Below are 54389 nucleotides of genomic sequence, written 5' to 3' on the forward strand. Positions count from 1 at the left end.
CCGTTAGCTTAGCGTTAGGTTTTTATGGAGCATTCATTTTGAATCAAAGTTACATATCTAAAGTGACTGAAGCATTGTTCCTATTCCAAATGATAGAGGAAGGTTTAAAACAATGTATTGGGCTTTCTCATGAAATTATCGCAGCCACAACGCCTAAACCTGTCACATACAAAATAAATAAGGATTCAATTAAAAACAGTGCTCTAGGCGGATTGGTTAAAATGTATTCTTTAGTGTCATCAAATGATGATTTGATAAAAAAATTGAGAGAGGTTGAGCGATGGCGAAATTTTTGTGCGCATAATGCCTATTTACATGAATATTTTTCTCGTAAAAACAGTAGTCCTTATTCAACGCATACTGAAGATGATATTGATAAAGTTTTACTGCATACGAAAGAACTTTTAGCGTTTTTAAATGAAGATGTTAAGAAACTAACATCTTTGCATAGCGAAAATGTTAGCCATCCATTTTCAATATAAAAACCTAACAAACAAATTAAGTTCGCCCGCTGGCGCGGGCTGGGACGCAAACATGTGGGCGGCTTCGCCATTTTCGCCCACATGTCCGCGCCCCTTATTTGGAAGTTATAAGACGTCAGCCTAAACTTCGTTTCGCTTAATAAAAAATCAGTACAACTGCCCTCACCTTTTCTAATTAGCATCGCTCTAGCTTGTGGTAGGTTTAAATCCGCCGCGTTCAACTCAAAGGTGGTGTAATAGGCGCTTTATCGCCAAATTCGTATTTTAAGTCAGCAAGCGCCATTACACTCGATAGCTCAAATGGCGACTAGCTTCTGCAAATCAAAAACATCACTGCACGGTCGTTTTGCTTGTTTGTGTTAACAATCAATCGTATGCTGGCTTCAATAGTTTTAAATAAGACCAACGGAACAGGCTCTGCTTCTAACAAAACGCTCAAGTCGTTCCCTTCGGTCACTGGGATGCTAACGCGCGGCGGCTTCGCCTATTATGCCGCACGTCAGCGCCCCTTATTTGGAAGTTATATGCAAAAGGAATTTGTACAATGAATATAAATGCAACACTCTTCGGCCAAGTTGTTATTGTTCTGGCAGTTATAATGGCTGTACTTGGTTACTATTTGGGTAAAAGAAAAACTCAAACACCTATTCTTACAGCGGTCATCGCGTTCTTCACTGCACTATTGCCGCCTGTAGCACTCATATTTTTAATTGTTCTAGTGGTAAAAAACGATGTCCAATCTACTACTAGTAATTGACTGTATTTTTGCATATAACAAACAAATCAAGTTCGCCCACTATCGTGGGCTGGGACGCAAACACGTGGGCGGCTTCGCCATTTTCGCCCACATGTCCGCGCCCCTTATTTGGAAGTTATAAGGCGTCAGCCTAAACTGCGTTTGGCTCTATAAAAACCTCAGTGCAATTACCCTCACCTATTTTCATTAGCATCGCTCTAGCTTGTGGTAGGTTTAAATCCGCCGCTTTCAATTCAAAGGTAGTGTAATAGGCGCTTTATCGACAAGTTCTTATTTTAAGTCAGCAAGCGCCATTACACTCGGTAGCTCAGCTGGCGGCTAGCTTCAGTCAAATCAAAACCATCACTGCACGGTCGTTTTGCTTGTTTGTGTTAACAATCAATCGTATGCTGGCTTCAACAGTTTTTAAACAGACCAAAGGAACTGGCTCTTCTTCTAACAAAGCGCTTAAGACCACTCCCTTCGGTCGCTCGGACGCATTTACGCGGGGCGGCTTCGCCATGATGCCCCACGCAACTGCGCCGCTTAGCTTAATGTTATATTTCACGCAGAGTATGGAGACTCAATTGGACTATTTAGTATACGGAGATGAAAGTGGTACAACAGGAAGTGACCGTTGTTACTCGATAGGTCTGCTCTGCGTCACCAAAACTAAAGTAAATGAATTCAATCAATACGTTCTAGATTTAAAGAAAAAACGTGGGATTGTAGGCGAATTAAAATGGTCGAAGATAAAAAATAGTGCAGGACAAGCTAATATTTGTATAGATCTACTTTCTATGGTGCTAAGAAGTTCATGCTGTTTTCACTCTATCATTGTCGAAAAATCAATTTACAATAATTGGACAACGGATAAAACAGATAGAGAAAAAGCATTTTATCAAACTTATACATACCTTTTAAAAAATACAGCTAAACAACTAAAATCAAAACTGATCGTTTTGATTGACCAAAAATGTGATAAATACAAAAAGAACGATGAAGTTATGGGTATTGTAGCTAACAATATGTTGGCAAAACTTGGCTCTGATAGAACTATCCAAGAAGTAACTATGAATGATTCAAAAGAGCATTTAGGTTTGCAGGTTGTAGATATTTTAACGGGTGCTGTAAATTCAGGATATATGAAATTCTTAAAACCAGAATTGACTTTATCTGTAGCTAAAGAGGCTGCATTTATTAAAATGGCAGCGATGCTGGGTTGGGATAAACTTGTTTACGATACCTATCCAAATAAAGACTTTAATATATGGCACTTCCCATCAGAGAATAGGTCAAGGCCAGCAACAAAAGCTATTGTTCCCAATTTTAATATCAAAGCAGTGCATCAAAGTGAAATATAACAAGTTACTCAAACGGACGCTAAACAGTTGGCTAGCGCTCGTTCCTCGCAATTTTAGCCAACAATTTATCGCCGCTTAGTAAAGCGTTATGTGCCAAATTGAAAAAGGATAGTTTGCTATGAATACCATACGGATATTAGGGGGTATTTTAGGCCTAGTCTTTATGTCCATATATGGCTATGTCTTTCTAACAGAGCATTTAGCTGCACTAGGAAGTGTATTAGGCTTTTTGGTCGGTGTTTTGTTTATTCGTTTCAGCGTTACAGGTAAAGATTCAGTTCAGTCGCTGTTTAAAAAGATAACTGGTCGTAGTTTTAGCAATGGCACATAACAAAAAAATCAAGCTCGCCCGCTTCGCGGGCTGGGACGCAAACATGTGGGCGGCTTCGCCATTTTCGCCCACATGTCCGCGCCCCTTATTTGGAAGTTAGATGTTCTCCTAGGATTTTTTAAAATAAGGAAGATGGATGCGCCAAAAGATTTTTTGTTTATTGTTTTTTATAGTATCAAGTGACCTCTGCGCCGCAGACCTTGTTGTTGAAGTTCCTGCCAACCCAGAAAAAGGTTTTTCCTATCCTTTCTTTTTGAAAGTACCCGAAGCGACCGAAACGAATTACTTGATTGTTGAGACGAACAATACTGGAAAAGTCTCGGACGATTTCAACGTCCATCGCAATAGTGCCCGTAAAGCAGTTCTCGGAAACGCCTTGGGTCCGTGGGTTTCTAAAAAACTAAAAGCACCGATTCTTGTTCCTGCTTTTCCTAGGCCAGAGAAAGATTGGGAAACGTACACGCATGCGTTGGATAGAGATACAATGTTAGTGGAGTCTGGAAAATTAAAAAGGATTGACCTCCAATTACTAGCTATGATCAACGAAGCAAAATCTGTATTGGAAACCCATTCTATTACTGTAAATGAAAAGGTTATTATGACGGGATTTTCTGCATCAGGTACTTTTGCGAATAGATTTTCACTTCTGCACCCCGAATCCCTTCAAGTTGTTGTCGCAGGCGGCTTAAACGGTATTCTTATGGTACCTTCAAACTCATTGAACGAAGAAGAACTTAACTATCCATTAGGACTGAATGACTTTAAGGAAATAACTGGTAAAACTTTTGAAAAAGAGCAATGGACGGCCCTACCTCAACTTCTTTTTATGGGCGAAAATGACACAAACGATTCAGCGAAATTCGACGATGCCTACTCGGACTCAGAAAAGGCGACTATTTACTCAGCATTAGGTAGAATTATGCAGCCAAATCGCTGGAAAAGTTGTCAAAACGAATATTTAAAGCAAAACGCAAATGTTACATTTAGAACCTATGAAAATATAGGCCACGGTACAGACTTAAGAATACATAATGATGTTTTGGCATTTATAAGTGAGAACATCTAACAAGCACATTAAGTCGTTCGCAAGCTCCCTGGGACAGTAACACGTGGGCTCTGTCGCTTCGCTCGGATTTTAGCCCACGTATTACTGCCCCTTATGTGGGTGTTATGTGTTTCTGGGAGGTTGTGCGTTGAAAAAAGTTGCAGTGTTCTTTCTGGTACTTGTTGTATTAGCAGTAAGTCTTTGGAGTGTTAGTCGAGCCAGAAGTTTTCAGTTTTTTGGCGAAATCATTTCAAGAGTCGAAACAGCCGATAAAGTTGTCGCCTTAACATTTGATGATGGGCCATGGAATCCTAAGTACACTCAGAGCGTAATAAATACTCTTGGCTCACTAAATGTGAAAGCAACCTTCTTCCTAAACGGTCGCGGAATTGAAAGTAACACTGACTCAGCTCAAGCTCTGGTATCAGCAGGACATCAGATTGGAAATCATACATATTCTCATAATCGGATGATGTTTAAAGGCTTGAGTGAGGTTAAGAGGGAAATTGATAGTACAAACGAGCTAATTCGTTCCATCGGTTTTGAGGGTGATATTTACTTTCGGCCACCATATGGCAAAAAGCTGGTTGTGTTACCGTACTACTTGGAGCAACAAGGTATTGTAAGTGTGACATGGGATGTTGAGCCTGAGTCATATGATGGTATAAACGAAAGTAGCTCTGCTATTGCAGAGTATGTCATAGGCAATACTAAACCCGGCTCAATAGTGCTGCTGCATGTTTTGGGAGGTAACAACAAGAAGGCCAGGGATTCTTTGCCACTTATTATCAACGGGTTACGTTCTAAAGGCTTTAAGTTTGTTACGGTTGCTGAGCTTCTGAGTGGAAACACATAACAAACGCTCAAGCCACTCCCTTCGGTCGCTGGGACGCTAACACGCGGGCTGACTCACTTCGTTCGGATTTTAGCCCACATGCTAGCGGCCCTTAGCTTAAAGTTAGGTGACTCACTTTTTCATTTCGCAATAAACCGTATAGAATAGGACATATGCCGCGTAAAGGAGTCAAACAATCAATGCCCGTAATCAGCCGGTTCTATGGAATTATTATCGCAATGTACTTTAACGATCATAATCCTCCTCATTTTCATGCTAAATATTCTGGTTACGAAGCACTCTTTGCCTTTGACGGCTCAATACTTGAAGGAGAGCTTCCCAACAGAGCTACGAAATTCGTTCAAGAATGGCTTTCAGAGCATCGAGCCGAACTAGAAGAAAACTGGCATAAGGCTCAAAATGGCGAACCGCTAAATTACATTGCACCATTGGAGTAAAACTATGCTTCACGTTAGAAACGCAAAATATCTGGACGGCTTTAAATTGTGGGTAACATTTGACGATGGTACAGCTGGAGAAGTCAACTTAGAAAACAAGCTATCTGGCAGCGTCTTTGAACCTCTTAAAGACTCTTCGTTTTTTTCTAAAGTTGCAGTAGACCCAGAATTGGAGACAGTGGTTTGGCCGAATGGTGTCGATCTAGCACCTGAGTTCTTAAAACGTCACATAACAAGGCGCTAAAGTTCACTCCCTTCGGTCGTTCGGACGCATTTACGCGGGGCGGCTTCGCCATTATGCCTCACGCAACTGCGCCGCTTAGCTTAATGTTATGTACTTGTAGGAAAATTAAGTTAAAAGGATGTTTAATGTCTAGATTTCGTTGCTTAAAAAAGTCACAAAACAATCTCTTAGCAGGGGTTGCAGCAGGAATGGGAGAATTTGTTGGATGGTCACCCACTAGAGCTAGAGCTGGTTGGGTAATATTTGGTATTTTCTCTTTTGGGTTCGCTATAGTTATTTACACGATTTTAGCTTTTCTATTTCCGCCTCCAAACCATTTTGATTTGAATGAGTTTAGACGGTAGTTTTGTGTCGTACATAACAACCCAATAAACTCACTCACTTCGTTCGTTGGGACGTGGACAGACGCATACACGTGGGGCGGCTTCGCCATTATGCCCTACGTGCCTGCGCCCCTTATTTAAAAGTTATCTTCTCGTTGGCATTCCCGCACTTTTCATATAACCTTTTATCATGCCAACAGTACTAAAAATTGGGCCATATCGCTTTTTCTTCTATAGCAACTAAAATGGTGAACCTGCCCACATTCATATTCAACGCGAAAGAATGCTAGCTAAGTTCTGGCTTCGTCCTGTCGCGTTAGCAAGTTCAACTCGCTTTACTCCCAAAGAACTCAGAACTTTGGAAAAGCTTGTTGTCGAAAATAGAGATGCTTTTTTGGAGGCTTGGAATGGCTACTTTAGCAGTTGAACATCACCCACAAGCTCTGTCGGTGTCTTTCGATGAAAGTTCTTTAATTGTCGAATTAATCGACGGCAGAACTATTTCTGTCCCCTTATCCTGGTTTCCTAGTCTTTCTCAAGCTAGCACATCTCAATTACAGGATTGGGAGCTGTTAGGGGATGGTGAAGGTATTCATTGGCCGCAACTGGATGAGGATTTAAGTGTAGCTGGTTTATTTATCGGCAATCGCAGCAAAAGATAACAATCAAATGTTGGGGCGTTTAACCCCTATTCAGCATCAAGTCTCTTTAATGCTTTTTTGTAAGCCTCATTTCTTTCGCGTTTTCCAACTGCAAGCACTGTAACTACAACTACGTCATCAAGTACCTGATACACCAACCTATATCCCGATTGACGTAATTTTATTTTATAAACATTATCAGCACCTAACACTCTATCTGGGACTATGTGCGGTGTTTTTAACCTCTCTGCTAACTTCTTTTTCAATTGCTGCCGCAAAGTACTACCAAGCTTATTCCATTCTTTTAGGGCGCTTCTTTTAAACTCTAATTTATAGGTCATCCAAATTCACCGAAACGCTTTCTTCACCTTGCCTTTCCTTAACAAGCTGTAGTAGTTCCAGATCCTCCAAACGATCCATCATTTTTTCGTAAATCTCAGCCGGGACACAATAGAATACGGGTTCATTCCTATTCAATATGGCGACAGGATCGCCATATGCACTGCTCGCAACTTTCATAGGGTTTGCTTTTAGTTCTGTAATACTTGCAGCAACTTCAGCCAAAACTCTCGCCGCCATAACGGTCTCCTAAAAGGACTTTAATTAGGTCATTTTAGGCTATCATTGTTTGTTTAACAAGCGCATAAACTCGCTCGCGAGCTCGCTGGGACAATAACACGTAGGCTCAGTCGCTTCGCTCCAATTTTAGCCTACGTGTTATTGCCCGTTATGCGGGTGTTAGGCGTCAAGTTGCACCGCGTTGCGCAATACGCTACACTCATCCCATGATTAAGTCATTTAAACACAAAGGTCTGAAGCTCTTTTTCGAAAAAGGGAAAACCTCAGGCATACAGACTAAGCATGCGAAAAAACTTCGTATGCAATTAGCCGCTATTCATACCGCACAATGTATTGATGACATTAATCTACCTGGTTTTTCTCTCCATCAGCTTAAGGGAGAAAGGTCTAACATTTGGTCAATATCAGTAAACGGTAATTGGAGAGTAACTTTCGAGTTCACGGATGGTAATGCTTACATCTTAAATTACGAGGATTATCACTAATGAATATGCACAACCCACCACATCCCGGTGAATTTATTGAATCAATTTACATGGAACCGCATGGATTAAGTTGCAGAACACTCGCTACACATCTTGGCGTTGCCGCTTCAACGCTTAACCGGGTTGTCAAAGGCAAGAGTGCTGTAACACCAGAAATGGCATTGAGACTTTCTAAAGTCTTAGGCCGAAGCCCAGAAAGTTGGCTTGGCATGCAAGACAACTATGAACTTTGGCGAGCGAAACAAAACATTAACTTGGATAACGTGCAGCCAATAGATCTGCATACCGCCTAACAAAAAAATTAAGCTCGCCCGCTGCGCGGGCTGGGACGCAAACATGTGGGCGGCTTCGTCATTATGCCCCACATGCCTGCGCCCGTTATTGAAAAGTTAGCTACCAAAATGTGAATCAAGCTTTTCTAGAAGTTCTAAACCTTTCTTTTTGTCTCCAGTAGCAGCAATCGCCTTAAATCTTACCTCAGTATCAAACTCAGCTATCGCTTGTGTAGTCAACTCTTCTATTAATTTGTTTAAGCTCAACTTTTTATGCGCAGCCAAAGCCTTTAATCGATTATGCTTATCGTCTGGTAAACGTACTGTTAAAGTAGACATATTAAACTCCTCTCAAATAATCTTCTGGCGCTAACACTTTCAAACCGTCAAATTGTAATTCCGCTTTTCGCAGATCTTTCAGGTTGTTCGTAATAATGCTCTCGGCATTTCCTGCTACTGCAAGTTCAATGAGAAAATTATCGCCTTCGTCTTTTAAATTTGGCCGCCACAAATAATGTATTTGCACCCATTCGCACACACTAAAAAATGCTGCTAATAAATTATTTACTTCGTCCTCGGTAAGCGGGCACAACTCTTTGATTTTGTCTTGCTTACTTACTGCTTCGTATTTCAAAAATAAGGTCGTGCTAATCAGCGGCTTTAACCGACCTAACAAGCATTGCCGTACCACTTCTCGGGCTGGCCCTGTTTTACCAATCAGGGCGCTAATAAGTACACTGGTGTCAATAACTACTTTGTTCATAATTTACATGCTAGCGTATATGCTATCACTTTTCAATTTAACAATGGCAGCTAACAACTCAATCAACACACTCACTGTGTTCGCTGGGACGCATACATGCGGAGCGGCTGCGCCCCTTATTTAAAAGTTAGCTGCTACTTGTAAATCCAGCCTTTCACTTCTCTTTTTTAGTGGTAATATCAAATCATACTCAATGGGAGTTACTTTATGTCTGATGCATTAAAAATGATGCTTGAAAATATCAAGCAACTCAGCACTAAAGAGAAAGCACTTGCTGCCCACTGTCTTTTAACGGCTATGGATACTAAGATTGATAGCGATGTGGAATCTGAGTGGGTAAAACTTGCAGAAGCTCGCAGCGCAGAGCTAGAGTCTGGTGCGGTAAAAAGCATTAGTTGGGAAGAGATAGAAAAGGATCTTAATTAAAAGATACTGCCTGTTTCCTTTCACCCAGAGGTTAAAAGGGAAATAAAAGAGTCGTTTGATTGGTATCAAGAGCAGTCATTGGGCTTGGGGTACGAATTTACCCAAGAACTCAAGGAAGCCATCGACTCAGTTAGGTCTTTGCCATCGGCATGGACAAAAATGGGGCAAACTCACCGACGCTTTGTCTTAAGCAGGTTCCCATACTCTATTATTTATAAAATTATCGAAAACAGGGAAATTAGTGTGGTAGCTATTATGCACAACCACCGAAAACCAGGGTATTGGCACGAACGCGGCTAACAAAACGCTCAAGCCACTCCCTCTGGTCGTTCGGACGCATACATGCGGGGCGGCTTCGCCATTATGCCCCACATGCCTGCGCCCCTTATTTAAAAGTTATATTCACTGGACATATCGAATGCCCCATTGCGTTATTGAATATTCATCAGATATTTCACCAGAATCATTAATGTCTTCTGTTTTTAAAGGCGCAATCGCCTCGGATTTGTTTGACAAATCGGGAACAGATGTAAAAGTCAGGGCAATTGCCTACGACCATCATATTAGTGGTGCTTCTCTCGGTTCATTTATTCACGTGTCACTGAAAATTCTATCCGGAAGAAGCAAAGAACAAAAAGAATCACTTTCAAACTCAGTACTACAGAAGATCAAAGAAAACGAATATGTTAATTGTTCAATCACTGTGGAAGTAATAGACATTGATCGTTCTAGTTATGCGAAGTCGTTGGTGTGAATATAACAAGGCGCTTAACACGTGTGCCACTACGTGCCACACTGGGACAGTAACGCAGCGGCGCTCCGCGATTATGCCGCTACGTTACTGCCCGTTAGCTTCGTTATGTGCTTAAAGGATAGACCATGATCAAGTGGGAAGATTTAAACTGGTATCAAAAAGCTGCATTCTGGTGCGTAATCGGAATAGTGGGTTGGTTCGCTCCAGAAATAGCATTGCTGTTTCATTTTGGTGGTGTAGAAGTAGTATTTGCCTTTGTCGCTTATTATTACTTCCCTATTCTTCGGCAAATTCAGGCTTACATCGTAAAAGCAAAGGAAGCAGCCGCTCTAGCCTATTTGACTTATCATACTAGTGCTTCAGCAAAGCCCAAGGTGTTTTTTGTACAGGCAGCGTTTTGTTCTTTGGCGTTTGTACTAACAGGTTCAGTTGCTTTTGCAGGCATGTTCTTTATGCCAAGCATGGTATTAAACGGAGTTTTAACGTGAACGCACATAACAAGCCAATCAACACGCTCACTGCGTTTGCTGGGACGCAAACACTCAGGCGGCTTCGCCATTTTCGCCTGCGCGTCCGCGCCCCATATTTGGGTGTTATACGCAATTGGTCAGAATAACTTTTTAACATCGCGGTAAAAGTTTTCATGAGAACCAAGAGCTATTAATTCAAGTATTACAGTGCCGTCCTCGTAGCTGTAACCTAGTAAGGTTAACTGCTTAACCATCTTGAACTTGTACACGCGAAGAAAAGCCAGGTCGCCTTTTTTCTGTTCACCTAGAAGAGGATCGTCCATCAATTCCTTTACAGCTTGATCCAAGTCTTTTTTCTGATTCTTATGTAACTTCTTTACTGCTCTCTTAAAATTAGCTGTCTGTAAAACACTCGTACTCTTAGCCAAAATCGTAAGGCTCCAATTTGCCTGCCTCTTTTTCAGCTTTGGAAATAATTGCCTGTTTCACGAATTCGTATGGCAAATCAGGATTATCTTCCATCATTTCACCTATTTTTGCCCAATGCTCAATCTGTTTTGGCATAGTTCGGTTTAGTGCTTTGCCCATAATGGTAGCTTTCTCAACTAGATCTTGGTCTAGTCTTACGCTCGCGGTTGCCATAATATGTCTCCTAATAGTTCATCACCACATTGTAGCAATGCGCTACAAGTGTGGCAAGTTGCGCATGACAAATGCATTAACACTCTCTGCGCTCGGTAGGGACAAAAACACGTAGGCTCCCTGCGCTTCGCTCGGTATTATAGCCTACGTATTTTTGCCCATTATGCGGGTGTTATGCGCCAAAGCGTACAGGATTTACATCCATACTTTTATGAAGGATTCTTATGATCAGAATTTCCTGACTGCCCGTTTGTTTGTAGAAAATAACATGGCTACCTTGAGGAAATTTTCTGTATCCATCTCTTATTTCGTCGCAGCCTTTACCAATATCAGGATTTTCAGACAACATCCAAAATGAATCATCGAATTGTTTAAGATATACATTACGCTGTTCTCGGCCCCATTTCCGTTGCGTAAACAATGCAATATCTTTTAGATCTGATTTTGCTAGTACGGTTAACTTAAACGGTTTCACTCTTTTAATTCACCGTCTAGTTCTGATATCAGATGCTCAAGGTCGTATTCAACTTCGCCGCTTTCTTCACCTGCTACAAGTAATTGACGCAGAGTGTTTAATTTGGTTTCCTGTGTTTCTAGCAAGCGAAGAGCTGAACGAATCACCTCGCTTGCTGAACTATACCGACCAGTTTGAATTTGGCTAGCAATAAAGCCATCAAAATGGTCTCCAAGGGTAATGCTGGTGTTTTTAGCCATCTGGTTTCTCCAAGTACCAATATATACCTAATTATGGTACTTGCGCATTGTAAGTCAATAGCCCATAACAATCACATTAAGCCGCTCGCAGGCTCGCTGGGACAGTAACACGTGGGCTCTGTCGCTTCGCTCGGATTTTAGCCCACGTGTTACTGCCCCTTATGTGGGTGTTATATTCCAGTGATAGCGAAGTCTATTGCATCTATCAGCAGTTCTCTGGATTGCTCCAACGAACCAATGCGATCCTTGAGCACGTCTTCGGGTATAGAACTAAGTTGTTGTGCTAGAAATAAGTATGTTGTGCCCTCGAATTCTATCTCTGGCGTCAGCTTCTTCATGTAAAAACTGTTTTCAGTATTGCTAGTTGTTAACGGTACAACCAGCCTTGTTGCCAATTGGTCAATTACAGAGTTTTGAACATCAACAAGAAATGGGTAAGCTTTACTAGTTTTCTTGCTTGGGTTTCTGTAAACATCAAATTGCGCCATTAAAAGTTCCTGTACTCATCACCTATACAACCGTTCTCAGCGACAAACTCATTGTATGCAGCTATGGCAGCTTTGTTTTCTTTTTTCCATTTCTCTGCTTCAATACTTTTCAGCTTGTCTCTAAGTGCTTGCTCTAAGGTCGCAGACAGGTTAACTTTTAAACTTCGAGCTTTTTGCAATAAGTCGCTGTTTAAGCTTAGATTTGTCGCTTTCTTGGGGGCATGGACGTCATATAAATCTTGCATTTTATCACTCCGACTAATTTTACCACCAAGTATACGCATACAGATGCGCATTGCAAAGCATGGTTGGAATATACAAAACGCTCAAGCCACTCCCTTCGGTCGCTGGGACGCTAACACGTGGGCTGCTTCGCATTGTAACCCACGCAGCTGCGCCCCTTAGCTTAAAGCTATACACGCCGAAAATTCCTCTGGCAACTTGTAACCCATGAGGTTACAATAATTGCACGATTAAGAGTTTTATGCATAAAGGCCTTCAGAAGTTTTACGCTAAAGGAACCACATCAGGAATTCAGAAGATGCATAAAAATAAGCTTCGCCTGATCCTGTCTAATCTCGATCAAGCTGAAACGCCTGATGACATGGATTTGCCCGGTCTTTATATGCATAAACTCAAAGGTCACAGAAATGATATTTGGTCTGTCAGAGTGAGTGGTAACTGGAGAGTTACATATCGCTTTGTAGGACGAGATGTTGAAATCGTTAACTACGAGGATTATCACTAATGAATATGCATAACCCAGCGCATCCCGGTGAGATACTCAAAGAACTTGTTATTGATGCTCTAGAACTCACTATCACTGATGTCGCTCAGCATTTAGGTGTCAGCCGCAAAACACTGTCAAAAGTTCTTAATGGCAAAGGAGCCATCACGCCAGAAATGGCACTTCGTCTGGAGCTCGTCTTTGGTAAGCCTTCAGCTGACCATTGGCTACGTTTACAAAATGCTTTTGATTTATGGCAAACGCGGCAATATCAAAGTTCTTTGCATGTCTCACCTTATAATCTGGCGGCGGTATAAAGGCGTGTATAACAAACACTTTAAGTCGCTTCGCTGGGTGTTAGAATTTCACAAGAGGAAACGAAGTTGTCTGAAGCTGGGAAGCTATTCGAATACTCGATAAAAGATGCGGAAAAGTTATTAGCGCGATTTGATTTAGATAAACAGGATCCCACGAATGGGTCAGAGGCCTTAAAACGGGCTGGTATGGTTATCGCGCTGGCCGCTTGGGAAACTTATGTCAAAGATCGGTTTCGTGAAGAAATTGATGTTTGGCTCTGCTCTTTAAAGGGAAGCCAAATATCGAATTTTGTGTTAAAGAAAGTCGATGAAGAACTGAAGCGCTTCTTCAACCCAAATCACGATCGCACCAAAAATCTTTTCAAAACCTATTTCGACATTGATATCACTGACCATTGGAAGTGGGATAATTATCAGCCGCCGCAAGCAAAGAAGGCTCTAAATGAGCTAATTTCAAAGCGAGGAGATGCCGCACACAAAGCTACCACTAACGCCAACTCAGCACATATTGTGAAGCGAGATGATTTAGAAAAGGCCATCAGATTTTTGAAAGGCTTGGTGAATGCAACTGAGAACGTAAAAATTGCCAAATAATTCTAACAAGTCACGGAAGGCGGTTGCGTGAGACGCGCCGCTTCGTTCAGCGCTATGCCTTTTATCGAAAATTTACATGGAGGTTAATCGTTTTGGGTCAGCAATTTTCAGAGTTATCCGATAAACACATTGAATTTATCGGACAGCAAAAAATCTATTTTGTAGCCACTGCCGCAGAGAGTGGTAGTGTGAATATTTCCCCTAAAGGGGGAGACTCCTTGCGGGTTATTAACCCGAAGCAAATAGCTTGGTTAAACCTAACAGGAAGTGGCAATGAGTCAGCATCACATGTCATTCAAAACCCAAGAATGACCGTTATGTTTTGTGCTTTTGAGGGCCCTCCTATAATCCTTCGAGCCTATGGTAAGGCTACTGTTTTGCACTCTCAAGACGATAGTTGGGGTAAGTATGCACCGATATTTCCGGAAACTGTTGCTGCCAGACAAATCTTTGTCCTAGACGTCGATTTGGTACAGTCTTCCTGCGGAATGTCAGTTCCTTACTTTACCTATGAGGGAGACCGTGAAGACCTAGCGAATTGGTCAGAAAAACAAGGTACATCAGGTATAGAAAAATACTGGCTTAAAAAGAACCAAAAAAGTATTGATGGTTTTGAAACAGAAATAGCTAAAAGGTCTGGCTTGGACGTAGAATAAACAAACAAAATAGCTCTAATCGCCACATGCATAACAACTCAATAAACACTCTCACTGCGTTCGCTGGGAAGTGGACACTTCGTCTGCAGTTAGCAGCTATTCATACCGCACAAGATATTGATGACATTAATCTACCTGGTTTTTCTCTCCACCAACTCAAGGGAGAAAGGTCAAACATTTGGACAATATTAGTAAACGGTAACCGGAGAGTAACTTTTGAGTTCACGGATGGTCATGCTTACATCTTAAATTACGAGGATTATCACTAATGAATATGCATGACCCACCACATCCCGGTGAATTTATTGAGTCCATTTACATGGAGCCGCACGGTATAAGTTGCAGAGCTCTAGCTACCCATCTTGGTGTTGCAGCTTCAACACTAAATCGTGTTGTAAAGGGCAAAAGTGCAGTAACGCCAGAAATGGCCTTAAGGCTATCAAAAGTATTGGGACGCTAACACGTGGGCGGCTTCATCATTATGCCCCACGCATCTGTGCCATTTATTTAAAAGTTAATTGCCTACAGGAAATTTTTGCTTTTGGTGTAAAACTCGAAGAATGTGAATGATCTCGTCTTTTGTGAAATATGAAACAATCATTGAGACCTCAGGAATTATTAACAATCTTCCCGGTATACCCTCTCTCTCTACTCCCACTAGAGGTTGCTGGTTCAAGTTTTCGACTTTTTTCTCAATTATTGCATCAGTTTTTTCTGCTGCTAATGGGTTAAATTCGTATAAAAATTCGAAAATAGCCTCACGATCGTCCAGCGAACTTTTTTCCCACACGATCATTTTTTGGCTTTATTCCTAATTTTCATTTTTCGAGCTTCCATGTCCTGGTTCGCCTCTTCATGACTGACAAACTTACTCTGCCCACTTTCTAATTTATTAAACGCAGCATTAACCTCTTCGGTAAGCCACTGATCATGGGCAATTATTTTGCGTTGCTGTTCAGCAAGTTCTTCCGTAAGCTCTCTACAAGCGTCACTTAAAGTGCGCCCTTGGCTTTCGGCCATTATCTGAGCCAGCCGCTTAGTTTCTTCATTTACTCTAAATTGTATGCGAGTATCCATGGTAAACTCCGTATGCAATGTACACACAAATGTTAGCACGCCTATTAAATTTACGGCAACTTACAAACGCATTAACGCAGTCGCTCCTTGGGACAAAAACACGTAGGCTGCAGCGGAACTTAGGTGCGGGAGAAGCGAACACTACATTGGCAAGTGGAATGTTTGTTTTTATGGCCGGCTTCGTTATTCTTGGGGTAGTAGAGTATTTTCGCGGCTCAGTGGGTGCCGGTATATTTCTTCCGGTTTCTATTGAGCTTGTCATGGCATTGCTTTTTCTAAAACATATCAACAGTGAAAGTGGCCAGATACTTATCGTCCTTTCCGCGCCTAACAAGGGCAAGCAGTTCGCTTCCTTTGGCAGCAGGGACGCCTAAAATGCTACGCTTATTTGCGCGCCACTGCTGTTGCCAGCGTTATGTTGATAATCAATGATTGAATGGCTTGAAGAAAATGAATTTGAGGGCTTATTCCTCAAACAATGGGGATCAGATTCGATAATATTCGAAGAAGTTGCTTGGATAGAATGTCGCCTTGGTGAAATTCAATCGTTTGCAAAAACAAAACCAAGGAATATTACAGAATATGAGGATCTTTTCATAAACACATCATCAGATTCAGGTACGGCATGGAGGTGGTATGTTGCAATCGATAATAAGTTAGGTTTAATTACATATTATGATGAAGGTGCAGATTCCTATGTGGCTATTGAGTTACCACGCGGAACCGTTTTGGACTCTATTGAATCTTACATACGAACATTTAAACAATTAGGTTTAGATGTCAAATCAACATAGCAAGGCGCTGCTGTCGGACAAATTCTCCGCTGTGCTCCAAATTTGCCGCAGAGCACGCCGTTAGCCGCAGAAGAATGAACAAGATATTATTTAAAGTTGAGAACCGTAAAAAATACGATTCTGGCTATCAGGAATCTAAAGTTAATATCCTTATTGACGGTAGACCTTTGGCAGAAATTATGAAAGATTATGAGATGCCAATGGCTACAAAGGAGGGAAGCCCGGGCCTTGCCGGGGACTACCATGCTATTGCAGTTTCATCTTCTTCACTCAAACAATACTACCTTGGAAAAGTCGAAGCAGATTGGGGGGATGAAAAAAACAAAACTGCAGTACTAGGTTGTAGTTGCGGTACTTTAGGTTGTTGGCCATTGCTCTGCAAAATTAACGTGCAAGGAGCCAGGGTCGTTTGGTCGGATTTCGAACAGCCTCATAGAGATGAGGATTGGGATTATTCGATTTTTGAAGGCTTTGTGTTTGATAAACAACAGTATCTCAACGCAATAGATGCACTGGCTAATGCCTAACAAAGCATAGCAATTCGCAACCTTCGATAGCGCTCACTGTGTGAGCTGGACGCTTTAAAGCTAAAGGAAACAGGTTTGAAAAACCTCAAAGTGACTTTTTTTTTGTTAATCGCTCTTTATTCCAGTACCTGCATAGCTGTGGTCAACGTTGGGATCAAAAAACTGGATCTAAAGGACGAGCTAAGGATGGCTTGGGATGGAAAACACCAACGTCCGATCACAGTGCATGTTTTCTATCCTACTCATGATAGCCCCTCTGCCCCCTCTACGTTAAACAAACCAACAGAAGAACTTTTTGTGCCGGGAAATGCGATCTGGTATGCCACGCCCGCAGAGGCAAAGAAGCTACCCTTAGTCCTGATGTCACATGGGACTGGAGGATCAGCGCTACAAATGTCTTGGCTTGCGGAAAAGCTTGTTAAAAACGGTTATCTGGTAGTCGGGGTAAACCACCATGGCAACACGGCAATAGAAACCCAAAAGTACGCAGAAGGCTTTGTCCTCTGGTGGGAGCGAAGCAGGGATATCGCCGTTGCATTGGACAAAATCAGCAGCGATAAAAACTGGTTTCCCTATATCAACCCGGCGAAAATTGGCATGCTAGGGTTTTCACTGGGCGGATACACGACTATCGCATCGATCGGCGGTATCACAGATAAAGCCCTCTTTGCGGAATTTTGCGACAGTGATAAAAGAGACTTCACGTGTGACGCTCAAACAGAGTTTTCTAATATTAATGAAGAGTTTAACAAGGTTAAAGACTCCGAGATTGTCAAGGAATCACTTAAACGGCAGCATGCCTCCTATAAAATTGCTCAAATAAAGGCGGTATTCGTATTGTCACCCGCGGTGGTTCAGTCAATTACCGAAGACAGCTTGCACGGAATAAAGATTCCAGTCTCTGTGGTGGTCGGAACAAACGATACCGTGGCGCCAGCTGCATCAAATGCCAAAAGAGTGGCTTCTCATATTAGCGGTGCCGAATATGCTGAAATTGAAGGTGCTGGACACTACACTTTTTTATCCGAGTGCACTGATTCGGGTAAGATCTATGCGAAAATTTTGTGTACAGATCCGCCAACTGTCGACCGAGCCAAAGTGCATGACAGGGTTAGTGATCAAGTATTAAATTTTTTCAATCGAACTTTTTCTATAACGCGGTATTAAACCAAACAAAGCTGTCTTATGAGGACACCTGCATCCCAACTAACTCTCTCCTTGGCTCGCAAGGACAAAAACACGACACTTGAGCCTTTTCCTTCGACTTGTCGCTACCGTACTTGTACTTACACGGGGTGTTAAAAACACAAAATGTAAGTTAATACGCCGACCACTTCATTAAACATGCAATATAGTAGTTAGTTTGATTATTGCTTTGCCAAATGCTGCGTTTAAGTTTCTCCCTCAAATTCGACAACGGCGTTACCTTATAGAAATGGCCCGACTACACCATACAAGGCGCGGAAATAAATCAGCTTCCTGTGTAGGAAAAACTGGAGTGAAAGTGAAATATTGTGTTTTTGAAGGGAAAGCCTGACTCTGAGAGCCTATTGGAACAGTTAACCCCTAAATGGATAATTAAATTATGATGGTTTTAGGTAAAGAAATAATTGATACAGCTCTGCCAAAGGTTGAAGAAGGACTTAGAAAATACTTATCAAAAATAAATCGTTAAGGCTTGTTGACACAAATCAATAAAGAAAGGTAAATGCGAACCATTTGCATTTACCTTTCTTTTTGTGTACTTTGTTGCCGCAAAACTCAACTTGCAAAATTCATACACCGTAAATAATGAAGGGATTTATTTCATGAAAAAAATGAACGCGAGAAATAGTGCGTTGGCGTTAACGGTTACTGCGGCTATACCAATTGGAACTGCGCTGGCGCAACAGGAAGAAACACCAATGACCGAACTAGCCACTACGACAGTTCAAACGACAGAAGATGCTGGCTATAAGGTCGATAAAACGTCTTCTGTAAAGCTCACCCAACCCATTGCAAACACTCCCAGATCAATCAATGTTATCTCACAGCGACTACTTGAAGATCAAGGTATTACTAATCTTAACGACGCACTCCGCAATGTTGCGGGCGTGTCTACTTTCGGTGGTGGCGAAGGAGGCGGCGGTATCGTTTCTGCCAGTGACAAGGTAACCATTCGCGGCTTCGATGCGCGTTCAAATATATACGTAGACAGCATTAGAGATATCGCTGGCTACAGCCGTGATACATTTAATTACGAAGCAGTTGAAGTCATTAAAGGTGGCAGTGGCTCTATAGACGGTCGCTCAACAGGAGGCGGCAGTGTGAACCTGTCAACCAAGAGGGCGCGACTTGAAGACTTCGGCTCAGTCTCAGCGCGGTATGACACCTTTGAAAATACACGTATCACACTTGACTATAACAAAGTACTTACCGGTAACCTGGCAGGTCGCGTAAATCTGCTTTATAGCAATGGCGGTGACTTTTTTGATAACGGTGTCGAGGAGTATCAAACAACTGGCGTTGCTGGTTCTCTTCTGTATAAGCCAGGCCAGGCCACCGATATCAACTTCGATATATTCGTTATGGAACAGGATAATGTTCCCGTACTGGGCCTTCCCTTCCTTACATCTGCAGCCGCAGAAGCAACTAACCAACCAGAAGGTCCTGTTAACGCTAATCTGTGGGATCAATATTACAGTGTTCCCGGACGTGATTTTGAAGAAGTATCTACACAGATGTATACCTTTGTGATTAATCACATCGTCAATGATTCCGTCACCATACGCAGTCAGACACGAGTTGGCAGCAACGAAAAGGAGTCCGTTTTAGGGCGGCCATGGTGGAATTCAGGTGACGAAGCCGGATTGTTAAATGCCGAGCGCCTGCAAGCCTTGGACGAAGCTACTGATTTATTTGTTACTCAGCTCGATGCTATTATTTCGCTACAGTCTGGAGGTCTGGATCACCGCATTGTCATCGGTGGTGAAGTCGCTGAGGAAGAAAAAACGAGTTATGGTATCTCGACTGACTACACTTATGTTGATGGACAAGGAAACATACTGGAAAATCCGACGATTGATCCTTTCAATATACAGAATAATGTATTTGCAACAGGTGGTACATCGCGTTCAGGAGACAATACTTCCGGAGACGCAAGTACAGTTGCACTATACTTGTTCGACACAATTAAAATGGGTGAGCATCTGCAGTTTGATCTCAACGCCCGTTACGATAACTTCGATATTTCCGGCTCTGCATGTGGGCGAAGAAGTGGTTGTGTTGACGGTTTAGATGCTCAAGATAGCTTCATTAGTTATGGCGCTGCCGTCAGCTATATGCCTACAGAAAACGGTAATATTTACGTTAGCTATAGCAATTCAAAACAACCCCCCGGCGTTGCTTTAGCACTCTCTACGACGCCTGCGCAAAACGAAGTTAAACCAGAAGATGCAGTGACCACTGAACTCGGCGCGAAGTGGCAATTTTTCAATAATCAGTTGCTAGTGAGCGGCGCTGTTTTCCAAACGACAAAAGACGTAGTCGACTCGGAAAATGTCGAAGATGGCGTTACAATATACTCATTAGCTGGAGAACAAGAATCCAAAGGTTTTGAAGTCAGTGTAACGGGTATGCTTACCGACTCACTGTCCATTTCGGCAAATTATGCAAATCTAGATACGGAAGTATCACAAGATACTAATGAAGCATCTATTGGAAACGGCCTTCAATCTTCTCCGGACGATACTGCCAATATTTGGGTTAATTACACTGCAATGGACAGCAAACTAAACGTTGGAGGAGGTATCTACTATAATTCGGGCGAAACTTACTGGCGTCAAAATCGAGCTTATTTCACGGTTGACTCATACACAACGGTGTTTTTAATGGCGTCTTATCAGGTGAATGAAGCACTCAAATTTCAGTTGAATATCGATAACTTAACCGATGAAGAGTACGTAGTTGATTATAGCGCTAAAGGGCATTTCCGACCGGGTAACCCCAGAAGTGTCGCTCTCTTTGTGAACTACGCTTTCTAGTAACATTACTACGATAATGAAGCCAGCCTGCTGCACAGTCGGCTGGTTTTTTTATTCCCTTACTTTACTGCTTTAGGAGTGCATATGCTGGTTAGAATCGAGAATTTTCTCACAAAACAGGAAGTCTCTAATGCTGTTGAATTACTGGAGCAATCTGATTGGATAGATGGCGCTACCACAGCAGGTCACTTAGCGCTTCACGCCAAAAAAAACCTACAGCTTCCCGAAAATTCACCGTCAGCCCGCAAACTAGGTGATTTTATTTTGAGTTTGATCGGTCAATCTCAACAAATACTTGCCGCCGGGTTACCGAACAAAATTTATCCTCCCATGTTTAACTGTTATCAGGAAAACGGGGAATTTGGTAGTCATATCGATAATACCATTAGACGGGTTTCAGGAACCGCTGTAAAAGTGCGTACTGATATATCAATGACTGTCTTTTTTTCCGAGCCGGAAGAGTACGAAGGAGGAGAGTTGATCATTCAAGACACCTATGGTGAACAGCGCATAAAATTTGCTGCAGGTGATATTGTCATGTATCCATCGACCAGTTTGCACAGGGTATCGCCGGTAACAAAAGGCCGGCGTTTAGCGTCATTTTTCTGGATGCAAAGTTTAGTTAGAAGTGCTGAACAACGGCGTATTTTGTATGATTTGGATTTGAGTATTCAAACGCTCACAGCTGAAAATCCTCACAACCCTGAAATAGTCAGGCTATCCGGGGTCTATCACAATTTACTCAGGCAATGGAGCGAGACGTAAACAGCTAAGGCGCGTTCCACAAGCAACTTTCATCAATTTGTGTGACTGATTCAAACCCACAAAGGGCCATGGTCATTTCAAGTTCATCTCGCAATAAACGAATACAGTGTGCTACGCCCAAGGCCCCAGCTGTAGCTAGAGCATACATAATTGGCCGGCCAACTAACACGGCGTCAGCACCAAGGGCAATGAGCTTAACAATGTCTGCACCTCGCCTTACGCCGCTGTCGGCTAGCACTAACATATCCTCCCCCACTATGTTGCGAATTGTAGGCAGCATTTCTACAGGCGACGGAACGCCATCTAATGCACGTCCACCGTGATTTGAAACTACAATTCCAGCCACCCCCGCTCTCGCAGCTTTTTCAGCATCACGCGGATTCAAAATACCCTTCAATATGATGGGAAGAGCGGTGTGCTGCCTGATATATGCAATATCACTCCAACAAGGAGCTTGTGCCATAACTCCCTGAAATACTAAACTCCTTCCTTCTCCCGGATGGGTGATAGCCTGCGGCTTGTCTATATTAACAGCGCGAACGCCAGGAGGTAACACAAACTCTGCTCGCTGCTCGCGATTTCGCAGCCCATTAATTGGCGAGTCAATGGTAATAACAAGTGCAGAAAACAGGTTGCGCTCTGCTTGTTGAATTAGTTTAAGAGTTTGCGCTCGCGTAGGTTGAATATATAACTGAAACCATCGTGGACTTTCTACCTGACCTGCCACATCTTCAAATAAACAACTTGCCAAGGTACTCATTATAAATAACCCGCCTTGTGCCTCTGTTGCCATGGCTGTTGCCACTTCACCCTCGGGGTGAGCCAACTTTTGGTAGGCTATTGGAGCAGAAATAATCGGGTGTTCAAATTGCTGCCCCAGCAATGTTGTCTTGGTATTGCCATCGGTGACTTTACTTAAACTACTGGGCAACAAACACAGCCCATCCAATTTCTCTCTGTTTCTTTTGAGCGTTAACTCATCTCCAGAACCTCCTGAAATATAAGCCCAAGCCTGAGGAGTCATACGCTCTTGAGCCAGTCTTTCATAATCAAATACCGAAGCTAACGTGGGCGGTATGGCGTTAAGTGGTTGTTTATGCATTTTCGTCACTGTCGTGTAATTAAAATAAAGAAACTCTAAACATTTATTGAATTGCAAATGATAATGGTTTTCATTAAGATAATCACCTGTATGAGCAAAGATATTTATTTTTTTTCAAACTGTTCATGGAAAGTTAGATAGCGTTTCGTTTTTATCGGTTCTTAGCAATAGCTACATAGCCCTAGATACCTATAACAAAAGTGATAAATCGCGACGACAGAACCCTGAAAAGTGTCTTTCCCCCCTGTAAGGCATTAACACGTTTATACACCGGCTTTGTTTTTTGCTGGTTTAGGTACAATTGAGTAAGGATCTTTTAATGCCTGCAAATAGTAAGCGTATTGCTTTATTGAGTGCACTCTTTCCCATCGCCTCAATGGGTTCACTGGCACAGAATAGTGAAGTAGAAACACTTGAAACAACGGTTGTACAGGCCGCCTCTGAAGAACTCAAACAAGCGCAGGGGGTATCAAATATCACAAAAGAAGCTTTTTGTTGTCTGCAACTTATCATTTTAAAAGTAATTCGCAGACAAATATGTAACTAAGGGCCGGCCTCAATGAATATTTCGATGTGCCGGTACACTCGATAATAAACTACAGAACGTTAAGGGATCTGGATGTTAGTTCAAAAATGTGCAGTGTATTCTATTCCTCTAATTACGCTTTCGCTTGCTATATCGGTCACAAGCCGTGTTTCAGCTGAAACGCGAGCCAAAGACATAGACGGGCTCACACAGCAATGGATTCGCATTGAACGTCAAACGCAAGTGTTAGAAAACGAGTGGCGAGAAGCGGAACCAGCATTGCGGCAACGCATCCAATTACTAAAAGCAGAACGAGCGCAACTGCAAAATATTATTGATGAAAGTCGTGCAGCCACATCCGACGCAGAAGCCCAACGCGAAGCACTGTTATCACAACAAAGTGAACTGGAAGCGCAACAAGGTGGCGTTGAACGTACCCTTACCCGCGTGATTGACCGCGTAGATAGCCTCTATTCATCCTTACCTGAAGTACTCCGAGAAAGCTGGGATAAAGAGCAAGCAGAACTCACTGCCGACGCAGACACCTCAAACAAGTTGCAAATCACACTGGCAAAGCTTTCTGCGTTGCAGCAGTTCAATAGTAAGTTGCTGGTGAACGAAGCGGTAATGCGCACCCCAGATGGCAAGGACGTGTTCGTAAAACAGTTCTTTGTAGGTAGCGGCTATGCATGGTTTACCAACGCCGATGGCCAATACCAAGGCGTTGGTAACAGCCTGCGTGGAGAATGGCAGTGGCAGTTTACAGATGACATGGACAGTAGCGCCGTATCCCTCGCCGTCGCTATTTTTGAGAAAAAGCACGAGCCTGACTACGTATCCTTGCCTCTGACGCTTTTCACAGGAGATAACGAATGAAGCTACTGCACAACATTTTTCCATTCATCATGTCTTTATTTGCCATCGCAATGTTAAGTTCTTTTGCGCGCGCGGATCCCAAAGACAGTATGTTGGTAAATATTGACGAAGCGAAAACCCGACTGGCGCGAACGGAAAACAAAATTATTGAAGCGCGAGTCGCACTTGCCAATGAGTTACGGATCCTAGAGCAGCAAGTCATTAAGCTGCGAAACGAAACTAGTGTAGCACGGAGAAAGATGGATGAACGCACATTAAGTTTGTCGCAATTGGAAAACCGCCTTTCCAGTTGGAGTGAACAGCAAGAATTTCAACAAAATTTATTAAACAGATTTCTACTGCAAACAGGTGTAGATAGTATTTCTCTCAACGGGTTAAGTCTGTCAGATAAAGTAAAAAAGGTAGGAGAAATCGCCAATGCGTTTGCCAAACAACAAACGCCCAATTTCATGCCGGGCAAAGTTGTACTGGCAAACGGTGAAATCTCCGACGCCCAAGTGCTTACCTTAGGCCCTGTAACTTGGTATTTGGCTCAGGATCAACAGGTAGCAGGAACCGCAAACACTAAGCAAGCCTTATTTTCGGCAACATCAACCTTCGATGATGCAGATAGAGAGAACCTTAGCACCTTAGCGAAAACCGGCCGTGGCAGTATTCACATCGACCCCACTCTTGGGCGTGCTGCAACAAAAGCGCAAGCGTCTGAAGGAATTACAGAGCACGTAATAAAAGGCGGCGTTTGGGTCATTCCCATTGTCTTGTTTGCACTCATTGCCACACTGATCGCACTATTCAAAGTAGTCCAACTATGGCGTTTACCCAAAGTGAAACAAGTTGCCTCGGGTAAAGCCCTGGTGAATATGGTGGGTAATTCAGGCGTCACTTTCTTCAAAGGTATGCAACGGAAGTTGTACGATATTACGAAGCGGGCTGGCACGCCAACCCAACGAGATGATGAACTGTTTTCACAACTACAACAAGACAAAATCACGCTCGAAAAATACAACGGCACCATTGCAGTAACTGCTGCCGTAGCACCGCTACTCGGTTTGCTTGGTACGGTGAGCGGCATGATCGAGACCTTCAGAATGATGACGGCATTTGGTTCTAGCGACCCGGAAGTCATCTCCGGAGGTATCGCCAAAGCACTGGTTACTACTGAGCTGGGGTTGGTTGTGGCCATTCCAGCGTTAATTCTAAATGCGGTGTTGTCACGCAAGGCCCGTCACTACTACGAAGAACTAGAGAGTTTTGCGCTGGTATTGAGTAATGACGAGCCCGAGAGCGTCGATGATGCAGACGTACCGCAAGCGAGAGCCGGATGATGATTGAACAACTGACAGACAATACTCTTTGTTGGCTTATGTTGGCAGTCGCGTGGTTCGCCTACCAGCAAATCTTTGTCCTATTTACCACTCGAAAAGAAATAGCTTCCGTGCACGACGGAGCAAAAGAACTGAGTAAACGAGAAATGGTCCCTTCAGTATTAGTGAGTGCGCTTCCACTGATGGGTTTGTTGGGAACCATTTCAGGCTTACAAGTAAGTTTCACCGGCATGATGACATTGGGCGTAGACAGTCAGGTCGTTTCTGGTGGTATCGCAGATGCTTTATTCACCACCCAACTCGGCTTAACCCTGGCAATTCCCGGTTGGCTATTAATGATGTTCATAAATGGTGCAGTTAAGCGCACTGTGGCAAGGGAGGCCTAACTATGGCAAGTCGATTGCAGCGACGTCTTGAAACGCAGCAAACTCAGGGGATTGATATGTCTCCCCTGCTTGATGTGGTTTTTATTCTGCTTATTTTCTTCATTGTATCTACTGTGTTTGTAAAAGAAACTGGAGTAGAGGTAGACAAACCTCAAGCCATATCAGCCCAAAAACTCGACCAAATGGCCATATTACTTGCTATTACCAGGACCGGCGAAGTGGTATACGACAACGCCAATATTGGTGTTAGCGGTGTTCGATCGACCGTCGAACAATTATTAATGAAAGAACAGCGACCGGTAGTTATTCAAGTAGATAAAGCGGTTCGTTCTGAGTTACTGGTGGAAGTAATAGACGAATCCAAATTGGCGGGTGCCGAAACAGTAAATATCGCAACCTTGAAACCATAGTGTATAAGGCAGAATTTGATGAGACAGAATCTTCAACCTTTTTTACTTAGTGGTGCTGTGTTGTTCAGTGCTCTCGGGGTTATGTGGCTAGGTCATCTTCTATCTGACCATCAACCCGACACCTTGGTGGTACGCAAGTTAGATATTGCTATCAATACACCACCGCCTCCCCCACCTAAAACGCAAAATGTGGTAGAAGAAACCGAACTGACTATGCAAATAGAGGGAAAAGGCGCCGCACTTTCCATGGCTGATCTTTCCGTTGAGCCTGACATCCAGGTACCCAAACCAGATATGCCCAGTGTGAAAGTGACGAATACACAATGGGACATGCCTGATATTGCACTGGAAGCTTTTGGCCTTAGCGAACTCGACTCAAAACCAACTTTGCTCACGCCGGTGAAAATTCGCTTTCCCAAGCGACTAAAAAAACAAGGTGTGAAACGAGTTGTGGTGAAACTAGACGTCATGATTGATGAACAGGGAAACGTTAAGCTTATGGATATAGTAGAAAATCCACACCACGAACTTAACAAAGAAATCATGCGCTTTGTAAAAGCCAGCAAATTTACATCACCCTACAAGCACGATGAAGCGGTAAAGGCGCGCTTCATATGGCCTGTTGTAATTGAAGCCTAGAACACAAAAGGTATAGAGGTTTTAAACGTGAGATTTTTAAAAAACCTGGTAACAGCAAGCCTACTTGGCTGTGCTGCGAGCACATTGGCATTAGCGAAACCTGCCCATGGGAAAATAACAGTGGAAATAGCAGAGCCTGATTGGCAATTTGTTTTGCGCAACCATCAGCGTGACGACCACAGAGAGCGAATTTCGCGAGAAGAGGGTGAATTCATCGGCACCATTCAGCAAGATTTACAAACCGGGAATTACCGCAGCGTGGCAAAGGCGTTTGCTGCCCACGACATATCCCAGTTTGGCCCCCGTTTGCGCGAACTCTATGGCCAGGTACTGTTAAACGAGAAGAATTACGCCTTAGCTGAACAGGTGTTGTTGGATGTGCTGAAAACAGTGCCTGACCTGCCCTCTGCACACAGAAGCCTGAGCATGGTTTATATGATGACAGGTAAGCTAGTAAACGCACGTCAACACCTTACCAAAAGTGTAGAGCTGGGCATTCAGGACGCACAGCTATTCGGTCAGCTTGCCTACGTCAATTTGCAATTAGGCAAACCAGTAACAGCCATTAGCGCTTATCAAAACGCGCTAATGTTAGAGCCCGAAAATAAACAATGGTATCAAGGTTTACTTTTCGCGTTTATTGAAAGCAACGCCCTTGCACAAGCAGAAAGCTTACTTGACGAGATGTTGCTCGACGATGCCAGTAACAAACAGCTTTGGTTACAGCGCGGTCAAATCGCCTTGAAACAAGGTGACACAGTGAAAGCCCTAAGCAGCCTTGAAACTGCCCTTTCCCTCGGCGACAACTCACTGTCTAACTTGATTACAGTGGCGAAAATACATGTTTCAGATGGCAGCCCTCGACGCGCTGCGGATATCCTTGCCCAATACGCAAAATCGTTTTTAACAGACGGAGAAGGTTTCAACGCATTTTCAGACATTGCCTCTTACTTAGCAGCAAATGAACAGTGGTCTGATTTAGGGCGAATGATCAACGCAGCAGATAAGATCACCACCGGCTTTTCAGCATCGCAAGTGGCCACATTGAACGTATTGAAAGCACAACTGGCAATGAATAAAGGGCAGGATAAAACGGCAATTTCTCTGTTAACCAAGGCGATTGACGCTGCACCAGCTAACGGTGAAGCCCTGCTTTCATTAGCTACTTTATACCGTCAACAAAACAATATAGAGCGTGCCAAGATGATGTATTTACGCGCAGAATCACTACAGGATGTAAAACAGCGAGCAATGCTGGGCAGAGCACAAATTGCTATTGATCAGCGACAATATCAGGATGCGCTGTCACTACTTAGACAAGTGTATAAAGTATACCCTTCCCGCACTGATTTATTGAGTAACATTCAGTCACTGGAAAACCTGGTGAAAAATACAATATGACAGCTTTTCCCTCACATGACACGGCCACATCTTCAGCGTACACTTAACTTGCGATTTGCAATGCAAATTAGGATAGTCCATGTTCTTTGAAACATCATTTCACGCTTCTGGCAACGTACAACAAAATGGATGAACGACGGCATATACGCTGCGGCTTCTGAATTAAGGCCAGTTGAACTAATGAAAGATAGGGGGACTTTTTTTGGCTCTATTTTTGGTACGTTGAGTCATGTTGTATTGGCAGATATTTTATGGCTAAAACGCTTTGCTTCGCATTCCATAGGCTTTGATTCGCTGGATTGTGTTCAAGCGTTGCCTCTGGCAGAAAAACTGAACTCATCACCGTGGACAAGTATCTACCCTATTTTCTCAACTTGGAGTAGATGTAGGGACAACTGATCTTCTGTTCAAAATACCCGACGTATGATAGTTACATTTTCCGGTAACATCACACGCACCTGCTAACAATTGAGTAATTTTGGTCAAGAAAAGTTCAGCAGAAGTTCGTGGTAATAAATGGCTGAGGAGAAAACGCGTTGTGTGGCAAACTAACACAAGCGATTTACTGTGCCTGCCCAATTCAGCTTTTGAGGTCAGAGACTTTCCCATTTTCTTTGAAAGAGTTAGTTTTTTCCCGGGGTTTCAGAACGTGAAATGATCACAGATATCTATCTTCCACACAAATAAACCATTGCATTTCACATCGCTTTGTTTTTTGAGAAAATAGGATAATGTTGAGATACCCATCGCTGTGCACAGGTTGGTGCATTACCTCAAATTCGCTAGCACTAATGACCGCAGCCGTTAACCTTTAACCGTATAGGGAGTTTACGTATTGATTTCACAACTACCAAAATGGGTAGAGATTGGCGCTTTTTTTCTCGCAGTTATTGCAGGCTGCATCAATGCAATTGGCCTGCTTGGGTTTGAACATCAGTCGGTATCTCATATGTCTGGTACCGCCACTTTACTCGGTACTGAGATACTCAGCCTGTCCTTCGAAAAAATATTTCACCTCGTCGGTATTCTGCTTTCCTTTTTAGGCGGTGCGTGTATCGCTGGATTTTTATTACACGGCTCAACACTAAAATTAGGCAGGCATTACGATACTGCTTTGTTCATTGAATCGCTGTTGTTGTTTGCTTCGTCATTACTTTTAATTTCAGGGTCGTTTTACGGCCATTTTCTTGCTTCAGCGGCGTGTGGTTTACAGAATGCACTTGCCACCACCTATAGCGGCGCTATTATTAGAACGACCCATGTCACGGGTATTTTTACTGACTTAGGTATTATGCTGGGCTCAATTTTTAAGGGAGAGGCCCTTGACAGACGAAAAGCCAAACTTTTTGTCTATATCATATTGGGTTTTATTTTTGGTGGTACGTCGGGCGCATTGCTTTTTACCCACTTCGTGTTTAACGCGCTATTTATTCCCGCGGTAGTGTGTATGCTCGTTGCCATAGCATACCGATTATACGCCAAAAACACCGTTAACAACTCGTGAAAAGGGTATACAAAGGCATGCTCCAAGGCCGTTCTGGTAAGTATTTTTGGTATTGCTACATACTGCTGCTCATCGCATTTAGCATTGCGAGAATGGTTGAGCGTATTTATTCAGAGAGCGGCGGCTTTTCAAGCCGTTACACTCCCCTTTTTGTTGCATTAGTAGTGTCACTGGGAATATACGGCAGCGTGAATAATAAGCCGTTTTTTGCCCGCTGGTTCTGGCAATGCCTCTATATCACAATAGGCGTGGCAATAGCCGTGGCAGTAATGACGTCAGTATACTTGTTGCTTTTTGTAGGTCTAAGCACCCTTCCTGCAGTAACGCTGTTATTGATTGTCAGCACATTTGTGTTTCCAGCCCTATTAAATCTGCGATCCTACACAAAGAAAACAACAGGGAACTGGCGATAAGCGAGGCTATTTCACTAAATAAGTGTATGTTATTGATAACCTTCACAGTGTATAACGCAACAACAAAGCTTATTAAGGAACACTATGAAAACAAAGTTTTTAACATTGGCGATCACAATACTACTGTCTAGTACTACCGTTAGTGCGTCGACTATAAAAACGAAGTCTGCTCTCGTAGACGCCGTGGAAAGTTACGAATCGCTGGCAGACAGTGGCGACGCCTGCAGGAAAACCCAGAACCGCCAATCTTACGCTTGTAAACGATTTATAAAGCGCTTTAATGTTGGTAAGAAAAGCGAAGACATTAAGCTTTTTACCGCCAAAGCCAGCCGTTATCAGTCTATAGATAAACCCATAACACAGCGCGGGCTGTCAGCAATACGCAGAATTAGCGACGCTGTGGTTTTCGTCACATATAACGGTAACTATTAGGGTCAGGCGCGCTCCGCTAAGGGTAGATATCAATATGACAAGCAATACAAAACGACACATAGGGAGCATCGCATTTCTGGTAAAAAATTACGATGAGGCGGTTACTTATTTTACTGAATGCCTCAGCTTCTCCCTGTTATGCGACATCGATAAAGGTGAAGATTCACGCTGGATACAGGTTGCTCCGACCGCAGAAGGTGGTGTCAGCCTTGTACTTGTCAAAGCCACCACCGCAGAGCAACGCGCCTTAGTTGGCAATCAAACTGGCGGGCCGGTGTTGCTGTTTTTACACACGGCTGATTTTTGGGGTGATTACGAAAAAATGAAAAGTAGAGGTGTCGTTTTTCACGAAACGCCTCGGGAGGAAATATACGGTACCGTTGCCGTATTTGAGGATTTATACGGCAACAAATGGGATCTTATTCAACCTACAAATTAGTAATATCAAACTCACCAAGGCGATAGGGCGACTATTTCAGGGATACGCCCTATGTTTGCCTCATGATAGCAGAATGGTTAGTTCCTGCGCGCCAAACATCACAATTTCAATGGCAATAAGGATAATAATGATCCACTCCAAGAACGAAGAGTGTTTGTGTTTTAGTTCATCTGCCAGCATTTCAAACAGCTCGTGTATTACATTGAGTTTGTTCGACAACAAGTCAATTCTCGAGCGAATATCAAGATACTTACAGGTAGCGTTATAGGCATCTTCATACTCTGAATATTCCCAGAAAAACTCCGGCGTATCCAATAAACCGTAATGTAAGAAGATATCGCTTTTGGTACTGAATAAGTGGCCTCTAATACTGGCTATGCGCTGGCGACTGAGTTTAATTTTGCCTGACTCAGCCAGTGCTTTAGGCAAATGCGCATATTGTTCAATGGTCCTCTCCGCCTGTTTTTCATACTCTTCTAACTTGGTAGACTGAGCAAGCGCATGGCTTACCGCCAGACGCAATAAATGATCGTCTCCCGGCAGTGAAATTAAATCGCGGTTGAGTTTTAAGGCTTCAGCCCCTGTGGCAAAGCGAAAATGTTCCTGATGTTGGCAGGCTAATGCGTCACTGCTGACCTGAGACCGATGCAAGAATGCTACGCGCTCATCTTCATCGATGCCCCAAAATATCAGCACGCCATAATCGAACATCCAGGCCTCACCGCCGGGAAGCCGAAAAAGCACAGCATCGCGATATCCTGTACCTTGTTGAGTTTGTAATAAAGTCTCAGTATCTTCAATAGGCAGAATAAATACAGAAACCCGGTTATTCGAAAATGACATGACGTTAGTCCGGTTGGATGAAAAAATCGGCTGAGTATGCGCTGTACCACAGAGACAAGCAAGCTGATTATATTGTTTACTTTCAATAACTTAAAATATAATTATATTTATCTTAACGAGTATTTTTTTTAATGACCCTCCGCTAGGAGACTGTAAATTCTGCTGCAATCTATTAATTTACCCTGCATAATAGATATTCATTGCTGTTAGTTGACGCCTTCGCCGGACCTGGCGAGGTATTTTTATTTATAAGGAATAATAATGAAGAAATTACTACTGGGCGTTGTCGCCGCAAGTTTTACTCTGGCGGGCTGTGCACCTGAAGTGGGAAGTAAAGGCTGGTGTGAAGACATGAAAGAAAAACCCAAAGGCGATTGGACAGCCAACGAAGCAACAGATTTCACCAAACACTGTATTTTCACCAGCGAAGATTAATGTGACAACCATACGCCCGTGTCAGGCAGAAGATGCAGCCTACCTCGCCAGCATCTATAATCACTATGTGACAAATACCATAGTGACTTTTGAAGAAACCCCGGTAGATGCGCAGGAGATGCGGGCTCGACTGTCACAGGTAGCGGCATCATCCCTTCCCTGGCTGGTCACTGAGGCCGATGAACGGGTTGTCGGGTATGCTTATGCTACACCGTGGAAACCCCGTAGTGCTTACCGTTTCGCAGTAGAAGTAACCATTTATCTGGATCCAGAATATATAGGACAGGGCCTGGGTATAGATCTCTATCGCGCTTTATTCAGCCACCTACGGCAGGATAATATTCATACGGCTTTTGGCGGAATAGCACTACCTAACCCCGCCAGTGTTGCCCTCCATGAAAAGTTAGGCATGATCAAAGTCGCCCATCTTGAAGAAGTAGGTTACAAATTTAACAGATGGGTGGATGTGGGTTACTGGCAAACCAAACTCACCACCTAATCTTCCGTATCGTCAATTTCTGCTATTAAAAACAAAACACTTAGCATTAAGCGTGTTTCTCACAACTGAACCTGGTGGCACGATTTCTGATTAAACAGAGACAACTGTATCAAAATTAATGGACTATACCGTTGTTTACACGCCCACCAAAAGCGGCTTTAAGTGGCCAGAGGCCAGCTATCGCAAACCGTGCCGAAAACAAAATTGCTACACAATACACAGCAGTTCCCCTCTCATACTGTCTGCTAATGGCAACATATCTGGCAGGTATTCTATGATCAGTATTCGTTTAATTGAAGCCGATATCACTTCACTCAGCGTCGATGCCATTGTTTGTGCTGCAAGTTCCACGTTACTGGGGGGAACGGGAGTTGACAGAGCCATACATTACGCCGCAGGACCCGCTTTATTTGAGCACTGCCGGCACCTCGGTGGTTGTAAAACCGGCCAGGCAGTACTCACGCCTGGGTTCAATTTGCCGGCAAAATACATTATTCACACTGTGGGACCAATTTGGCGAGGTGGGGAGCATTTTGAAGAAACGCGTTTAGCAGATTGTTATCGCAACAGTTTAAAACTGGCCAGTGAAAACAATATCCGAAGTATCGCTTTCCCGGCGATCAGTTGTGGTAACTATGGCTACCCTTTAATGCAAGCCTGTCAAATTGCGCTGGGGAATATTCGTCTTCATGCCAGTGGGAGGCAATTTCCCGAACGCATATACCTCGCTTGTCACACGAAAGACATATGGAAAGCCTTTAAAGAACTACTGGGGTAATTTCTGCAAACACTCACAATAAATTTACATGTATCTTACGAATAATATGATTTGCGTAAAGAATAGCTACCACAGTCCCGCCTTTCACGTGTTTGAGTTTGTTATGACGACTTAGGATGAGTGACCATCCCCGATATAATACGCCATTATTCATTGGAGAGCCGCTCATGCAGAAACACAAACACAGCGTTGTTGAAGACATTTTCGCGTTAGTCAGCGCCGGTCTGTTTGTCGCTTTTGGCGTATATTTATTTCAGTCGCAAAATCTCATGGTAGGCGGTGCGGCTGGGCTTGCACTGCTGGGTACTCACGTTTTGTCGATTAATTTTGGCGTACTGTTTTTTCTCATCAATCTGCCTTTTTATGCGCTGGCGTGGACGCAAATAAGTAAGCGGTTTACTCTCAACACCTTCATATCAGTGACTACCGTTTCCGTACTGACCAATCTCATCCCCCGTTTTGTTGACGTGTCACACGCCAACCCCATTTTCACCGCAATATTTGGCGGTCTACTCATTGGCGTTGGCATGCTCATTATGTTTCGCCACAGTTCCAGCCTGGGTGGACTAGGCATTTTGGCATTCTACCTACAGCAAAAATTTGCACTACGAGCAGGAACGTTTCAGTTAATGGTTGATACTGTAATTTTACTTAGCTCGCTACTTATACTCGACTGGAAACTGGTTCTCATTTCTGTGCTGGCAGCCTTTTTCCTCAATATGGTGTTGTCTTTGAATCACCGCCCAGAAAGGTATTCGCTTGCAGTAAACTCATCCCCAAACGCCCAACCTTCTGGCATTTCAGACAAAGGTGCACACGCTCAGTAGATTACTGAACACGCATACTATCCAGTAGCACCGCCCCCCACTCAGGGCCGAATTGAGCAGGCACAATTGCCCGTTGAACACGCGCGTTTAAATATGGCCTGACCAGTTCGCTCAAGCCACCGATCAGCACGAGGTTACCCTCGCAATCGGACAATGCTCGCTCTGCTATGGCAGACAAATAGCTAGCTGCTCTGTGAACAAGATCGCCCGCGATTGGGTCTTGCCTTGTTGCAAATTCGAACACCAATGGGGCTACGCGAGCAAATTCTGCCGGTAAACCGTTGTTGAGTTTGTTCACGAACTCACCGGTTGAATATGCATCATAAAATTCACACACGGCCTGAGTTAATGCTGATGATGGTGCCACACCATCTAAAGCCTCAAGGGTCGCTTTTACCGCCTCACATCCTAACCAGGCACCACTTCCTTTGTCTCCAAGAGTAAAGCCGTGGCCACCGTATTGCTGCACCTTGTCATGGGCATATGACGCCGTACAAGATCCTGTGCCGACCACCATTACCGCTCCTTTTTTGCCCCCGTGTGCCCCTACAACTGCAGCGTGTAAATCGGTAATAAAAGAAAAAGTCGCAAAGGGATGACGCCATTGATCTAGCATTTGCCTTGCAGCTTCAACAGTTGCGCCCGCCAGGCCAGCGCTAACACGGCATTGTGACAACAACACACGCCCAGCCAAGCCTGCATCCTCGATAGCCCGGGTAACCGCGTCTACTATTGAACCAGTAGCCTTCTCGCCAACCCGAGCCACGTTTGCCGGCCCACCTATCCCAGCGCCCAGCGCGCTGCCCTTGTTGTCAAATATTTCAGCGCGGCACTTAGTGCCTCCGCCATCAACGCCAACGTTGAACTGTGTTTTTCCCTGCATACCCATCCTGCTTGATTAAAAATTGACAGCTTCCAACACCGAAGAATGGCCTGCGCCGCCAGAAAGAGATTAAATAATAGTTTAAATACAGAAAATATTAAATAATTTATTCCAAACCAGTATTCAGTGCGTAGTGAAAATATCGTGTTCACCACATATTTTATCAACTCAATGATCAAAATTTATTAACTGAAAGCCCCCAACTCTTCAACCCTTCGCAACGGCTAGCTTGCATACACCAAGAAATTCTTTATTCTCTATAATTTGAACATACTGAATAAATAAACTTTATGGCAGAGGAAAACCTATGCTTGCTTCCCATGCGCTCGTTACAGCATTGTGCTTTATGTGTCACGCCGCTATCGCTGGCACACCCCAGCGCCACTCGCCTCCGGAGAATTTCCGCCAGATGATTATGAATGCACCGCCTTATTTTCCCGCCAATACCCGTGCGATCTGGCCCGATTGCGCTCCAACAGTACCCAGCAGCAATACCGCGTATTCAACGATACAGGAAAGCGGCTTAGAAAGCGGGTGGGAATCAAAAGTGTCAGCAAACTGGACTTTCTTCACTATACCGGCGGACGAGGGCTTTGTAACCGTCATAGATTACGCGCTGAAAGACAACCAGCTTGCCTACCGCTATCTTGCCAACAGCGCTACCCAAAATACACTCTACGAACCGTGGAGTTCGTCTAAAATCATGGCATACGCTGGGGCAATGGCCACCCTGAACCTACCGAATATCCCCGAAGACTTAATGGCCGGCGACGCCCGTGTAGCCGACCTCATTACGAGTATCAATTCCTATGGTATAAGTGGAAAAGCGGATGGGAATTCAAATGCCATCGCGACCTTTTTTGCCAACATTGCAGGCAGAGAGTTTTTAACTGACCTTTTCCACGATAACTGGTTAAAGCTCAGTAATCCTGATATTCGCTTTCGAGGTGCATATGGCGCAGAGGTATTCTCGCCAAATCCTGCCATGTTTAGCAGTGAACAGGCTGCAGTACATCAAGAAATAGGCTATTACAAAGCAGCAACCGATGACCCGTATTATCAACCTTACCTGTGCAACAACTGCAACAAAAATGGCAACAAGCCAATGACCACACTGGCTGAGGCAGAATTTTTAAAACGCATGGTATCGCAAAAACGTGTACCTGAGGCTGCTATGCCCGGACTGTCCGACGACGCAGTGATCAGCTTGTTATATGCGCCGGGTCATGACACCAATGCCAACCCGTCAGGCGGCATGATGGCAGGCATAAGCAGAATGCTGCACACTGCCTTGGCAAACGCGATTGCTCCGGGCGACAACCGCTCCCCTAAAACCATACTTGATGAGTACACTCACGGGCAGTGGCGAGTATTCCAGAAAATAGGCTGGGGCCCCAGTGAAACCCGTGGTCAGGGCGAAACTGTGGTACTGGCGCACGTCTGTCTCCCCGCTGAAAACAGTAAAAGGGAGTTTACACTGGCCGCGCGTACAGTTGCCCCTTCTCCCACTGATGCCGCAGTAGATAGCGCTGCGTACAAGATGCAGATACTACTTAACCGTAGTATTCATCAACTACTGTCTGTTCGTCAGTAGTTAATTGGTACAACGACGTGCGCTTCGGCGCTATTCACGATTGCCAGCGCACAAGTCGTGGCACCCTAGGAGAAATACGCGCTAACAACTCGTAAGAAATAGTACCTGCGCACCTGGCAACGTCATCAACCAATAAGTGTTTGCCCCACAATTCTACTGTGTCGCCGATGGCGGGCAATGGAATGTCAGTAATATCCACGGAAATCATATCCATTGAAACCCGCCCGGCCAGCTTTCCCTGATACCCGTTAATGTACACAGGAGTACCGTTTGGACAGTGTCGGGGATAACCGTCGGCATAACCAATACCGACAGTGGCAATGACTGATGGTCTTTTTGCTTTCCATTGTTGCCCATAACCCACAGTATCACCTTGCTTCAGGTGTCTGATAGCGATAATACTGGCTTGCAAGGTCATCACTGGCTGTAGCAACGGGGTATTTTTTTTACTAAGAGGTTGAGCACCGTACATAGCTATCCCCACTCTGTTCCAATCACCATGGGACTGAGGCCACCCCACCACAGCGGGTGAATTTGCGATACTCGCCGCGCATTGCGTCTCTCTTATCACGTTTTCAAAATCGTGAATTTGTTGCGCGGTAAAGTGATTATCCGTTTCATCAGCACAGGCCAGATGCGTAATCAGCACCGGCTTTTCCCTGAATAACGTCGTGTACTGTTTTACAACCGGGCCAATTTCTTGCAGTGAGAATCCCAGCCGGTGCATACCGGAATCAATCTTAAACCACACTTTAGGTCGCTTAGCTTGCGCGCATGCATTAAGCCATGCCAGTTGTTGATGCTGATGTACCACCGGAATAAAATGCATATCACTGGCAAGCTCAAGCTCGGCCTGTTGATGTGGCCCCTCCAAAATAACAATGGGGCCTTCTATACCCGCCTCTCGCAAAGTAATGGCTTCCTCGGTAATGGCCACAGCAAAACCCTGACAGTATGGTTTTAGAATTCTGGCCACGGCCACTGCGCCATGGCCATATGCATCTGCTTTTATAACCGCCATCGTGTTACCACCACTGGCCATGCCCGACAAAAGGGTGAAGTTGTGGACGAGGGCGTCGGCATCAATAATGGCTTGGGTTTGTCTGCTCAAAGGGTGTCGATCCTGTTTTGTGTCGCACTTATGCTTTACGCTATTTTACAATGACGAGAAAATTCCAGCTATACAAATTAAATGGAATAATCTATTCTATTATTTCAAGTGGATAAAAATAATGTAACAGGGTGCCATGTTAGGACAGTATGCGTTCATAGATATTCTGGTGTTTATTGGGTATGGATTGCTGTTATTAGGCAGTGGTTGGCTTTTCAACAGAAAAAATCGTTCGGCAAATGACTACTTCCTGGGCGGAAACGCCATACCAATGTGGATGGTAGCCATCTCTGTACTCGCGACGTCCCAATCTGCAGCCACTTTTCTCGGCGGGCCAGACCAGGGTTACCGAAATGATCTCACTTATCTGTCTACCAACATTGGTGCCTTTATCGCAGCATATTTCGTCGCTATTTTTCTAATTCCCCGCTTCTATCAACAGAAAGTTTTCACGGTTTATGAACTGTTAGAGCAACGCTTTGGATCAGGTGCCAAGCGACTTGCCGGATTGATGTATTTATTTGGCCGGGTCTTTGCCAGCGGCGCCCGCCTATACATGGCCGCATTAGCTGTATCGATGATCCTGTTTGGCAATATTGACGCCTCCAGCGTAATTACCGCTACCTTAATCATTACCGTTTGCGGGCTGGTGTATACAGTTTATGGAGGCATTAGAACAGTAATTTATTCTGATGTACTTCAGGCTGCTATATATGTTGGTGCTGCTGTGGCCGTGATTATTGTACTGTACCAAGCTATTCCCGCATCGTTTGGCGATATTGTAAATGCACTACAACAACCGGCACCGGGTGAAACGTCTAAACTCAGGCTCATCAACACCGATATTGATTTTTCTAACACTGGCGTCTTTAGCTTACTGTCGGTACTGACGGGCTTTGTTTTGTTAAACATTGCCGCCTTCGGTCTCGATCAAGACATGACTCAACGAGTGCTCACGTGTAAAGATGCCAAAGAAGGTAGCAAAGCCATGTTGATGTCTGTGGTAATGGTGATACCGGTAATGTTGCTATTTTTGGTGATTGGCCTGCTGCTCTATATTTATTATCAGCGCCCTGACATCATGGCCGCCGGAGCAACGGATGGCCCGGTACCGACGTTTGCCGGCGAGCCGGTCACCATTTTTATGTACTACGTGCTCACAGAAATTCCCGCGGGCGTAAGAGGGTTAGTTACGGTTGGAATACTCGCCGCTGCCCTTTCCACCCTTAATTCAGGATTAAATTCCATGGCCAGCGTACTGGTACAAGATCTATATAGACCGTGGAAACAAAAACAACAATCCCATACTGACGAAGGGCACTACGTAAAAGTAGGGCGCTGGGCAATGGCACTGGTGGCAGCAGCATTGGGCGGCATGGCATGCCTTTGTTACTATTGGCAACAATACACCAATATGCCACTGCTCCAATTCGCCCTTGGCGTCATGGTATTTTCTTACAGCGGTTTGCTGGGTGTTTACTTCATTACGCTGTTTTCAAAGCGGGGAAGTCAACTCTCGGTTATCGCTGCACTGATAGTGGGCTTTCTTGTTCCACTGTCTATGCAACCCTACGTAATAGACACGGTATTGCCAACTCATTGGCAATTTGAGCTTGGCTTCACCTGGCAACTGGTAATCGGCACCTTTATTGCAGCAGTCGTATGTGCCATGGGTAAAGCGTCGAAAAACTAACCGTAGTATTATAGTACAGCGTTATATATTGAAATACAGCACACTGCCAGGATCATTTTGCGGGCAGTGAAACCAGATAAGGCAAACTATGCAGGCAAAAAAAGTAAGTGGAACATCAGATTTACTGGCACAGCTAAATAAAATCGTGTCTGAAGGACGAAACCCCGACACCATGGATATAGATTTGCTGTCCACTGAGGCCATATTGCGTAAAATTAATCAGGAAGATGCCAAAGTAGCTAATGCCGTGGCACAGGAAATTCCACATATTGCGAGCGCTGTAGATGCCATCGTAGAAAAATTACTTTCAGGAGGCAGGCTGGTATACACAGGTGCAGGCACCAGTGGGCGACTGGGGATCCTCGACGCCGTAGAATGCCGCCCCACCTTCAGTGTACCGGACAGTTTGGTGATAGGCGTCATTGCCGGTGGTGAACCCGCCATTCAGCACGCTGTCGAGGGAGCCGAAGACAATAAAGCACAGGGGGCGTTGGACATTCAGGCGATTAACTTTTCGGAGAATGACGTACTGGTGGGATTATCCGCCAGTGGCCGTACCCCATATGTGGTGGGCGCGCTGGAATATGCCAATTCTCTTGGCGCAAAAACCATTAGCATCGCCTGTAACCCAGACTCGATTGTGCTAAATAGTGCAAGTATTGCCATCTGTCCTGTGGTTGGGCCAGAATGTCTCACAGGCTCTACGCGAATGAAGTCGGGCACAGCGCAAAAACTGGTGTTGAACATGCTTAGTACTGCCAGCATGATTCGCCTCGGGAAAACCTATCAAAACCTTATGGTGGACGTAAACGCGACCAATGAGAAACTCAAGGCCCGTGCTATTCGCATTGTCATGCAGGCAACGGATTGCGAGAAAGAGGAAGCAGCCACGGCGCTGGAAGCCGCCAATCACAAAGCCAAAGTGGCCATTATGATGATTCTGACAGACACCACTGCAGAACAGGCAGAATCGATGCTCACCACACATAATGGTTTCTTGCGCCGGGCTGTAGAAGAGCAATGAGCAAGTTAGTTATCTGCTGGTTGGTCAGCTTGATTAGCCTAATTCTGCCAGTGCAGGCAATCACACTGGGCGCCGCTCAACCAGACAAATATTTGCCTTTATTGGCTTCTAAACGTGTTGCCCTGGTGGTAAACCAAACGTCTATGGTTGGTGATGAACACCTAGTGGATTACTTACTGTCCAAAGATGTAAATGTGGTTAGTGTAATGGCCCCCGAACACGGTTTCCGTGGGGATGCCGGCGCTGGTGAAACCATCAAAGACGGTATAGACGAAAAAACGGGTCTACCCATTTTGTCACTTTATGGCAAAACCAAAAAACCTACGGTGGCAATGCTGGAAGGTGTAGATACGCTGGTGTTTGACATTCAGGACGTAGGCGCGCGCTTTTACACCTATATCAGTACTCTGCACTATGTCATGGAAGCAGCCGCGGAACAGGGTAAGCAAGTAGTCATTCTCGATCGCCCTAACCCTAACGGAGCTTTCGTTGACGGGCCCGTGCGCGAAGAAGCCTTTGCCTCATTTGTGGGCATGGATCCCATTCCCTTGCTTCATGGTATGACCATTGGTGAGTTGGCAAAGATGATTAAAGGCGAAGGGTGGATCAACAACGCAGCGTCTTTAGTTTTGTCCATTATTCCTATGGCCGGGTACGAAAGAACCATGGCGTATTCTTTACCCGTCGCTCCCAGCCCGAACTTACCAAACGACAAAGCTATTCAACTATACCCATCATTGTGTTTGTTTGAAGGTACCGTAGTAAGCGTGGGACGGGGAACGCCATTTCCATTTCAGGTAGTGGGTCATAACGAGGTCGCTCTTGGAACCTTCTCTTTTACTCCAGTCAGTATGCCTCAAAGTGCACCGTCTCCTAAACTGCAGGATCAGAGGCTCCTCGGCAAAGACCTGCGCAACAGCGAAGTAAAAGGCTTTGACCTGGGTTTGTTGATAGCGGTACACGAGCAATTTGAAGCCGAAGATAAATCTCTTATCAACCGGCCTGACTTTTTCGACAAGTTAAGCGGGACTGACACTTTGCGCAAGGCGATCGTAGCAGGAAAGTCAGAAGCAGAAATTCGCGCTCAATGGAAACCCGCGCTGACGACATTTATCAAACAACGTAAGCCATATTTATTATATCCGGATACAGCGCATTAACTGCGCTGCATTTTAAACCGCGAGACCACGTCGTTCGTCTTCTCGAGTAATTTCCTGCCCGGGCGAGATGCCTGGGTCAAGGCGATAAACAACATGTCGATAATCAATTCTTGTGCCGTTCTGGCCAATATGGAAGACAACCTCAAAGATGCTTCTTCGGCCACAGAGTAAAGTTGCACCTGGGCCAGGTCGGCAATCATGTTGTGGCCGTATTTAGTAATGGAAATCACAGTCGCGTGATTATGTCTTGCCTCTGTAACTACATTAGCCACTTCACTGGTGGTACCAGACTCACTTATTGCCACCACAACATCACTTTCAGAAAATGTTGCAGCCAGTGCCAACTGTATGTGACCATCAGCTTCAGAGACCGCGTTAATGCCTAATTTTTGTAATTTGTAGGCGAAGTCTTTACATACTAATGCCGAACCACCCACACCGCAGATCATAACCCGCTTGGCGTTTTTAATCAGTTCCACGGCACGTTCGAACGCCACCATCTCATTGAGGTTTCGGGTTTCGTTCAAGACGCTGATTTTGCTCGCCACCAGCTTATCAGCCATTTGCTCAAAGCCATCAGTTAAGGTAATTTTACCGTGAATCTGCGTATTCGGTGCTTCTTTATTGAGCGAATCAATCACCGCCAATTTAAACGCCGGGTAACCTTTGTAACCCAACTTCTGAGCAAACTTAACCACACTCGACTGGCTCACACCTACTACGTTAGCCAACTCCTGTGATGACAAATCACGAACAGCGTTTGGCGAATCAAGAGTGAAGGTCGCTAACTTCGACTCGCTCGCTGAGAGTGAGTGCTTAATTGCTTTTATTTTTGTAAATGCAGACATGATCGTTCACTTATTAAACTAATGGCAAATCGAGACAGTATTAACAGCGAATATAACGCTGTTTATCTCACAGAATTAATTATTCAAATATAAACCAGTTGAAGAGAATATCAAAATACCATTACATTACTAGGTAAATTATTCTGTATAAAAAATAAGTACACTAACCTGCTAAGGACGCTGTATGACTGCTCACCCTCATTTGCCTTCGGCCGACATCGACGAAAAGTTTGAAAGTTTGCACTGGCAAGAACTGAATAAGGCTCATCTCACAGCGTCTGACATTGCGCCAGTGATGGAGCGCATTCGCTCTCACGTCTCAATAATCTCCACTCAGGTAGGTACATCTTATGAAGGCAGAAGCATTGAACGCTTTTCTTTGGGCGATGGCCCGCTGGCGCTCCTCGCTTGGACGCAAATGCACGGCGATGAAGCTACCGCCACGGCTTCCGTACTTGACTGGCTACAAATTTTACTAACATCCGCACCTGTGGGACTCCCCACTGACTGGCGATCGCGAGTTACACTGCATATCATTCCCATGCTAAACCCCGACGGAGCCGAGCGCAGAACCCGAGTAAATGGTCAGGGCATCGATATGAACAGGGATGCCAAAGCCCTGCAGTCACCTGAGGGCCGTATTCTTCACCAGCAGGTTGCCGAATTATCGCCAGATATCGCGTTTAACCTTCATGACCAAAACCCCTATTACACCACAGGAATGTCTGCTAACCCGGCAACCATTGCTTTTCTTGCACCAGCCTACCACAAAGACAAACACGTAGATGGCCCAAGGCTACGCGCCAAGCAACTCATTGCAGCTATGAATGAAACCCTGCAGTACTATATCCCTGACTGTATTGGTCGCTACGATGACACTTATTCTTTCCGCTCGTTTGGCGACAATATTGCGGGCTCAGGAGCCAGTACCATTCTCATTGAAAGTGGCGCTGCCCACAATGATCCCAACCGACAAGTTGCCAGAAAAATGAACGTGATAGCGCTTCAAACGGCGCTGGAGAGTTTGCTGACTCAACAATTCGAACAGTACTCCTTGGCTGATTACTACCGTATTCCGGACAATCGTGAAAATGGCTTGTGTGATATTAAAATAGAACACATTGGAATGGGTGATCGCGAAGCTTTTCAGGCGGATGTCAGCGTGACCGTCGACCGTAAAACCCAGTGCAGCCAAATTGGTGCCATCGGTGATTTGCGAACCCTCTACGGCTTTACAACCATCAATGGAAAAGGCATGTACCTCACGCAGGGAAAAGGATTTGCAGTGAACGCAGCCATTACCCTCGATGACAATGCTTATCTAAATTTTTTAAAAGACGGCGTGACATACTTTATCGACAATGGGCACCAATTGACTATTGAGACCCGTTACCCGGTACAAGTGGTCGGTGAAGACAAACCCAATAGTCCTATCCTACCTGGTGACCCTGCGTTTTTTGTTATTCAGGACAGCGCCGGTCCCGTGGCTGCTGTACTGGACGGACATTGGATGTCTCTTCGTTAAAATGGAAAAAGGGTTTTCCAATATGAAAACCCTTTTAGCGGCTTCTCTTACTCTGTCTTTTGCACTTCAAATGCTCACAAAAATTCGTTTATTGTACAACCACCAGACGGGTAAGAAGCACACAATAAGAAAACACACAGCAAATAGTAATGACGCACTGTGTGGTGAGGCCAGGGGCAGGAAAACCTGCTTATAGAGCCAGGATTTAAACGTCATATCATCCACTGCTATCATTTGAAAAATCCGGGCGATGAGTCCGGACAGCATAAAAAAGACAATACTGTTCGCACCCGCAATCATGAAGGGTTTAGCCCATCGACGGTGCTGCTGTATATCCAGTACGATCATCAATCCGGCCAACAGTAACATTGCCAGTCCGGCGGTGATGATTGTATAACTGGGCGACCACAGGGCTTTGTTAACAGGCACCCAGGGCGAAATAACGATCCCCAACGCCAATAGCGCAATACCATATACCAGTAATTTTTTCACCGTTTGCCAACCGCAACCACCAGCCAGAATCCACTGCCCCGCCACGACACCAAATAAACAGCTCGCTACGGCAGGCACTGTACTCAACAAACCTTCCGGATCGAAGGGAAAAGGAGACGCAGTTCGATAATATACATGGTTTTGTCCGAAGACCGCGTTATCCAGCCACGCGGCAACACTGTTTCCGTAGGCCCACATACCCTGATATACATTACCCTGCTCGTCACTATAAGGAACAAATGTCATCACTGTCCAATATCCCAGTAAGCAGCCTACCAGAACAAACCGCTGTCCTTTTTGGCTCAAAAAAATGAGTAACGGTGCTGTTAATAAGTAAACCAAGCCTAGCCGCTGTAATACCCCCATCACCCGCACCTTATACAGCTTGTCATGTAACCAACTGTAATTTGCATCCAGGGTATTTACGTAAAACAAAGTTAGTAGTAGGCCCAAGCCGAAAAGGATAACACTGCGTTTTGCAATAGATTGCAGTTGAGGTAATACAGATGGCACCTCCTTGTCGTGTTTTCTCAAAGAAATTGCCACGGCAACGCCCATAATGAAAACAAAGAAAGGAAAAACCAAATCAGTAGGGGTTAATCCGTGCCACTTAGCGTGAAGCAACGGCCAGTAGACACTGCCCCAACTTCCCGGGTTATTCACCAGTACCATCAACACAATCGTTAACCCGCGCATCACATCAATTGCAGCAATTCTATTCATTGTATACCCTGATTTTAGAGGGGTTTGTGAAGGTTTCCCTGATCATTATGGAATATTTTATTATTTACTTCCATACGATTTGTGATAATTTGGTCAACATGAATTTTTCTTTTCAGATGGGTAGTATGAGCAGCGTTTTCAAATTTTTTCGCACCTGCGTCATTGTTGCCGGTATCGCGGTGATAGTAGGTTGCGCAGCCGGTTACACAACCATTCCTTCAAAGAATGCAAGTGAACGGGTTAAGTTGTTGGTGATGCACTTCACTGCAATTGACTATGAAAAGAGTTTGCGCGCCTTGGTTGATGAAGGTGGTTTGAGCGCTCATTATTTAGTTGCCGATCCTTCCGATCCCAGCTACCAAGGAGATGATGATCTAGTACTTCAACTGGTAGATGAGGGCAGACGAGCGTGGCACGCTGGTACCAGCTACTGGCAAAATCGAACTAACCTCAATGACACGTCTATCGGTATAGAGATTGTCAATGTGCCAAGTTGTGAAAGAGATAATACCGCAAGTATGTCTCGCTCAGAGCACGGTAGAAACCGCCTTTGTGTATTTCCCGATTTCAACCCCGCTCAAATTCAGGCCGTGATTCGTCTTTCCAAAGAGATTCTCGCTCGTAATCCCGATATTCACCCTACCGCAGTGGTTGGTCACTCGGATATTGCTTACACCCGTAAAAACGATCCGGGTCCGCGCTTTCCTTGGTTTGAATTATATAAAGCCGGTATAGGAGCCTGGTACGACAACGACACACTTACCAAATACTGGAAACGGTTTAACCAGCGACTTCCCGAAACAGGCTTATTTCAAAAGGCGCTGCGCGACTATGGCTATGACGTTACTGAAACCGGAGTATTCGATGAAAACACCTACAGCGCCATTTCTGCATTCCAAATGCATTTTGTCCAGGATGGCGTCAATGGCCAATTAAACAGTGAAACCGCTGCTGCGTTGTTTGCCCTGCTGGAGAAATATTTCCCCAATAAGCTAAACGCGTTAATGGCGAGATACGAACGTGAACTTGCATTAAAAACCGAGCTTCCGCCCCCCGTTACACATGGGCAAATAGATAGCGTGTTCCCACAGGAAATCCGTTCTGACCGCAAAGAAGTGAACGATAAACTGCGCTTTGCCGCTTATAAGGGTCGAGGAGAAATCTTTTTGCGCGCAGAGCAGGACACCCACGCCACTATCACGGTGAATGGTGAAGAGCTGAATATTGCGACTCCGCTACTAGCAGGTAAAACCTATCACTATTCCCTTAAAAGAAGAACAAAAGACGGTATTAATGCGTTGTCAATAAAAACACAAAACGATACCGACAAGTTGCACGTGCGCATTCCCTGGCCAACGCTACAGGATGACACCGAAAACTGGCAGACAAGGTTTGTTAGGGTTGATGCCCTTATCAACGAAGAAATTGCTGCGGGATTCCCCGGCGCCGCTCTGCTAGTGGTAAAAGACGGCAAGATTATTAAACGCAGTGCGTATGGCTATGCGCGCAAGTACAGCGAAGACGGTACCCTGCTGGCAAACCCGCAACCGCTGACACCGGAAACCTTGTTTGATATGGCGTCTAATACCAAAATGCTGGCAACGAATTTCGCTCTTATGAAGTTGGTATCGGAGGGCAAAATACATGTGGATGACCCTCTCTATGTGTACTTACCTGAATACCACGGTGATGGCAGAGAAGCCAGGACAGTAAGGGATTTACTCAGTCATCAAACCGGCTATGGACCGGAAGTGCGTTTCTTCCAGCCACAGAAAAGTTACGGCAAAGGGTTCTTTTCACGCAGCAAGCCACACACAAACTATTTACTGGCCACCAAAGTGCCTTTCCGCGAAGGCAATAAATTGAAAGCGAAATACAGCGACACAAACTTTATGCTGCTAGGATTGCTGGTTGAACGCGTAACAGGCATGTCCTTAGATCGCTACTGCGAGCAGTTGTTATACAGTCCGCTGCAACTCAATCACACGATGTTTAATCCGTTGCAAAAAGGCGTGCTTCCAACGTCTGTTGCAGCAACAGAAATAAACGGCAATACACGCAGTGGTCATATACATTTCCCAGGTGTACGTGAGTACACACTTCAAGGGGAAGTACACGACGAAAAGGCGTGGTATAGCATGCAAGGCGTAGCGGGCCACGCCGGATTATTCTCTACTATAGACGATGTGGGTGTGCTTTTACAGTTGCTCCTCAACCAAGGTGGATATGCCAATGTTACACTGTTCGATGAACAAACCCTGTCGCTGTTCACCGCGCCATCGTCCCTTGACCCCGGCTTTGGACTGGGTTGGCGACGAGCAGCCGATGGCCGCAATCGCTGGCACTTTGGCCCATACGCCAGCAGCCAGGCATATGGTCACACCGGATGGACAGGCACGGTTACGGTGATCGACCCTTTGCAGAACCTGGGTATCGTGTTGTTAACCAATGCCAGGCATACCCCCGTGAACGAAGATGATTCCGGACAGTTGCATTTTGCAGGCTCAGAGTTTGAAACGGGCAAATACGGCAGTGTTATTACCCGGGTATACGAAGCAATACTAGAGAAATAAGCCCGCCGTCACACAACGATGGCAAAGATTAGGGGAATTATCGCAAAGTAGAAACATTTATTCCTTTAACCCGCTATTTTCGGTTAAGGTAATATCAAAATGGCCACTTAGTACCGCTATCGGTGTCATTAGTGGCTCATTTTACGTTCAAAATATAATAAAAAACTGCCGCATTGCTGCGTGTTCTCCAAACAACACAATGTCAGTAAAGACAACAAAAGCAGGAAACAGTGTTCATGGAATGGGTCTCCATTATTCCCCCATTAGTCGCCATTTTTGTGGTGTTCTGGAAAAAAGAAGTCATTATGGCTTTGTTGCTGGCCGTATTGTCAGCCGAAGCCCTAATCTTGTTAAACAGCATTTCCGACAGTGTATTGCTGGCACCAATCAATGCTATTGAGCGCACCATTAGTGTTGCTTCCAGCCCGGGCAATACCCGTATATTGATATTCTCTGTACTGGTAGGAGCTTTGCTAGCTTATATCCGAGACTCTGGTGGTGTAACCGCTACCGTAAACTGGTTAGTAGGCAAGGGCGTAGCCAAAAATAAAAAACAGGTGGGAAGTCTCACCATGCTCACGGGTATTGCCGTTTTTATTGAATCTAACCTAAGCGTGCTCACTGCGGGTATTTTTGCCCGTGGATTGTTCGATAAATTCAAAATGAGTCGGGCAAGGCTGGCCTATCTCATAGACAGCACCAGCGCCCCAGTGTGCATTCTTATTTTGTTAAATGGCTGGGGCGCTTTTGTTTTAAGCCTTCTCGATGGCTATGCTCTACCCGCTTCATCCGCGAGTATATTGTGGGGGTCGGTACCCTTGAATTTTTATGCCCTTATTACACTGGCGATAGTCGTTTATACTATCGCTGCGGACAAAGTACACGGCCCGATGGCAAAAGAAGAAGAAGCCATGAGCCAGGTAGACACTCAACTATCCTCCGAGCCCCCCACAAAAGCCCGCTTTATGATTGTGCCTTTGCTGGTCATGGTTGTCAGTATGGTAGGGTTTATGTTGTGGACAGGCAACGGCGTATTAGCCGACGGCAGCGGCAGTAAATCCGTGCTCTACGCTACTATTCTGGCCACAGCTACGGCGTATTTCCTGTTGATTGGTCACAAGCGTTTTACCCACCACAAAGCCGTGGAAATCGGTTTCAAAGGCATGGGGGAACTCTTGCCTCTCGTTACCATAGTATTGATGTCACTGACCTTAGGTGCCAGTCTGAAGGTCTTGGGAACCGGAGAATTCGTAGCCGGATTAGTTGGTGAGTACTTACCATTATTTCTTATTGTTCCCATGCTTTTCGTCGCTGGCGCCGTGATGTCATTTACCACGGGAACCAGTTGGGGAACCTTCGCCATTTTAATTCCCATTGGCGTTCCCCTCATTCAGTCTTTGGGACTGCCTCCCTCCTTGGTAGTGGCAGCCATTTTAGGGGGCGGAGTGTTCGGCGATCACTGCTCTCCCATTTCCGATACCTCTGCCGTATCATCCATCGCGGCTGGATGTGATTTACTTACTCATATTCGCACTCAGCTGCCCTACGCACTCACCGCTGGTGGTTTGACGCTCATTGCTTATGTCATTGCCAGTATCATTATGATTGGATAACACTATGAGAATATTGTTTTTATCGCTTTTTCTCTGTGTCGCTGCAGGTTGCTCCGGCGACAAAACGCTCCCTGTAGACACACAAAAAGTCGCTAAAATAGCGCAGCAAGCGGTAGCGATGCCCGACGAGTTCGCTGCTGATGCCGCTATGGCTGTACTCAACGATGGCGGGACCGCAGTGGACGCTGCCATTACTGCACAATTTGTACTGGCTGTAACATTTCCTGAAGCCGGCAACATCGGCGGAGGGGGCTTCATGACCATCTACCAGAACAGCGAAGCGGCTTTTTTGGATTATCGTGAGATGGCACCCGCTGCCGCCCATCGCGATATGTACTTAGATGAAAATGGCGATGTGAAAAAATACGAATCGCTGTTTGGTGCAAAGGCGTCCGGCATTCCGGGCTCGGTAGCGGGTATGTGGGCGGCACATCAACGCTTTGGCAAATTGCCCTGGAAGCGACTGGTTCAACCTGCTGTAGACCTGGCCCAAAACGGTTTCCCGGTCCCTGAGAAACTGGCTGATCGCGTTACCAGATACATGGCCAGAATGGAAGAAGCAGGAATAGAAAGCAATTTTGGCAACTATTTTGGTGAAGCCAGACAAGCCGGTGTCATATTTAAACAACCCGAACTTGCAGCGGCAATGACAAGAATTCGCGACCAAGGTCAGGATGGTTTTTACAAAGGAGAAACCGCAAAAATTATCGCCGACTTTATGGCTGCCAATGGCGGACTGGTAACACAAAGTGATTTACAGGCCTATGAAGCCAAGTGGCGCGCGCCGATTGTTTATCCATGGCAAGACTACAAGCTCCTTACCGCTCCGCCTCCTAGCTCTGGTGGTGTAGCAGTTGCTCAATGGATCAGTATGCTCAACGAAGTGCTGGAAACTCAGCAATTGCCGGCTCACGACAGCCGTAACTATGTTCACCTGATGTCGGAAATAGGTAAGCGTGTTTTTGCGGATAGGGCGGAATACTTAGGTGATCCCGATTTTATCGACGTACCGGTAAAAGCCTTGCTCGATGAAAATTACATAGCCAAGCGTGCTGGTGAAGTCGATGTCAATGCTATTTCAGTAACTGAAGACGTCAAACCCGGCTTGTACGAAAGTCCGGATACAACCCATTTCTCTGTCATGGACAAATGGGGTAACGCAGTAGCCAATACCACCACGATTAATCTTTCTTTTGGCAGTGGTGTGATAGTTGAAGGTGCGGGTTTTATTCTCAACGATGAAATGGACGATTTTAGCGCCAAAGCCGGCGTACCAAACTTTTTCGGCGCCATAGGTGGCACTGCAAACGAAATTCAGCCCGGTAAACGCATGTTGTCGTCAATGACGCCAACTATCGTGCTCAAGGGTGACAATGTGACACTGGTAACCGGTTCTCCCGGCGGCACGACCATTATCTCTTCAGTAGCTCAATCTATTCTCAATGCGTTGTTTTTTGATATGGATGCAGAAGCCTCGGCAAACAGCCCCCGCTTTCATCATCAACTGTGGCCAAAAGATACCATTGCCTATCACAGTGGTCTCTCTGCAGACGTAGTGGCTGAGTTAGCCGCCATGGGATACACCATGAAAGAAAGTAATTTTGGTGATGTCCACTTGATCAAACGAACTGCCAACGGGCTCGAAGCGGCATCAGAAGCCCGTGGAAGGGGTAAAGCCGCTGTTGAAGAAACATCCTTGTAACTATCACAATGAGCTGGCAGCAGACGGCTAAACTGCGAACAGCTGGCTCATTGATTTGAACGCTTTAAATTCCAACGCGTTACCTGCAGGATCTAAAAAGAACAAGGTGGCCTGTTCTCCGGGCTCTCCTTTAAAGCGAATATAAGGTGCGATCACAAACTCAGTACCTGCCTCTTGCAGCCTATCGGCTAAGGCTTGCCATTCGTTCATCGACAACACGACGCCAAAATGAGGGACAGGTACGGCATGATTGTCAACACCGTTGTGCTGTGGTGCCGCTGGCATGGTATCGACACAGTGTGTGACCAACTGATGACCAAAAAAATTCCAATCTATCCAGCGGGTGTCGCTTCTTCCTTTTTCACATCCCATCACTGTGCCATAAAATGCTTCTGCTGCGTCGAGATTGTCAACGGGTATTGCTAAATGAAAGGGTTGGGGCATAACGTACTCCTTGATGCCTGTTTTTTATAAGAGTTTTTTTAGTAACCAGAGTTTCCAACGTGAGTAAGGGGCATACCTCGCTTTCACATCAAACTTGGATGACTTCACCATCACTGCCTTGAGATGGCTGAAGGTGTCGAAACCAAACTTGCCGTGATATCGCCCCATGCCACTGTTTCCCACCCCGCCAAAAGGCAGCGCCGGGTTTGTCATGAACATCATGGTATCGTTCACGCACACACTCCCGGCACTGGTTTTCGATAGCAAACGGTCACGAAAACCGTGATCTTCACTAAAGACATATAAAGCCAACGGCTTCTCCCTGTGGCGAATAAAAGCCACACTGTCTTCAATATTCTCAAGTACGATAATTGGCAATATTGGGCCAAAAATCTCTTCCTGCATCAAAGGGCTATTGAGATCAGGATTAAGTACAATGGTGGGAGCCAGTTTGCGCTGTTCTGGTAATCGCTCTCCACCAAACACTACATTTTGCTCATGCAGAAGCTCACACAACCTGTTGTAATGCCGTTGATGAATAATTTGCCCGTAGTCTTTACTCGCGACAGGCGCATTGCCGTACTGACGATAAATTTCCGCCTTTAGTGCCTCAATGACTGCCGTCACCTGATGTTTGTCTACCAACACGTAATCCGGCGCAATACAGGTTTGACCACAATTCATCCATTTGCCCCACACTAACCGCCTAGCAGTGACGGTTAAGTTACAGGAGCGGTCGATAACACAGGGGCTTTTGCCACCCAACTCCAGTGTAACCGGTGTTAAGTGCTGTGCCGCGGCCTGCATAACGATTTTACCAACTTGTGCGCCGCCGGTATAAAACACGTGATCCCAGGCAAGAGAAAGCAGCCCTTGTGTCTCTCTTTTTCCCCCTTCTACCACTGCGACTGTGTCTTGCTCCAGATACTGTGGAATAAGACGAGCCACAAGAGAGGAACACGCAGGAGCTAGCTCGCTTGGCTTTAGAACAGCACAATTTCCGGCAGCAATCGCGGCCACTAGGGGCGCAAGCAACAATTGCACAGGATAATTCCAGGCGCCAATAATCAACACCACGCCCAACGGTTCGGGTTGTAAATAGCTACGCCCTGGTTGCGCAGCCAGGGGGGTAGAAACGTGACGCAGATCAGCCCAGCTATCTAATTGTTTTACCGTGTGGCGAATATCCGAAAGCAAATAGCCTATCTCTGCTGTCCAGGATTCCGTTTCCCCTTTACCCAAATCCCGATACAACGCCTCTTTTATCTCTTGTTGATGCTCGGTTAACAAGCTCACCAGGCTTTGAAGTTGCTTCTTCCGCCATTGAATACAGCGGGTCTTATCAGTATTAAAACCGGACTTGAGTAGCGAAAACAGCGATGAATAATCTGGTTCGTTTTCTGCGTTTGTTTGAATAGTGTCTGACACTAAATGCATAAAACAACACTCCTTACGAAGACAGCTCCACTGTACTGCAATTGTGCAATCAGTTGCCAACTATTTTGACGAATAGCAGACACAAAAAAGCCTGCTCAAGGCAGGCTTTTTAAATCAATGTTCGCTTATGCGTCGTATGGATGACGCAGTACGATAGTTTCATTTCTGTCAGGCCCTGTAGACACGATATCGACTGGCACTCCAGTAATTGTTTCCAGGCGAGCGATGTAGTTCTTCGCTTCTTGTGGCAGCTTATCGAATTCGGTCACACCAAATGTGCTGTCTTTCCAGCCAGGCATTTCTTCGTATACCGGTGTCACCAGGTCGTAACCATCTGCCGCCATTGGCGGTACATCCTTAACATTGCCTTCGGCATCTTTATAGCCTACACAAATTTGTAACGTATCCAATCCGTCCAGAACATCCAGTTTTGTTAAGCAGAAACCGGTAATCGAGTTAATTTGTACCGCGCGCTTCATCGCGACCGCATCAAACCAACCGGTACGACGCTTGCGGCCGGTTGTGGCACCAAACTCGTGGCCTTTCACACCCAGGTGTTCACCCACATCGCAATCCAATTCTGTCGGGAACGGACCTGAACCCACGCGGGTAGTGTATGCTTTCACGATACCGAGTACGTAATCGAGGTTCAGCGGACCAAACCCAGCACCGGTGGCAACACCGCCAACGGTGGTATTTGAAGACGTCACGTAAGGGTAAGTACCGTGATCGATGTCGAGCAACGTACCCTGCGCACCTTCAAACATAATGGGTAAACCGGCCTTGTGGGCTTTATCCAGCTCATCGGTTACATCAACAACCATGGCTTTTAATATGTCCGCCACGCTTAGCGCCTGCTTCAGCGTTTCGTCGAAGTCAACGGCTGGTGCTTTGTAGTACTGGGTTAAAGTGAAATTATGTATGTCGAGAACTTCTTTCAACTTGGCCGCGAAATCTTCCGGATTAAACAAGTCTCCTACCCGTAAACCACGGCGGGATACTTTGTCTTCGTATGCTGGCCCGATGCCACGACCAGTAGTACCGATAGCTTTGCTGCCACGGGCTTTTTCGCGAGCGACATCCAACGCGATGTGGAAAGGCAAAATAAGCGGGCAGGCTTCACTGATTTTTAATCGCTCCCTAACAGGTACCCCACGCTCTTCCAGCATGGAGATTTCTTTCATCAGTGCCTCCGGGCTCA

General features: G+C 45.0%; 72 protein-coding genes and 2 pseudogenes (1 of these 74 running past the window's edge). 53 read left to right on the forward strand and 21 right to left on the reverse strand.

The window, feature by feature from the left end; translation table 11 throughout:
• From KO518_RS19100 to KO518_RS19150, 11 genes are all read left to right on the forward strand, one after another.
• Positions 1 to 482 (forward strand): hypothetical protein (locus KO518_RS19100; protein ID WP_216027470.1); only part of this gene is annotated, 482 nt, incomplete at its 5' end.
• Positions 483 to 1026: 544 nt separating this feature from the next.
• On the forward strand, positions 1027 to 1239 hold the full coding sequence (locus KO518_RS19105; RefSeq protein ID WP_216027471.1) for a hypothetical protein: 213 nt from the start codon (positions 1027 to 1029) through the stop codon (positions 1237 to 1239).
• A gap of 368 nt (positions 1240 to 1607) precedes the next feature.
• Positions 1608 to 2582, forward strand: coding sequence for a DUF3800 domain-containing protein (locus tag KO518_RS20050; protein ID WP_371742374.1), 975 nt, complete (start codon positions 1608 to 1610; stop codon positions 2580 to 2582).
• Positions 2583 to 2700: 118 nt separating this feature from the next.
• A complete protein-coding gene (locus KO518_RS19115; RefSeq protein WP_216027472.1) occupies positions 2701 to 2913 on the forward strand; it encodes a hypothetical protein in 213 nt (70 codons plus the stop codon).
• Positions 2914 to 3049: 136 nt separating this feature from the next.
• Complete coding sequence (locus KO518_RS19120) at positions 3050 to 3979, forward strand: hypothetical protein (RefSeq protein WP_216027473.1); 930 nt, start codon at positions 3050 to 3052, stop codon at positions 3977 to 3979.
• A 127-nt stretch (positions 3980 to 4106) separates the two neighbouring features.
• Positions 4107 to 4814, forward strand: a complete 708-nt coding sequence (locus tag KO518_RS19125) for a polysaccharide deacetylase family protein (RefSeq protein WP_216027474.1) — start codon at positions 4107 to 4109, stop codon at positions 4812 to 4814.
• 179 nt (positions 4815 to 4993) lie between these two features.
• Positions 4994 to 5251 (forward strand): DUF4160 domain-containing protein, encoded by a 258-nt coding sequence (locus KO518_RS19130; protein ID WP_012517125.1) that lies wholly within the window; start codon positions 4994 to 4996, stop codon positions 5249 to 5251.
• A 4-nt stretch (positions 5252 to 5255) separates the two neighbouring features.
• Positions 5256 to 5495, forward strand: coding sequence for a DUF2442 domain-containing protein (locus tag KO518_RS19135; RefSeq protein WP_216027475.1), 240 nt, complete (start codon positions 5256 to 5258; stop codon positions 5493 to 5495).
• 125 nt (positions 5496 to 5620) lie between these two features.
• Entirely contained in the window at positions 5621 to 5839 is a 219-nt protein-coding gene (locus KO518_RS20320) for a PspC domain-containing protein (protein ID WP_216027476.1), read from the forward strand.
• A 262-nt stretch (positions 5840 to 6101) separates the two neighbouring features.
• Positions 6102 to 6245 carry a DUF4160 domain-containing protein gene (locus KO518_RS20055; protein ID WP_252736338.1) on the forward strand — a complete coding sequence of 48 codons (144 nt, stop codon included), beginning with the start codon at positions 6102 to 6104 and terminating at the stop codon, positions 6243 to 6245.
• Positions 6226 to 6480: a DUF2442 domain-containing protein gene (locus tag KO518_RS19150; protein ID WP_216027477.1), complete on the forward strand. Its 255-nt coding sequence runs from the start codon at positions 6226 to 6228 to the stop codon at positions 6478 to 6480. The genes KO518_RS20055 and KO518_RS19150 overlap by 20 nt, the downstream gene beginning before the upstream one ends.
• Before the next feature lie 26 nt (positions 6481 to 6506).
• Here the strand turns inward: KO518_RS19150 and KO518_RS19155 are convergent, their stop codons facing one another.
• Positions 6507 to 6800: a type II toxin-antitoxin system RelE/ParE family toxin gene (locus KO518_RS19155; protein WP_216027478.1), complete on the reverse strand. Its 294-nt coding sequence runs from the start codon at positions 6798 to 6800 to the stop codon at positions 6507 to 6509.
• Complete coding sequence (locus tag KO518_RS19160; protein ID WP_216027479.1) at positions 6790 to 7038, reverse strand: type II toxin-antitoxin system Phd/YefM family antitoxin; 249 nt, start codon at positions 7036 to 7038, stop codon at positions 6790 to 6792. Before KO518_RS19160 ends, KO518_RS19155 begins: the two co-directional genes overlap by 11 nt.
• A gap of 206 nt (positions 7039 to 7244) precedes the next feature.
• Between KO518_RS19160 and KO518_RS19165 the strand changes: the two genes are divergently transcribed.
• A complete protein-coding gene (locus tag KO518_RS19165; protein WP_216027480.1) occupies positions 7245 to 7523 on the forward strand; it encodes a type II toxin-antitoxin system RelE/ParE family toxin in 279 nt (92 codons plus the stop codon).
• Positions 7523 to 7816, forward strand: a complete 294-nt coding sequence (locus KO518_RS19170; RefSeq protein WP_216027481.1) for a HigA family addiction module antitoxin — start codon at positions 7523 to 7525, stop codon at positions 7814 to 7816. Before KO518_RS19165 ends, KO518_RS19170 begins: the two co-directional genes overlap by 1 nt.
• A 96-nt stretch (positions 7817 to 7912) precedes the next feature.
• Here the strand turns inward: KO518_RS19170 and KO518_RS19175 are convergent, their stop codons facing one another.
• Positions 7913 to 8134 carry a toxin-antitoxin system HicB family antitoxin gene (locus KO518_RS19175; protein ID WP_216027482.1) on the reverse strand — a complete coding sequence of 74 codons (222 nt, stop codon included), beginning with the start codon at positions 8132 to 8134 and terminating at the stop codon, positions 7913 to 7915.
• Position 8135: 1 nt separating this feature from the next.
• A complete protein-coding gene (locus tag KO518_RS19180) occupies positions 8136 to 8558 on the reverse strand; it encodes a putative toxin-antitoxin system toxin component, PIN family (protein WP_216027483.1) in 423 nt (140 codons plus the stop codon).
• 207 nt (positions 8559 to 8765) lie between these two features.
• Between KO518_RS19180 and KO518_RS19185 the strand changes: the two genes are divergently transcribed.
• The 4 genes from KO518_RS19185 (at position 8766) to KO518_RS19200 (ending at position 10226) form a co-directional block, all read left to right on the forward strand.
• A complete protein-coding gene (locus KO518_RS19185; RefSeq protein ID WP_216027484.1) occupies positions 8766 to 8984 on the forward strand; it encodes an addiction module protein in 219 nt (72 codons plus the stop codon).
• A 6-nt stretch (positions 8985 to 8990) separates the two neighbouring features.
• Entirely contained in the window at positions 8991 to 9284 is a 294-nt protein-coding gene (locus KO518_RS19190) for a type II toxin-antitoxin system RelE/ParE family toxin (protein ID WP_252736351.1), read from the forward strand.
• Between the two features lie 118 nt (positions 9285 to 9402).
• Positions 9403 to 9738, forward strand: coding sequence for a 5-carboxymethyl-2-hydroxymuconate Delta-isomerase (locus KO518_RS19195; protein ID WP_216027485.1), 336 nt, complete (start codon positions 9403 to 9405; stop codon positions 9736 to 9738).
• 125 nt (positions 9739 to 9863) lie between these two features.
• A complete protein-coding gene (locus tag KO518_RS19200; RefSeq protein ID WP_216027486.1) occupies positions 9864 to 10226 on the forward strand; it encodes a hypothetical protein in 363 nt (120 codons plus the stop codon).
• Positions 10227 to 10345: 119 nt separating this feature from the next.
• Here the strand turns inward: KO518_RS19200 and KO518_RS19205 are convergent, their stop codons facing one another.
• From KO518_RS19205 to KO518_RS19230, 6 genes are all read right to left on the reverse strand, one after another.
• Entirely contained in the window at positions 10346 to 10636 is a 291-nt protein-coding gene (locus KO518_RS19205) for a type II toxin-antitoxin system RelE/ParE family toxin (RefSeq protein WP_216027487.1), read from the reverse strand.
• The gene (locus KO518_RS19210; protein WP_012518669.1) at positions 10629 to 10850 is read right to left on the reverse strand and encodes a hypothetical protein; all 222 of its coding nucleotides are present in this window, start codon (positions 10848 to 10850) and stop codon (positions 10629 to 10631) included. Before KO518_RS19210 ends, KO518_RS19205 begins: the two co-directional genes overlap by 8 nt.
• Positions 10851 to 11022: 172 nt before the next feature.
• Positions 11023 to 11325 (reverse strand): type II toxin-antitoxin system RelE/ParE family toxin, encoded by a 303-nt coding sequence (locus KO518_RS19215; protein WP_216027488.1) that lies wholly within the window; start codon positions 11323 to 11325, stop codon positions 11023 to 11025.
• On the reverse strand, positions 11322 to 11564 hold the full coding sequence (locus KO518_RS19220) for a type II toxin-antitoxin system ParD family antitoxin (protein ID WP_216027489.1): 243 nt from the start codon (positions 11562 to 11564) through the stop codon (positions 11322 to 11324). Before KO518_RS19220 ends, KO518_RS19215 begins: the two co-directional genes overlap by 4 nt.
• A 170-nt stretch (positions 11565 to 11734) precedes the next feature.
• Positions 11735 to 12052: a CcdB family protein gene (locus KO518_RS19225; protein ID WP_216027490.1), complete on the reverse strand. Its 318-nt coding sequence runs from the start codon at positions 12050 to 12052 to the stop codon at positions 11735 to 11737.
• Positions 12052 to 12297, reverse strand: coding sequence for a type II toxin-antitoxin system CcdA family antitoxin (locus KO518_RS19230; RefSeq protein WP_071817742.1), 246 nt, complete (start codon positions 12295 to 12297; stop codon positions 12052 to 12054). The genes KO518_RS19225 and KO518_RS19230 overlap by 1 nt, the downstream gene beginning before the upstream one ends.
• A gap of 239 nt (positions 12298 to 12536) precedes the next feature.
• Here KO518_RS19230 and KO518_RS19235 point away from each other — a divergent pair, with 239 nt between their 5' ends.
• From KO518_RS19235 to KO518_RS19260, 6 genes and pseudogenes are all read left to right on the forward strand, one after another.
• Entirely contained in the window at positions 12537 to 12800 is a 264-nt protein-coding gene (locus tag KO518_RS19235; protein WP_216027491.1) for a type II toxin-antitoxin system RelE/ParE family toxin, read from the forward strand.
• Positions 12800 to 13096 carry a HigA family addiction module antitoxin gene (locus tag KO518_RS19240; RefSeq protein WP_216027492.1) on the forward strand — a complete coding sequence of 99 codons (297 nt, stop codon included), beginning with the start codon at positions 12800 to 12802 and terminating at the stop codon, positions 13094 to 13096. The genes KO518_RS19235 and KO518_RS19240 overlap by 1 nt, the downstream gene beginning before the upstream one ends.
• 66 nt (positions 13097 to 13162) lie before the next feature.
• Entirely contained in the window at positions 13163 to 13690 is a 528-nt protein-coding gene (locus KO518_RS19245) for a HEPN domain-containing protein (RefSeq protein WP_216027493.1), read from the forward strand.
• A 23-nt stretch (positions 13691 to 13713) separates the two neighbouring features.
• Complete coding sequence (locus tag KO518_RS19250; protein ID WP_252736340.1) at positions 13714 to 14346, forward strand: pyridoxamine 5'-phosphate oxidase family protein; 633 nt, start codon at positions 13714 to 13716, stop codon at positions 14344 to 14346.
• Between the two features lie 26 nt (positions 14347 to 14372).
• Positions 14373 to 14615 (forward strand): type II toxin-antitoxin system RelE/ParE family toxin, encoded by a 243-nt coding sequence (locus tag KO518_RS19255; RefSeq protein WP_252736342.1) that lies wholly within the window; start codon positions 14373 to 14375, stop codon positions 14613 to 14615.
• Positions 14615 to 14803, forward strand: a pseudogene (locus KO518_RS19260) (HigA family addiction module antitoxin); the annotation flags it as partial. The gene KO518_RS19255 and the pseudogene KO518_RS19260, both read left to right, overlap by 1 nt.
• A 57-nt stretch (positions 14804 to 14860) precedes the next feature.
• Here the strand turns inward: KO518_RS19260 and KO518_RS19265 are convergent.
• Positions 14861 to 15142, reverse strand: a complete 282-nt coding sequence (locus KO518_RS19265; RefSeq protein WP_216027494.1) for a type II toxin-antitoxin system RelE/ParE family toxin — start codon at positions 15140 to 15142, stop codon at positions 14861 to 14863.
• Positions 15139 to 15423, reverse strand: a complete 285-nt coding sequence (locus KO518_RS19270) for a damage-inducible protein J (RefSeq protein ID WP_216027495.1) — start codon at positions 15421 to 15423, stop codon at positions 15139 to 15141. Before KO518_RS19270 ends, KO518_RS19265 begins: the two co-directional genes overlap by 4 nt.
• A 158-nt stretch (positions 15424 to 15581) precedes the next feature.
• Here KO518_RS19270 and KO518_RS19275 point away from each other — a divergent pair, with 158 nt between their 5' ends.
• The 6 genes from KO518_RS19275 to KO518_RS19300 all read left to right on the forward strand — a co-directional run bounded on the left by KO518_RS19275 (position 15582) and on the right by KO518_RS19300 (position 21531).
• Positions 15582 to 15797, forward strand: coding sequence for a hypothetical protein (locus KO518_RS19275; RefSeq protein ID WP_216027496.1), 216 nt, complete (start codon positions 15582 to 15584; stop codon positions 15795 to 15797).
• A 54-nt stretch (positions 15798 to 15851) separates the two neighbouring features.
• Positions 15852 to 16217, forward strand: a complete 366-nt coding sequence (locus KO518_RS19280; protein ID WP_216027497.1) for a hypothetical protein — start codon at positions 15852 to 15854, stop codon at positions 16215 to 16217.
• A 74-nt stretch (positions 16218 to 16291) separates the two neighbouring features.
• Positions 16292 to 16744: a hypothetical protein gene (locus KO518_RS19285; protein WP_216027498.1), complete on the forward strand. Its 453-nt coding sequence runs from the start codon at positions 16292 to 16294 to the stop codon at positions 16742 to 16744.
• Between the two features lie 75 nt (positions 16745 to 16819).
• On the forward strand, positions 16820 to 17911 hold the full coding sequence (locus KO518_RS19290) for a dienelactone hydrolase family protein (protein WP_216027499.1): 1092 nt from the start codon (positions 16820 to 16822) through the stop codon (positions 17909 to 17911).
• A gap of 641 nt (positions 17912 to 18552) precedes the next feature.
• Complete coding sequence (locus tag KO518_RS19295) at positions 18553 to 20766, forward strand: TonB-dependent siderophore receptor (RefSeq protein WP_216027500.1); 2214 nt, start codon at positions 18553 to 18555, stop codon at positions 20764 to 20766.
• 84 nt (positions 20767 to 20850) lie between these two features.
• Positions 20851 to 21531, forward strand: a complete 681-nt coding sequence (locus tag KO518_RS19300) for a Fe2+-dependent dioxygenase (RefSeq protein WP_216027501.1) — start codon at positions 20851 to 20853, stop codon at positions 21529 to 21531.
• A gap of 4 nt (positions 21532 to 21535) precedes the next feature.
• Here KO518_RS19300 and KO518_RS19305 read toward each other — a convergent pair whose 3' ends face one another.
• Positions 21536 to 22633, reverse strand: coding sequence for an alpha-hydroxy acid oxidase (locus KO518_RS19305; RefSeq protein ID WP_216027502.1), 1098 nt, complete (start codon positions 22631 to 22633; stop codon positions 21536 to 21538).
• A gap of 319 nt (positions 22634 to 22952) precedes the next feature.
• On the opposite strand from KO518_RS19305, the gene KO518_RS19310 reads away from it, so the two are divergent.
• The 12 genes and pseudogenes from KO518_RS19310 to KO518_RS19365 all read left to right on the forward strand — a co-directional run bounded on the left by KO518_RS19310 (position 22953) and on the right by KO518_RS19365 (position 30984).
• Positions 22953 to 23180 (forward strand): hypothetical protein, encoded by a 228-nt coding sequence (locus tag KO518_RS19310; RefSeq protein WP_216027591.1) that lies wholly within the window; start codon positions 22953 to 22955, stop codon positions 23178 to 23180.
• A 72-nt stretch (positions 23181 to 23252) separates the two neighbouring features.
• The gene (locus KO518_RS19315; RefSeq protein ID WP_216027503.1) at positions 23253 to 24035 is read left to right on the forward strand and encodes a DUF3450 family protein; all 783 of its coding nucleotides are present in this window, start codon (positions 23253 to 23255) and stop codon (positions 24033 to 24035) included.
• Positions 24032 to 25360 (forward strand): MotA/TolQ/ExbB proton channel family protein, encoded by a 1329-nt coding sequence (locus tag KO518_RS19320; protein WP_216027504.1) that lies wholly within the window; start codon positions 24032 to 24034, stop codon positions 25358 to 25360. Before KO518_RS19315 ends, KO518_RS19320 begins: the two co-directional genes overlap by 4 nt.
• Positions 25357 to 25746, forward strand: a complete 390-nt coding sequence (locus tag KO518_RS19325; RefSeq protein ID WP_252736344.1) for a MotA/TolQ/ExbB proton channel family protein — start codon at positions 25357 to 25359, stop codon at positions 25744 to 25746. Before KO518_RS19320 ends, KO518_RS19325 begins: the two co-directional genes overlap by 4 nt.
• A gap of 2 nt (positions 25747 to 25748) precedes the next feature.
• Positions 25749 to 26156, forward strand: coding sequence for a biopolymer transporter ExbD (locus KO518_RS19330; RefSeq protein WP_216027505.1), 408 nt, complete (start codon positions 25749 to 25751; stop codon positions 26154 to 26156).
• Between the two features lie 18 nt (positions 26157 to 26174).
• Positions 26175 to 26795 (forward strand): energy transducer TonB, encoded by a 621-nt coding sequence (locus tag KO518_RS19335; RefSeq protein WP_216027506.1) that lies wholly within the window; start codon positions 26175 to 26177, stop codon positions 26793 to 26795.
• Between the two features lie 27 nt (positions 26796 to 26822).
• Positions 26823 to 28196 (forward strand): tetratricopeptide repeat protein, encoded by a 1374-nt coding sequence (locus tag KO518_RS19340; protein WP_371742372.1) that lies wholly within the window; start codon positions 26823 to 26825, stop codon positions 28194 to 28196.
• A 370-nt stretch (positions 28197 to 28566) separates the two neighbouring features.
• Positions 28567 to 28623 (forward strand): annotated as a pseudogene (locus KO518_RS20325) (hypothetical protein); the annotation flags it as partial.
• A gap of 408 nt (positions 28624 to 29031) precedes the next feature.
• The gene (locus KO518_RS19350; RefSeq protein ID WP_216027507.1) at positions 29032 to 29700 is read left to right on the forward strand and encodes a YoaK family protein; all 669 of its coding nucleotides are present in this window, start codon (positions 29032 to 29034) and stop codon (positions 29698 to 29700) included.
• Positions 29701 to 29717: 17 nt separating this feature from the next.
• Positions 29718 to 30113, forward strand: coding sequence for a hypothetical protein (locus KO518_RS19355; RefSeq protein WP_216027508.1), 396 nt, complete (start codon positions 29718 to 29720; stop codon positions 30111 to 30113).
• An 84-nt stretch (positions 30114 to 30197) separates the two neighbouring features.
• A complete protein-coding gene (locus KO518_RS19360) occupies positions 30198 to 30545 on the forward strand; it encodes a hypothetical protein (protein WP_216027509.1) in 348 nt (115 codons plus the stop codon).
• Between the two features lie 34 nt (positions 30546 to 30579).
• The gene (locus tag KO518_RS19365) at positions 30580 to 30984 is read left to right on the forward strand and encodes a VOC family protein (protein WP_216027510.1); all 405 of its coding nucleotides are present in this window, start codon (positions 30580 to 30582) and stop codon (positions 30982 to 30984) included.
• 60 nt (positions 30985 to 31044) lie between these two features.
• Here the strand turns inward: KO518_RS19365 and KO518_RS19370 are convergent, their stop codons facing one another.
• Entirely contained in the window at positions 31045 to 31827 is a 783-nt protein-coding gene (locus tag KO518_RS19370; RefSeq protein ID WP_216027511.1) for an RMD1 family protein, read from the reverse strand.
• Positions 31828 to 32088: 261 nt separating this feature from the next.
• Here KO518_RS19370 and KO518_RS19375 point away from each other — a divergent pair, with 261 nt between their 5' ends.
• From KO518_RS19375 to KO518_RS19390, 4 genes are all read left to right on the forward strand, one after another.
• Complete coding sequence (locus KO518_RS19375) at positions 32089 to 32262, forward strand: DUF3012 domain-containing protein (protein WP_216027512.1); 174 nt, start codon at positions 32089 to 32091, stop codon at positions 32260 to 32262.
• A 1-nt stretch (position 32263) separates the two neighbouring features.
• Positions 32264 to 32761, forward strand: a complete 498-nt coding sequence (locus KO518_RS19380; RefSeq protein WP_371742373.1) for an arsinothricin resistance N-acetyltransferase ArsN1 family B — start codon at positions 32264 to 32266, stop codon at positions 32759 to 32761.
• A 274-nt stretch (positions 32762 to 33035) separates the two neighbouring features.
• Positions 33036 to 33539, forward strand: coding sequence for a macro domain-containing protein (locus tag KO518_RS19385; protein ID WP_216027513.1), 504 nt, complete (start codon positions 33036 to 33038; stop codon positions 33537 to 33539).
• A gap of 167 nt (positions 33540 to 33706) precedes the next feature.
• Positions 33707 to 34366, forward strand: coding sequence for a YitT family protein (locus KO518_RS19390; RefSeq protein WP_216027514.1), 660 nt, complete (start codon positions 33707 to 33709; stop codon positions 34364 to 34366).
• Position 34367: 1 nt separating this feature from the next.
• On the opposite strand, the gene KO518_RS19395 is transcribed toward KO518_RS19390, so the two are convergent.
• Positions 34368 to 35249, reverse strand: a complete 882-nt coding sequence (locus KO518_RS19395; protein WP_216027515.1) for a BadF/BadG/BcrA/BcrD ATPase family protein — start codon at positions 35247 to 35249, stop codon at positions 34368 to 34370.
• 307 nt (positions 35250 to 35556) lie between these two features.
• On the opposite strand from KO518_RS19395, the gene KO518_RS19400 reads away from it, so the two are divergent.
• Complete coding sequence (locus KO518_RS19400) at positions 35557 to 36843, forward strand: hypothetical protein (RefSeq protein ID WP_216027592.1); 1287 nt, start codon at positions 35557 to 35559, stop codon at positions 36841 to 36843.
• 34 nt (positions 36844 to 36877) lie between these two features.
• Here KO518_RS19400 and alr read toward each other — a convergent pair whose 3' ends face one another.
• The gene (gene alr / locus KO518_RS19405; RefSeq protein ID WP_216027516.1) at positions 36878 to 37954 is read right to left on the reverse strand and encodes an alanine racemase; all 1077 of its coding nucleotides are present in this window, start codon (positions 37952 to 37954) and stop codon (positions 36878 to 36880) included.
• A gap of 136 nt (positions 37955 to 38090) precedes the next feature.
• Here alr and KO518_RS19410 point away from each other — a divergent pair, with 136 nt between their 5' ends.
• The 3 genes from KO518_RS19410 (at position 38091) to KO518_RS19420 (ending at position 41831) form a co-directional block, all read left to right on the forward strand.
• Complete coding sequence (locus KO518_RS19410; RefSeq protein WP_216027517.1) at positions 38091 to 39647, forward strand: sodium:solute symporter; 1557 nt, start codon at positions 38091 to 38093, stop codon at positions 39645 to 39647.
• Positions 39648 to 39735: 88 nt separating this feature from the next.
• Positions 39736 to 40671 (forward strand): N-acetylmuramic acid 6-phosphate etherase, encoded by a 936-nt coding sequence (gene murQ, locus KO518_RS19415; protein WP_216027518.1) that lies wholly within the window; start codon positions 39736 to 39738, stop codon positions 40669 to 40671.
• Positions 40668 to 41831, forward strand: a complete 1164-nt coding sequence (locus KO518_RS19420; RefSeq protein ID WP_216027519.1) for an exo-beta-N-acetylmuramidase NamZ domain-containing protein — start codon at positions 40668 to 40670, stop codon at positions 41829 to 41831. The genes murQ and KO518_RS19420 overlap by 4 nt, the downstream gene beginning before the upstream one ends.
• On the opposite strand, the gene KO518_RS19425 is transcribed toward KO518_RS19420, so the two are convergent.
• Positions 41828 to 42679 carry a MurR/RpiR family transcriptional regulator gene (locus KO518_RS19425; RefSeq protein ID WP_216027520.1) on the reverse strand — a complete coding sequence of 284 codons (852 nt, stop codon included), beginning with the start codon at positions 42677 to 42679 and terminating at the stop codon, positions 41828 to 41830. The genes KO518_RS19420 and KO518_RS19425 overlap by 4 nt on opposite strands.
• A 184-nt stretch (positions 42680 to 42863) precedes the next feature.
• Here KO518_RS19425 and KO518_RS19430 point away from each other — a divergent pair, with 184 nt between their 5' ends.
• The gene (locus tag KO518_RS19430; RefSeq protein ID WP_216027521.1) at positions 42864 to 44204 is read left to right on the forward strand and encodes a M14 family zinc carboxypeptidase; all 1341 of its coding nucleotides are present in this window, start codon (positions 42864 to 42866) and stop codon (positions 44202 to 44204) included.
• Between the two features lie 66 nt (positions 44205 to 44270).
• Here KO518_RS19430 and KO518_RS19435 read toward each other — a convergent pair whose 3' ends face one another.
• Positions 44271 to 45419 carry an acyltransferase family protein gene (locus tag KO518_RS19435; protein ID WP_216027522.1) on the reverse strand — a complete coding sequence of 383 codons (1149 nt, stop codon included), beginning with the start codon at positions 45417 to 45419 and terminating at the stop codon, positions 44271 to 44273.
• A 125-nt stretch (positions 45420 to 45544) separates the two neighbouring features.
• Between KO518_RS19435 and pbp4b the strand changes: the two genes are divergently transcribed.
• The 3 genes from pbp4b (at position 45545) to ggt (ending at position 51307) form a co-directional block, all read left to right on the forward strand.
• Positions 45545 to 47992, forward strand: coding sequence for a penicillin binding protein PBP4B (pbp4b, locus tag KO518_RS19440; RefSeq protein WP_216027523.1), 2448 nt, complete (start codon positions 45545 to 45547; stop codon positions 47990 to 47992).
• A gap of 236 nt (positions 47993 to 48228) precedes the next feature.
• The gene (locus KO518_RS19445) at positions 48229 to 49605 is read left to right on the forward strand and encodes a Na+/H+ antiporter NhaC family protein (RefSeq protein ID WP_216027524.1); all 1377 of its coding nucleotides are present in this window, start codon (positions 48229 to 48231) and stop codon (positions 49603 to 49605) included.
• Positions 49606 to 49609: 4 nt separating this feature from the next.
• Entirely contained in the window at positions 49610 to 51307 is a 1698-nt protein-coding gene (ggt, locus tag KO518_RS19450) for a gamma-glutamyltransferase (protein ID WP_216027525.1), read from the forward strand.
• Between the two features lie 27 nt (positions 51308 to 51334).
• Here the strand turns inward: ggt and KO518_RS19455 are convergent, their stop codons facing one another.
• From KO518_RS19455 to KO518_RS19465, 3 genes are all read right to left on the reverse strand, one after another.
• A complete protein-coding gene (locus KO518_RS19455) occupies positions 51335 to 51751 on the reverse strand; it encodes a VOC family protein (protein ID WP_216027526.1) in 417 nt (138 codons plus the stop codon).
• Positions 51752 to 51775: 24 nt separating this feature from the next.
• Complete coding sequence (locus KO518_RS19460) at positions 51776 to 53188, reverse strand: aldehyde dehydrogenase family protein (protein WP_216027527.1); 1413 nt, start codon at positions 53186 to 53188, stop codon at positions 51776 to 51778.
• Positions 53189 to 53313: 125 nt separating this feature from the next.
• Positions 53314 to 54389: the 3' portion of an adenylosuccinate synthase gene (locus KO518_RS19465; RefSeq protein ID WP_216027528.1), read on the reverse strand. Its footprint extends 223 nt past the window's final position; 1076 of the gene's 1299 nt are visible here — the last part of the coding sequence; the start codon falls outside the window, past its right edge; it ends in the stop codon at positions 53314 to 53316.

The organism is Aestuariibacter sp. A3R04, assembly GCF_018860805.1.
Lineage (GTDB): Bacteria > Pseudomonadota > Gammaproteobacteria > Enterobacterales > Alteromonadaceae > Alteromonas.

What these genes read in the sequence shown, in the direction of transcription:
- KO518_RS19305 (WP_216027502.1), bottom strand. Translation starts at nt 22,633, where the DNA reads ATGCATAAACAACCACTTAACGCCATACCGCCCACGTTAGCTTCGGTA.
- KO518_RS19325 (WP_252736344.1), top strand. Translation starts at nt 25,357, where the DNA reads ATGATGATTGAACAACTGACAGACAATACTCTTTGTTGGCTTATGTTG.
- KO518_RS19410 (WP_216027517.1), top strand. Translation starts at nt 38,091, where the DNA reads ATGTTAGGACAGTATGCGTTCATAGATATTCTGGTGTTTATTGGGTAT.
- KO518_RS19105 (WP_216027471.1), top strand. Translation starts at nt 1,027, where the DNA reads ATGAATATAAATGCAACACTCTTCGGCCAAGTTGTTATTGTTCTGGCA.
- KO518_RS19135 (WP_216027475.1), top strand. Translation starts at nt 5,256, where the DNA reads ATGCTTCACGTTAGAAACGCAAAATATCTGGACGGCTTTAAATTGTGG.
- KO518_RS19175 (WP_216027482.1), bottom strand. Translation starts at nt 8,134, where the DNA reads ATGTCTACTTTAACAGTACGTTTACCAGACGATAAGCATAATCGATTA.
- KO518_RS19330 (WP_216027505.1), top strand. Translation starts at nt 25,749, where the DNA reads ATGGCAAGTCGATTGCAGCGACGTCTTGAAACGCAGCAAACTCAGGGG.
- ggt (WP_216027525.1), top strand. Translation starts at nt 49,610, where the DNA reads ATGAGAATATTGTTTTTATCGCTTTTTCTCTGTGTCGCTGCAGGTTGC.
- KO518_RS20055 (WP_252736338.1), top strand. Translation starts at nt 6,102, where the DNA reads ATGCTAGCTAAGTTCTGGCTTCGTCCTGTCGCGTTAGCAAGTTCAACT.
- KO518_RS19115 (WP_216027472.1), top strand. Translation starts at nt 2,701, where the DNA reads ATGAATACCATACGGATATTAGGGGGTATTTTAGGCCTAGTCTTTATG.
- KO518_RS19220 (WP_216027489.1), bottom strand. Translation starts at nt 11,564, where the DNA reads ATGGCTAAAAACACCAGCATTACCCTTGGAGACCATTTTGATGGCTTT.
- KO518_RS19225 (WP_216027490.1), bottom strand. Translation starts at nt 12,052, where the DNA reads ATGGCGCAATTTGATGTTTACAGAAACCCAAGCAAGAAAACTAGTAAA.
- KO518_RS19455 (WP_216027526.1), bottom strand. Translation starts at nt 51,751, where the DNA reads ATGCCCCAACCCTTTCATTTAGCAATACCCGTTGACAATCTCGACGCA.
- KO518_RS19165 (WP_216027480.1), top strand. Translation starts at nt 7,245, where the DNA reads ATGATTAAGTCATTTAAACACAAAGGTCTGAAGCTCTTTTTCGAAAAA.
- KO518_RS19310 (WP_216027591.1), top strand. Translation starts at nt 22,953, where the DNA reads ATGCCTGCAAATAGTAAGCGTATTGCTTTATTGAGTGCACTCTTTCCC.
- KO518_RS19360 (WP_216027509.1), top strand. Translation starts at nt 30,198, where the DNA reads ATGAAAACAAAGTTTTTAACATTGGCGATCACAATACTACTGTCTAGT.
- KO518_RS19445 (WP_216027524.1), top strand. Translation starts at nt 48,229, where the DNA reads ATGGAATGGGTCTCCATTATTCCCCCATTAGTCGCCATTTTTGTGGTG.
- KO518_RS19420 (WP_216027519.1), top strand. Translation starts at nt 40,668, where the DNA reads ATGAGCAAGTTAGTTATCTGCTGGTTGGTCAGCTTGATTAGCCTAATT.
- KO518_RS19315 (WP_216027503.1), top strand. Translation starts at nt 23,253, where the DNA reads ATGTTAGTTCAAAAATGTGCAGTGTATTCTATTCCTCTAATTACGCTT.
- KO518_RS19395 (WP_216027515.1), bottom strand. Translation starts at nt 35,249, where the DNA reads ATGCAGGGAAAAACACAGTTCAACGTTGGCGTTGATGGCGGAGGCACT.
- KO518_RS19295 (WP_216027500.1), top strand. Translation starts at nt 18,553, where the DNA reads ATGAAAAAAATGAACGCGAGAAATAGTGCGTTGGCGTTAACGGTTACT.
- KO518_RS19320 (WP_216027504.1), top strand. Translation starts at nt 24,032, where the DNA reads ATGAAGCTACTGCACAACATTTTTCCATTCATCATGTCTTTATTTGCC.
- KO518_RS19255 (WP_252736342.1), top strand. Translation starts at nt 14,373, where the DNA reads ATGCATAACAACTCAATAAACACTCTCACTGCGTTCGCTGGGAAGTGG.
- KO518_RS19170 (WP_216027481.1), top strand. Translation starts at nt 7,523, where the DNA reads ATGAATATGCACAACCCACCACATCCCGGTGAATTTATTGAATCAATT.
- KO518_RS19390 (WP_216027514.1), top strand. Translation starts at nt 33,707, where the DNA reads ATGCAGAAACACAAACACAGCGTTGTTGAAGACATTTTCGCGTTAGTC.
- KO518_RS19155 (WP_216027478.1), bottom strand. Translation starts at nt 6,800, where the DNA reads ATGACCTATAAATTAGAGTTTAAAAGAAGCGCCCTAAAAGAATGGAAT.
- KO518_RS19195 (WP_216027485.1), top strand. Translation starts at nt 9,403, where the DNA reads ATGCCCCATTGCGTTATTGAATATTCATCAGATATTTCACCAGAATCA.
- KO518_RS19270 (WP_216027495.1), bottom strand. Translation starts at nt 15,423, where the DNA reads ATGGATACTCGCATACAATTTAGAGTAAATGAAGAAACTAAGCGGCTG.
- KO518_RS19370 (WP_216027511.1), bottom strand. Translation starts at nt 31,827, where the DNA reads ATGTCATTTTCGAATAACCGGGTTTCTGTATTTATTCTGCCTATTGAA.
- KO518_RS19275 (WP_216027496.1), top strand. Translation starts at nt 15,582, where the DNA reads ATGTTTGTTTTTATGGCCGGCTTCGTTATTCTTGGGGTAGTAGAGTAT.
- KO518_RS19230 (WP_071817742.1), bottom strand. Translation starts at nt 12,297, where the DNA reads ATGCAAGATTTATATGACGTCCATGCCCCCAAGAAAGCGACAAATCTA.
- KO518_RS19430 (WP_216027521.1), top strand. Translation starts at nt 42,864, where the DNA reads ATGACTGCTCACCCTCATTTGCCTTCGGCCGACATCGACGAAAAGTTT.
- KO518_RS19180 (WP_216027483.1), bottom strand. Translation starts at nt 8,558, where the DNA reads ATGAACAAAGTAGTTATTGACACCAGTGTACTTATTAGCGCCCTGATT.
- KO518_RS19240 (WP_216027492.1), top strand. Translation starts at nt 12,800, where the DNA reads ATGAATATGCATAACCCAGCGCATCCCGGTGAGATACTCAAAGAACTT.
- KO518_RS19210 (WP_012518669.1), bottom strand. Translation starts at nt 10,850, where the DNA reads ATGGCAACCGCGAGCGTAAGACTAGACCAAGATCTAGTTGAGAAAGCT.
- KO518_RS19435 (WP_216027522.1), bottom strand. Translation starts at nt 45,419, where the DNA reads ATGAATAGAATTGCTGCAATTGATGTGATGCGCGGGTTAACGATTGTG.
- KO518_RS19385 (WP_216027513.1), top strand. Translation starts at nt 33,036, where the DNA reads ATGATCAGTATTCGTTTAATTGAAGCCGATATCACTTCACTCAGCGTC.
- KO518_RS19335 (WP_216027506.1), top strand. Translation starts at nt 26,175, where the DNA reads ATGAGACAGAATCTTCAACCTTTTTTACTTAGTGGTGCTGTGTTGTTC.
- KO518_RS19285 (WP_216027498.1), top strand. Translation starts at nt 16,292, where the DNA reads ATGAACAAGATATTATTTAAAGTTGAGAACCGTAAAAAATACGATTCT.
- KO518_RS19425 (WP_216027520.1), bottom strand. Translation starts at nt 42,679, where the DNA reads ATGTCTGCATTTACAAAAATAAAAGCAATTAAGCACTCACTCTCAGCG.
- KO518_RS19365 (WP_216027510.1), top strand. Translation starts at nt 30,580, where the DNA reads ATGACAAGCAATACAAAACGACACATAGGGAGCATCGCATTTCTGGTA.
- KO518_RS19150 (WP_216027477.1), top strand. Translation starts at nt 6,226, where the DNA reads ATGGCTACTTTAGCAGTTGAACATCACCCACAAGCTCTGTCGGTGTCT.
- KO518_RS19375 (WP_216027512.1), top strand. Translation starts at nt 32,089, where the DNA reads ATGAAGAAATTACTACTGGGCGTTGTCGCCGCAAGTTTTACTCTGGCG.
- KO518_RS19160 (WP_216027479.1), bottom strand. Translation starts at nt 7,038, where the DNA reads ATGGCGGCGAGAGTTTTGGCTGAAGTTGCTGCAAGTATTACAGAACTA.
- KO518_RS19265 (WP_216027494.1), bottom strand. Translation starts at nt 15,142, where the DNA reads ATGATCGTGTGGGAAAAAAGTTCGCTGGACGATCGTGAGGCTATTTTC.
- KO518_RS19235 (WP_216027491.1), top strand. Translation starts at nt 12,537, where the DNA reads ATGCATAAAGGCCTTCAGAAGTTTTACGCTAAAGGAACCACATCAGGA.
- KO518_RS19460 (WP_216027527.1), bottom strand. Translation starts at nt 53,188, where the DNA reads ATGCATTTAGTGTCAGACACTATTCAAACAAACGCAGAAAACGAACCA.
- pbp4b (WP_216027523.1), top strand. Translation starts at nt 45,545, where the DNA reads ATGAGCAGCGTTTTCAAATTTTTTCGCACCTGCGTCATTGTTGCCGGT.
- KO518_RS19200 (WP_216027486.1), top strand. Translation starts at nt 9,864, where the DNA reads ATGATCAAGTGGGAAGATTTAAACTGGTATCAAAAAGCTGCATTCTGG.
- KO518_RS19355 (WP_216027508.1), top strand. Translation starts at nt 29,718, where the DNA reads ATGCTCCAAGGCCGTTCTGGTAAGTATTTTTGGTATTGCTACATACTG.
- KO518_RS19400 (WP_216027592.1), top strand. Translation starts at nt 35,557, where the DNA reads ATGCTTGCTTCCCATGCGCTCGTTACAGCATTGTGCTTTATGTGTCAC.
- KO518_RS19300 (WP_216027501.1), top strand. Translation starts at nt 20,851, where the DNA reads ATGCTGGTTAGAATCGAGAATTTTCTCACAAAACAGGAAGTCTCTAAT.
- murQ (WP_216027518.1), top strand. Translation starts at nt 39,736, where the DNA reads ATGCAGGCAAAAAAAGTAAGTGGAACATCAGATTTACTGGCACAGCTA.
- KO518_RS19185 (WP_216027484.1), top strand. Translation starts at nt 8,766, where the DNA reads ATGTCTGATGCATTAAAAATGATGCTTGAAAATATCAAGCAACTCAGC.
- KO518_RS20320 (WP_216027476.1), top strand. Translation starts at nt 5,621, where the DNA reads ATGTCTAGATTTCGTTGCTTAAAAAAGTCACAAAACAATCTCTTAGCA.
- KO518_RS19120 (WP_216027473.1), top strand. Translation starts at nt 3,050, where the DNA reads ATGCGCCAAAAGATTTTTTGTTTATTGTTTTTTATAGTATCAAGTGAC.
- KO518_RS19130 (WP_012517125.1), top strand. Translation starts at nt 4,994, where the DNA reads ATGCCCGTAATCAGCCGGTTCTATGGAATTATTATCGCAATGTACTTT.
- KO518_RS19280 (WP_216027497.1), top strand. Translation starts at nt 15,852, where the DNA reads ATGATTGAATGGCTTGAAGAAAATGAATTTGAGGGCTTATTCCTCAAA.